We start from the raw sequence: 56797 nt of genomic DNA, 5'->3' as shown, positions 1-56797 counted from the left end.
CACTACGGCATCCCCGAGGCCAGCGTGCGCGTGGTCGCGCCGGATATCGGCGGCTCCTTCGGCATGAAGCTGCATGTCTATCCGGAGGACATGGCCGTGGTGGGCCTGAGCATGCTCTGTGGCCGGCCGGTGAAATATGTCGCCGACCGGATCGAGGCCTTCGTCTCCGACATCCATGCCCGCGACCACCGCGTCCGGGCCCGCATGGCGCTCGACGACGACGGCACCATCCTGGCGATGGATGTGGACGACGTCACCGCCATCGGCGCGTTCTCGACCTATCCGCGCACCAGCGCCGTCGAGGGCAATCAGGTCATCCGGCTGATGGGCGCGCCCTATCGCTTCCACAGCTACCGCGCCGAACTTTCCGTCGTCTTCCAGAACAAGGTGCAGACCAGCCAGTACCGCGCGGTGGGGCATCCCATCGCCTGCGCCGTCACCGAGCGGCTCGTCGACCTTGCGGCGGCCAAGGTCGGGCTCGACCCGGTGGCGATGCGCGAACGCAACCTCATCGCCGACGACGCCTACCCCTGCGCCTCGCCCACCGGCTACCAGTTCGAGGCCCTGTCGCATCAGGCGAGCCTCGCCAAGCTCAAGGCAATGATGGACTATGACGGCTTGCGCGCGGAGCAGGCGGCGCTGCGCCAGCGGGGCATCCATCGCGGCATCGGCATCGCCAGCTTCGTCGAAATCTCCAACCCGAGCCCGGCCTTCTACGGCATCGGCGGAGCGCGCATCTCGGCCCAGGACGGCGCGATCCTCACCGTGACGCCGTCGGGCGAGGTCCGCTGCCAGATCTCCGTGACCGAGCAGGGCCAGGGCACCGAGACCATCGTCGGCCAGGTCGTCGCCGACCAGCTCGGCGTTCCGCGCGAACGGGTCCGCGTCATCACCGGCGACACCGAGACCACCCCGCACGGCGGTGCGACCTGGGCCTGTCGCGGCGCCGGCATCGGCGGCGAGACGGCGCTCCAGGCGGCCCGCAAGCTCCGCGGCAACGTGCTCGCCATCGCCGCCTCGATCCTCCAGGCGCAGGCCGGCGAACTCGACATGCGCGACGGCGTCGTCGTCGATGCAGCCTCGGGCACCGAACGCGTCAGCCTCTCCGAGGTCGCGCGCATCGCCTATTTCCGCTCCGACACGCTGCCGCGCGACCTCAGCGCCCAGCTTTCCGTCGCTCATCACCATGCCCCGCAGGGCTATCCCTTCGCCTTCACCAACGGCGTTCAGGGCTGCCATGTGGAGCTCGACGTCGAGACCGGCTTCGTCAAGATCCTGAAGCACTGGGTGGTCGAGGATTGCGGCCGCATCATCAATCCGCTGCTGGTCGACGAGCAGGTGCGCGGCGGGGTGGTGCAGGGCCTCGGCGCGGCCTTCTTCGAGGAATGCCGGTACGACGAGAACGGCCAGCTGACCAACGGCTCGCTCGCCGATTATCTGGTGCCGATGGCATGCGAGATGCCCGACATCGTGGTCGGCCATATCGAGACGCCGACCGCCGATACCGAGCTCGGCGCCAAGGGCTGCGGCGAGGCCGGCACCGCTGCGGCTTCCGCCGCCGCGCTCAACGCCGTCAATGATGCGATGAGCCCGTTCGGCGCGCGCATCGCCCAGATCCCGATGACGCCCGCCCGCCTGCTGAAGGCGCTCGGCACGATCTGACCAAGAACGAACGACAACAACGTCGAAGAACAAACCACAAGAACAACGATATGCGGAGGACACCATGACCAGCCAGGGCACTTATTCCATTACCCGGCGCAGCGCGCTCGCCGGTCTTGCCGCCGGCTCCGCCGCGCTCGCGATGCCGGCCCTCGTCCGCGCGCAGGGCGAGAGCATCCGCATCGGCTTTCCCACCCCCCTCACCGGCCCCTTCGCCGCCGAGGCCAAGGACCAGGTCAAGAGCGCCGAGCTGGCGGTAAAGCTCGTCAACGACAAAGGCGGCATCGCCGGGCGCAAGGTCGAACTGCTGGTGCGCGACGACAAGCTGAACGCCGGCGAGGCCGCGACGCGCACGCTCGAACTGATCGAGAAGGACAAGGTGCACGCGGTCGTCGGCGCGCTGTCGAGCGCGGTGCAACTGGCGGTGAACGAGGTCACCCGCGCCCGCGGCGTGATCTATGTCTCGATCAGCCAGTCGGACACGATCAACGAGGTCAAGGATTTCAGCCGCTTCACCTTCCACGAGGCCCTGAACCCGCACATGACCACGGCCGCCGTGGCGAAGCATACCTTCAAGCCGGGCTCGAAAATCGCCTATCTCGTCGCCGACTATGCCTATGGCCATGAGATGCTGCGCGGCTTCAAGCGCGCGCAGGCCGCGATCGGCGCGACCAGCGTCGGCGAGATCCTGCACCCGTTCGGCGCGGCCGATTATTCGACCTTCATGCCGCAGCTGCGCGCCATGCGGCCCGACATCCTCTGCATCTGCAATTTCGGCCGCGACCAGGCCAACGCCATCAAGCAGGCGGTCGATTTCGGCATGAACCGCCAGTCGAAGATCGTCGTTCCGGTGCTGCTGCACAACCAGCGCCTTGCCGTCGGGCCGGAGGCCTTCGAGGGCGTGGTCGGCGGCGCCAACTATTATTGGGGGCTGGAGGACACCATCCCGTCGGCAAAGGCCTTCAACGACGCCTTCAAGGCCGCCAATGGCGGCGCCTATCCGACCGACTACGGCGCCTATGGCTTCACCGGCGTCTCCTCACTGCTGCTCGCCATGGCGGCGGCCGGCGGCCCCGACACCGACAAGGTGGTCGCGGCTCTGGAGAAGCTGCAATACGACGTGGCCAAGGGACCGCAGCACTACCGAGCATGCGACCACCAGTCGGTGCAATCGGTGCTGGTGCTGGAATCAAAGAAGAAGGCGGAGATGAAGAACGAGGCCGACCTCTTCAAGATCCTGGCGATCGAACCGGCCGCAGAGAGCATTCTGCGCACCTGCTCCGAGCTCGGCTTCCCCGCCTGATCCGTCGCAACCGCGTCATGGAGGCTCCGTGATGGATGCCGAACTCATCGCGATGCAGCTTTTCTCGGGCGTCGCGCTCGGCGCGATCATGATCATGGTCGCGCTGGGCCTGTCGATCATCTTCGGCATGCTGGGCGTGGTGAACTTCGCCCATGGCGCGCTGTTCATGGTCGGGGCCTATGCCGGCCTCTGGATCGCCTCGCTCACCGGCAGCTTCTGGTGGGGATTGCTCATCGCCCCCCTCGCCGTCGGCGCCCTGGGCATGCTCATCGAACGGGTGCTGATCCGGCCGCTCTACAAGCGCTCGGTCGACGACCCGCTGCTGCTCACCTTCGGGCTCGGCTATGTGCTGGTCGAGGCGGTCCGCATCCTCTTCGGCAGCGACGGCATCCCGTTTCCGACGCCGCCGCAGTTGGCGGGCGTCGCGGATCTCGGGATCGGCTTCTTCCCCATCTATCGGCTCTTTGTCGTGGGCGTTGTCGCCCTGACCCTGCTGCTGCTCTGGCTCGGGCTGGAGAAGACCAAGTTCGGGCTGATCGTCCGGGCCGGGGCCAAGGATCCCCAGATCATGCGCGTGCTCGGCGTCGACATCGCCACGGTCTGGCTGCTGGTGTTCGGCCTCGGCGTCGCCCTGACCGCGCTCGGCGGCGTGCTCGCCGCGCCGATGCGCAACGTCAATCCCGAGATGGGCTCGCTCGTGCTGGCCGAGGCCTTCGTCGTCACGGTGATCGGCGGCATGGGCTCGCTGGTCGGCGCCGTCGTGGCCGGACTGCTGGTCGGCGTGGCGATCAGCATGACCGCCCTCTTCGCCCCCGAGATGGCGACGATCGTGATGTTCGCGCTGATGGCGCTCGTTCTGCTGGTCCGGCCCCAGGGCCTGTTCGGCAAGCCGACACGGGCATGAGGAAAACCGGATGACCGCCTCCACCTCCTCCATCGCTTCCGTCATGGCCGGGCCCGCCGGCCACCGCGGCTGGCGGGCCCGGCTCGCGGCCTGGCGCGTGCCGCTGTCCATCCTGGCGCTCTGCCTGCTGCCCTGGCTGCTGCCGTCCAACGCGCTCGCCGTCAACGTGCTGGTCTACGGACTGCTTGCCGTCGGCTACAATTTGCTGTTCGGCTATACTGGGCTGCTCTCCTTCGGCCATGCCGCCTTCTTCGGGGCCGGCGCCTATGTCACCGGCATCGCCATCGGCAGGTTCGGCGTGCCGTGGTTCGCGGCGCTCCTGCTCGGCGTGGCCGCTGGCGCTGCGCTCGCCTTCGTCATCGGCCTTTTGTCGATCCGCACGCGCGGCATCTATTTCTCGATGGTGACGCTGGCGCTGTCGCAGCTCGTCTACTACACGGCACTCCAGGCCTCGTCCTGGACCGGGGGCGAGAACGGGCTGCGCGGCTTCACGGTGGCGAAGCTCGATATTCTGGGCTGGTCGATCGACTTCCTCGATCCGATCAAGAAATACTATGTGCTGATGGTCTTCGCGGCGGCCGCGCTCTGGCTGGTCTCGCGCATCCTGAACTCGCCCTTCGGGGCGGTGATCGAGGCGATCCGCGAGAACGAGACCCGGGCACGGGCCTGCGGCTACGATGTGGAGCGCACCAAGCTGATCGCCTTCACCCTGTCTGGACTGATCTGCGCCTTGGCGGGCACGCTGTTCGCGCTGCACCTCGCCATCGTCCCGCTCGACATCCTGCACTACCAGACCTCTGGCATGATCGTGATGATGACGCTCCTCGGCGGGGCCGGCAGCTTCTTCGGCCCCTTCGTCGGCGCGCTCGCCTTCCTCCTCATGGAGGATGTGGTCTCGCTCTGGACCTCGCACTGGCAGATCGTCGTCGGCACGGTCTTCATCCTGTTCGTGCTGTTCCTGCCCAAGGGCATCTGGGGAACGCTCATCGCCTGGAGGGCCGACCGATGAACGCGCCCCTGCTCTCGGTCGAGAGCATCAGCCGGCGCTTCGGCGGCTTCATCGCGCTCGAAGGCGTGACCGCGGCCTTCGAAGCGAACAAGGTGACCGCCATCATCGGGCCGAACGGCGCGGGCAAGAGCACCTTCTTCAACGTGCTCTCCGGCGTGCTGGCGCCGTCGGCCGGCTCCATCCGCTTCAAGGGGCGCGACATCACCGGCACGCCGCAGCACCGCTTCGCGCATCTCGGCATCGCGCGCTCCTACCAGATCACCAACATCTTCCCGGAGCTCTCGGTCCACGAGAACGTGCGGGTCGCGGCGCAGGCGTTCCGTGCGCGCTATGACATCTGGCGCAACCGCGCCGTGATGACCGAACTCGACGACAGAGCCGATGCCGCGCTGGCCGCCGTGGGCCTCGGCGGGCGCCGCGACGGCACGGCGAAATTCCTCGCCCATGGCCAGCAGCGCGCGCTGGAGATCGCCATCGCGCTGGTCGCGGATCCCGAGCTTCTGCTGCTCGACGAACCGACCGCCGGCATGGGACCGGAGGAGACCAAGGAGATGGTCGCCCTGCTCGAACGGCTCGCGGCCGAGCGCACCATCCTGCTGGTCGAGCACAAGATGAAGATGATCCTCGGCCTCAGCGACCGCATCCTCGTGCTGCATCACGGCCGGCTGATCGCCGATGGCAGCCCGCAGCACATCCAGACGGACCCCGAGGTCCGCCGCGTCTATCTGGGACAGAATGATGGCTATGCTTGAGATCGAGGGGCTGAACGCCTGGTATGGCGCGAGCCATGTCCTGCACGGCATCTCGCTTGAGGTGGAACCCGGCGAGATCGTCGCGCTGGTCGGCCGCAACGGGGCGGGAAAGACATCGACCATCCGCTCCGTCATGGGCTTGATGCCGAAGGCCACGGGCGCGGTGCGGCTCGCCGGTGTGGACCTCCTGCCGCTGCCGGCCCATGCCCGCTTCAAGCTCGGCCTCGCCTACGTGCCGGAGGAGCGGCGGATCGTGCCCGGGCTTTCCGTGCGCGAGAACCTCCAGCTCGGCCTCGTCGCCACCGACGGCACGATCGACGAGCGTCGGGCGATCGACGAGATCGCGGAGAGCTTTCCGCGGCTGAAGGAGCGGCTTGACCAGCAGGGCGTCACCATGTCCGGCGGCGAGCAGCAGATGCTCGCCATCGCCCGCGCCATGATCGCCAAGCCGAAGATGATCCTGCTCGACGAACCCTCGGAGGGCATCATGCCGGTCCTGGTCGAGGAGATGGGCGCGCTCTTCCGGCGCCTGCGCGACCAGGGGGTGACGCTGCTGCTGGTGGAACAGAACGTCGAATGGGCGCTGAGGCTCGCCGACCGCGCCGTGATCATCGACCAGGGCGAGGTCGTGCATCGCAGCACGGCCGCCGCGCTGCTCGCCGACAAGGCCATCCAGGAACGCTATTGCGCCGTCTGAACGGCGCCCGGAGACACGTATGGACATCACCGGCGAACACCGCATCGCGGCCCCGCGCGACATGGTCTGGCAGGCGCTCTTCGACCCGGAGACGCTGAAGGCCTGCATCCCCGGCTGCAAGGAGCTGGAGCAGACCTCGCCGACGAGCTTCGCCGCCAAGGTCCAGCTCAAGGTCGGCCCGGTCTCGGCGACCTTTGCCGGCACGGTGGAATTGCAGGATATCGACGCACCCAACGGCTGCCGCATCCTCGGCCAGGGCAATGGCGGCATCGCCGGCTTCGCCAAGGGCGGCTCCGACGTGCGGCTCGTCGCCGACGGGGACGAGACCGTGCTGAGCTACGACGCCAAGGCCGAGATCGGCGGCAAGCTTGCCGCGCTCGGCAGCCGCCTCGTCCAGGCGACCTCGCGCAAGCTCGCCGATCAGTTCTTCACCGCCTTCACCGAGCGGCTGAAGGGGTAGACCCACCGCCCCCGCGCGCGAGCCGGCAGCCCCGTGCCGAGCCGCGCGACGATGCCCCGCCAGGCAAGGAGCGACCAAGCTCCGGCCGGCGGTCCGGCGTCTGGCCCGCGCCGGCGGGACAAACTGTCCACCCGGACCGACTTCGCTTCCTCCGGACTGGACATTCTGTCCGGGCCAGAGGTTCCCGGACGCCTCTGCCGCCTTGCTCCTCAAGCGCTCTCCCTCATGGCCCCGTCCTTGCTTGGCCCATCGCGCCCGCGCCCAAAGGCCCGGAGCCAAACAAGAATTTTTGGTCAGGGAGACATCATGTCCGTTGCAACCTACCCGCGACCCTCCGCGCCATTCCTGAGCCGGGAACGCACGGTCGCCGAAGCCCACTTCAATCGCTGGCTCGTTCCCCCCGCGGCCCTCGCCATCCACCTGTGCATCGGGATGGCCTACGGCTTCAGCGTCTTCTGGCTGCCGCTGTCTCGCGCCGTCGGCGTCAGCCAGCCGATCGCCTGTCCTTCGGACATGACGTTCCTCGCCCGCATCGTGGCCACCACCTGCGACTGGCAGATCAGCATGCTGGGCTGGACCTACACGCTGTTCTTTGTCCTGCTGGGCTGTTCGGCCGCGCTGTTCGGCGGCTGGCTGGAACATGCCGGGCCGCGCAAGGCCGGACTGGTCTCGGCCGTGTGCTGGTGCGGTGGCCTCGTCATCTCGGCCGCCGGCATCTCCCTGCACCAGATCTGGATGCTGTGGCTCGGGTCCGGCGTGCTCGGCGGCATCGGCCTCGGGCTCGGATACATCTCACCGGTCTCGACGCTCATCAAATGGTTTCCGGATCGGCGCGGCATGGCCACCGGCATGGCCATCATGGGCTTCGGCGGAGGGGCGATGATCGGCGCGCCGCTGGCCGACCTCCTCATGCGCGCCTTCGCCACCCCGACCTCGGTGGGCGTGTGGCAGACCTTCCTGGTGCTGGCGGCCATCTATTTCGTCTTCATGGTGTGCGGCGCGCTCGGCTACCGGGTTCCCGCCGAAGGGTGGAAGCCGGCGGGCTGGAGCGGGATTTCCATCTCCACGCGCAAGCTCGTCACCAAGCATGACGTCAGCCTGGAAGCCGCATGGCGCACCCCTCAGTTCTGGCTGCTCTGGGCCGCCCTCTGCCTCAACGTCTCGGCGGGCATCGGCGTTATCGGCATGGCCTCGCCCATGCTCCAGGAGGTGTTCGGCGGGCGCCTCATCGGCCTTGATCTCCCCTTCAGCGCACTGAGCGTTCAGCAAAAGGGACAGATCGCGGCCATCGCGGCCGGCTTCACCGGGCTGCTCAGCCTGTGCAACATCGGCGGGCGGCTGGCCTGGGCCTCCTTCTCCGACCGCATCGGCCGCAAGGCGACGTTCTTCACGTTCTTCGCCGTGGGCTTCGCGCTCTATGCGCTGGTGCCCTGGGCGGCAAATCTGGGCGGCCCCCTGCTGTTCGTGCTGATCCTGTGCGTGGTGGTCTCTATGTATGGCGGCGGCTTTGCCACCATCCCCGCCTATCTCGCGGACCTGTTCGGCACCGGCATGGTGGGCGCCATCCATGGCCGCATCCTCACCGCATGGGCCGCCGCGGGCATTCTCGGGCCCGTGCTCATCAACTACCTGCGGGAATACCAGATCGCCTCCGGCATCCCGCAGTCGCAGGCCTACAATCAGACCATGTACATCCTGGCAGGCCTGCTGGTGCTCGGCTTCATCTGCAACCTGCTCGTGCGCCCGGTGGCCGAGCGCCACTACATGCCAGCCCGCAAACCCGCCGCCCCGGTCACTCCGCGTGCCGCCGTCATCGGCGAGACGCCGGTGTCCAGAACGCCCGCAGCATCCGAACGACTGAGCGTGCTGGCCATCCTGGCCTGGGCGGCCGTGGGCCTGCCGCTCGCCTGGGGTGTTTGGATCACCATTCAGAAAGCCCTGATCCTGCTGCATTGACGGCACCGGGGACGGGCATGAGGCCCGTCCCCGGTTTCCTGTCCATCCGGATTTGGCTTAACGTCCCGGACAAGACCAGGCTCGGGGAACGGGCCATGGAAACGCCGGATCGCAGAATGCACGGATCAGAAGGCGCGTCCCGGGCCAAGCCCGGCGACAGCAGCCATGACACTCAACTGCTCGCAAACGCCTCCATCCTGGTGGTGGACGACGAGGCGGGCATGCGCAACTTCATGTGCCGGCTCCTCGCCTCCCGCTGCAAGCACGTGGCCGAGGCGGAATCAGCCGACATGGCCGCGCGCCTGCTCGAAACCGAGCCCTTCGACCTGCTGCTGCTCGACAACATCATGGAAGGCAAGCACGGCCTCGACTGGCTCCAGGACCTGCGGGCCTCCGGCTATTTCGGCGAGGTCATCCTGATTTCCGCCTTCGCGGATCTCGACACCGTCATCCAGGCCATGCGCGAGGGCGCGGCGGACTTCATCCTAAAGCCCTTCCGGGCGAACCAGATGCTGAACGCCGTCACCCGCTGCCTCGACCGGGCGCGCTTGCGACGCGAGAATTTTCTGCTGAGGCGCCAGCTCCATATCCTGCCCGAGGCCGGCGCCTCGCAGATCGGCCAGCTGATCGGCCGCTCCCGCGCCCTGTCCCTGGTCCGCGACATGGTGGAGCGGCTGGCGCCCCTGCCGACCACCGTGCTCCTCACCGGCGAATCGGGTACCGGCAAGGAAGTCACCGCCCGGGCCCTGCACATGCGCTCGCCACGCGCCGACAAGCCCTTCGTTCCGGTGAACTGTGCCGCCATCCCGGCCGAGATGATCGAAAGCGAACTGTTCGGCCATCTGAAGGGCGCCTTCACCGGCGCGGCCACCTCGCGCGAGGGGCTGTTCTTCTACGCCCAGGGCGGAACCCTGTTTCTCGACGAGGTGGGAGAGCTGCCGCTCCCGCTTCAGGCCAAGCTGCTCCGTGTGCTGGAAGACAAGCGCGTCCGCCCCGTGGGCAGCGAGCGGGAGGTGCCGGTGGACGTGCGCATCATCGCCGCCACCAACAGCGACCTGGAACAGGCGGCGGCGAGCGGGCAGATGCGGCGCGACCTGCTCTACCGGCTGAACGTGGTGAACATCCACCTGCCGCCGCTGCGCGAGCGCACGGCGGACATCGCGCCGCTGGCCCGCCACTTCATCAGCGAGATTTCCCAGCAGCTCGGCGTCGCGCCAATGGCTCTGGAAGACGCGCGGATCGCCGAGCTGGAGCGCTACGAATGGCCCGGCAACATCCGCGAGCTGCGCAACCTGATCGAGCGCACTATCATCCTGGGAGATCGGCCGCACTCATCCACCCCTCCGGCATTCGCCGCCAGCACCGCCGTGGGCGAAACGCTTGAGGAGGTGGAGCGCGCCCACATGCTGCACATCCTGCACAGTGTCGGAGGAAACCGCGCGGAGGCCGCGCGACGACTGGGCGTGTCGCGCAAGACCCTCGACCGGAAATGCGCAGCCTGGAATGTCTGATCCCGTGACGCCCGCACCGGCGCCGCCCCGGCGCTGGCGTTATTCGGTGCGCTACCGTCTCCTCGCCATCGCCCTCCTCCCGACCGTGATCATCCTGCCTGCGCTGCTGATCCTGGCCGTGATGGGATGGAGCGTGATGTTCGACCGGCTGCTCACCGCCAAGGTCAGCGGCGACCTCACCATCGCCCGCCAGTATCTCAACCGCCTGATGGAGCACAGCGACGAGGCGCTGCACGCGGTGGGCGATTCCGCCGCCTTCGCCGATCTGCTGACATCCGCGGCGCCGCAGCCGATCGATGCCTTCCTAGCCCAGCGCCGCACGAGCCTGGCCCTGGATTATCTTTACGTGGTCGCCCCCGATGGCGCCGTCCTGGCGTCCACGCCGCCGCAGCACCGCGTCCTCGACTGGAAGAAATGGCCGGTGATCGCCCGGGCGATGGCCGGCATGTCGGAAACCGCGATCGACGTGCTGGATGCCGCCGACCTCCGACACCTGTCCGGCGACCTCGCCCTCCAGGCCGTCATACCCATCGTCGCGACGCCGGGCGCGATGCCCGCGGCGCGGCAGGAAGAGACCCGCGGCATGGTGATCCAGTCCGCGGTACCCGTGCGCCTGCCGGACGGCAGCCATGGCGCGCTCGTCGGCGGCATGCTGCTCAACAGGAACCTCGCCTTCATCGATACGATCAACGATCTGGTCTATCAGGCCTCCAGCCTGCCGGCGGGCAGCTCCGGCACGGCGACCCTGTTTCTCGACGATGTCCGCATCAGCACCAACGTGCGGCTGTTCGCGGGCGACCGGGCGCTCGGCACGCGCGTTTCCGAGGCGGTGCGCCATTCGGTGCTGGAGGAAGGCCGGGTGTGGCTCGACCGCGCCTTCGTGGTCGACGACTGGTACATCTCGGCCTACGAGCCGATCCTCGACAGCCATGGCCGCCGCATCGGCATGCTCTACGTCGGCTTTCTCGACCGGCCGTTCCAGACCGCCAAGCTCGGCATGCTGGCGGCCATCGCCGTCCCCTTCCTGCTGGTGCTGCTGGCCGCCCTGCCCTTCCTGCTGCGGTGGGCGCAGGGCATCTTCCGGCCGCTGGAGCAGATGGACAGCACGATCACGCGGGTGGAGGCCGGCGAGCTCGACGCCCGGACCGGCCCCGTCGGAACCACCGACGAGATCGGCCGCCTCGCGCACCATCTCGATGCCCTGCTCGACCGGATCGAGGTCCGCGACCGCGAGCTGCGCGCCTGGGCGAACGAACTCGATGCGCGGGTGGCGGGACGCACCAGCGAACTGGAGGCCGCCAACCGCCGGCTGGAGGCGGCACAGGCGCAACTCGTCATGTCCGAGAAGCTTGCCGCCATCGGCGAGATCACCGCCGGCGTTGCGCATGAGATCAACAACCCGATCGCCGTCATCCAGGGAAATCTCGATGTCGCCCGTGAGGTTCTCGGATCGCAGGCGGTTCCCGTCAGAACGGAGTTCCGGCTGATCGACGAGCAGGTCCAGCGCATTACCCTGCTGGTGGACAAGCTCCTGCAGTTCGCCCGCCCGGTCCAGCCGCTGGTGGACGAGGACTTCCTCGCGCCCGGCGACGTGGTTTCCGACTGCCTGCTCTTCGTCCGCCATCTGCTTGATCGCGCGGACATCACGGTCATTCGCCACGACACTGCGACGCGCGGCGTCCATATCAACAGGGCGGAGCTTCAGCAGGTGATCGTCAACCTGCTGATGAATGCCCTCCACGCCATGCCGGAGGGCGGCACGCTCACCATCGCGACGCGCGACGAGCCGCGGCGGGGCGAGGAAGGCGTCAACATCAGCGTGAGCGACACCGGCGTCGGCATCCCTGCCGGCCATCGCGAGCGGATCTTCGACGCCTTCTTCACCACGAAGGCCAGCAAGGGCACGGGGCTCGGCCTGTCCATCAGCTATGCGCTGGTGATGCGCTACGCGGGCCTGATGGATGTGGAGAGCGAGGAAGGCAAGGGCTCGACCTTCTCCGTATGGCTCCCTGCACGGCCCCTCGCCCCCGATGGACGATCCAGCCTGCGCGCCTGAAAATGCCAGAGCCTAGCCGGCATGGCGGAGCGAATACAGGAGCGCCGGGTAGCGCGCGAAGACCTGGGTGATGCGCGCCGCGGACATCTGCAATTCGGCCAGGCGTTCGGCGACGAGACGGTCGGCGCTGAGCTTTCCGGAATAGCCGGAACTGTTGACGGCAGCGACCACCCGCCCGGTGTGATCCTTTACGGGAACGGCGAGCGAGGTGACCCCATAGTCCAGTTGATCCACGACCACCGCATAGCCGAGCTGGCGGACTTCGGCGAGGATCTGGCGCAGCTTTCCGATATCGGTCTCGGTATGCTCGGTGAGCTTGGCGGGGCGGAGTTGGGCGAGATACATCTCGATGGCTTCCGGCGGCATCCGCGAGAGCATCACGCGCCCCATGGAGGTGGCATAGCCCGGATAGGTCGCGCCGATGGTCGCCGCCGGCCGGGACGCGCGCTGCTCCGAACAATGAGCCACGTAGAGGATGTTGGGCCCGTCGAGAATGCTGACGGAGGAGGCGTCGCCGAACTGGGCGACGAGCCGCCGCAACTCCGGCATCAGCGCCTCTTCCACATGGGCGGCGCGCAGATAGGACGCGCCGAGGGCGAGAACGCGTGCGGCCAGCACATAGCGCTTGTTGTGATGACGCACATAGCCCAGCGCGGCCAAGGTGTGGAGGCTGCGCCGGGCGGTCGCGGGGCTCATGCCCGTGCGCCGCGCGATCTCGGTCAGCGACATCTCCGAATGCCCCGCATCGAAGGTCTCCAGAACGGCGAGACCACGCGCAAGGGCCTCCACGAATTCCGTGCCGCCACGGTCGGGCACAGGCTCGTCCGCGGCCTTGGCGCTGGGGGCCGGCATCTCAGAAATGAGTGTCACTCCGCCGTTGCGGGATGCTAGGCATCCTTCCGGTTACCGAACACGTGGCGAATATTCGTCTAACGAAAATATATTCGATGTAGGGACAGAATTGCCGTCTCTGTCAAGCTGGCCGGCATGTTGCGGTGCGCCATGCCGCAGACTTTAAACTGCACTTCTTCTCTTGACATGCCCACCGCCTCACCGCACGCTTATGGCGAATAAAAATTCGCTCAGCGAAAATAATAAAGCCCGTACCGTTCAGGGCGGAGCTTGCCGGAGAAAACGCCATGCGCCCGAACACCGTCGTGGTGGAGATTGCGCCGCCGTGTGCCGCGCCCGCGGCCGCGCATTGTGCCGCCGCGCCGGGCTTCAGGCGCGCCGGATCCACCATGTCGGCGGACCCGGCCCACCTGGGAGAACAACCTTGAAGATCGGTGCTGAAACCTCGCCCACCACGGGCATCTCGGGATCCAATCCCGATACCATCCTCGTCCGCGGCCATGACCTGGTGAACGACCTGATCGGCCGCATCACCTTCACCGACCACACCTGGCTGCTCGTCGCCGGCACCCTGCCCACCGATGCGCAACGCGCCATGCTGGACGCGACCCTGGTCGCCATCGCCGAGCACGGCCTCGTGCCCAGCGTGCAGGCGGCGCGCATGACATTGGCCTCTGCGCCCGAAGCCTTGCAGGGGGCGGTGGCCGCCGGCCTTTTGGGATGCGGCTCCGTCATTCTCGGCGCCTCCGCCGATGCCGGCGCTTTGTTCGCGGAAATCCTCGCCGAGCAGGACGCCACCGGCGCTTCGCTGGACGCGGCCATCGCCAAGATCGTGCGCGGCTATCGCGCCGCCAAGCGCGCCATCCCCGGCTACGGCCACCCCCTGCACAAGGGGGCCGATCCCCGCGCCGCGCGCCTTTTGGCCATCGCCCGCGAGCTCGGCCTGCACGGGCGCCATTGCGAGGTGGCGCTGGCGGTGGAGCGGCTGCTGCCGGAGCTCATCAACCGGCCACTGGTGATGAACGTATCCAGCGCCATCCCCTGCGTGCTGCTGGATGCGGACTACCCGCTGCTCGCCCTGCGCGGGGTGCCGCTGCTGGCGCGCGCCGCCGGCCTGATCGGCCATCTGCTGGAGGAGCAGGTCCACCCCATCGGCTTCCTGATGTCCCATGCCGCCTCGTCGGCCATCACCTATGACGGTCCCGCCCCTGACGGTTTCGTCGCCAACGAGAATTGAGGAATTCGGGATGTTCGGCGTTCTCAACGACGTGCGCATCGTGGAACAGGGCACCTTCATCACCGGCCCCTGCGCCGGCATGATGCTGGCGGACCTCGGTGCCGATGTCATCAAGGTGGAAAGCGCCGGCAACGGCGATCCCTACCGCAGCTTCAAGACCGGCTTCTACAGCGCCCATTTCCAGGCCTACAACCGCAACAAGCGCAGCATCTGCCTGGACATGAAGGCCGAGGCCGACAAGGAGGTCTTCTACGACCTCATCCGCAATGCCGACGTCTACATCCAGAACTTCCGCCCCGGCGCAGCGGGACGCATCGGGGCGGACGCCGAGACGCTGCACGCCATCAATCCGCGTCTCGTCTATTGTTCCATCAGCGGGTTCGGCCAGGACGGGCCTTATGCCAAGCGGCCGGTCTACGATTCCGTCGCGCAGGCGGTGAGCGGCTTCCTGGGCGTCGCCATCGATCCCGAGCAGCCGCGCTTCATCGGGCCGGCGCTGGCGGATGCCATCACCGGCATCTATGCGGCGCTGGGCATTGCCGGGGCTCTGGTCGAACGAGGGCGCACCGGCAAGGGGCGGCTGGTGGAAATCTCCATGCTCGAAGCCATGATGCATTTCGCGGTGGAGCCCTTCATGGGCTATTTCGCGCTCGGCGAGCAGCCCACCGGCATCGACCGGCCGCGCCTCGCGCAGGCCTATATCGTGCGCTGCAAGGATGGGAAGCTGTTCGCCTTCCACCTCTCCTCCCTCGACAAGTTCTGGGACGCGCTGGTGGAGGCCACCGGCGCGACGCAGCTCGCCGCCGACCTGCGCTTCTCCGTCCGCCTGAAGCGCATCGACAATTATCTGGAACTGTCGGACGAACTGAACGCCATCTTCGCGCAGCGCGACCGCGCGGAGTGGGTGGAGCGCTTCGCGGCGTTCGATGTGCCCTATGCGCCCATCAATTCCATTCCGGACGTGGTCGAAGACCCGCAGGTGAACCATCTCGGCGTGATCGTCCCGGTGAACGAACGCACGGAAGGTGCCTCTTTCTCGGTGCGCCCCGCCTTCAGCTTCGACCATCAGCGCGCCCATGCGGTGAAGGCGGCGCCGACGGTGGACGAGGATGGCGCCCGGATCCGCCGCGCCTTGGGGGGCGACCGGCACAATTGGCCCGCGCGGGGCGTGGCCGCGATACTGGAACAGACGGCCTGACCACAAGAACAGCCAAGCAAGAACGCATCGGGGAGGAAATTATGGCGACTCTGGCGGCCGTACTGGCCACCACCCATCACCCCTTCTACCTGAAGGCGACCACCGCCCCCGTGGAGGAGCAGATCCCCCAGGCGGCGGAATGGAAGCGCAAGGTGGAAGCCTACCGCGAGACCCTCACGCGCGCCGCCCCCGACATCCTGGTAATGGTCGGCGCGGACCACTTTCATCAATTCTTCCTGGACAATTACCCCACCTTCCTCATTGGCAAGGCGCCCCGCTACGACGCCACCTTCTACAATGAGGAGCGCGAGTTCGGCCTGCCGAAATACGTGCTGGAAGGGCACGAGGATCTCTCGCGCTTCATGCACCAGGGGCTTCTGGATCGGGGCTTCGATTTCTCCTTCAGCCACGAGCTGAAGATCGACCATTCCATCATCTGCCCGATCATCACCACCCGCCCGCAGGCGGACTTGCCGGTGGTGCCCATCTACACCAACATCTTCGCGCCGCCGCTGCCATCGCCCCGGCGCTTCTGGGACCTCGGGCGGGCGATCCGCGAAGTCATCGACGCCTATCCCTCCGACCAGCGCATCGCCGCCGTGGGCTCGGGCCATCTGTCGCTGGAGCTTGGCGGGCCGCGCCAGTTCGGCGAGCACGGCCCGGACCCGGAGTTCGACCTCCAGGCCATCGAATGGCTCTCCACCGGCAACATCGAGGCGATCCTGGAGAACGTGACCCATGAGAGCATGACCAAGGCGGGCAACGCCACCCACGGCTTCATGGACCTCATCCTGATGATGGGCATCGCCGGGCCGCAGAAGGCCGCCTATGTGGACAGCCTCGACCTCTACCACACCCGTGAAGCCTATCTGACCTGGTATCCGGAGGAGGGACGCGCATGAGCAAGTATTATGTGAACAAGTTCCTCTACACCGTGGATGGAAATCCGAACTACCTCCAGCGCTACAAGGAGGACCCACGGTCCTTCGTGACCACCTGGGAACAGTCCATAGGCCCCCGCCTCAATGAGACCGAGCGGACCTCCGTCACCGGCTTCACCGAGGCTGAGCGCGAAGCGCTCATCGCGCACGACTATGTGGCGCTGTTCGAAATGGGCGCCCATTTCTTCCTGTCACTGACCATCTTCATCGCCTTGTACGACGAAGACTACATGCACCGGAGCGGTCCCCTCGCCTTCCAGCGGGAGTTCGCCGCCAGACTCCAGCATTGGAACGGCAAGGATTATCCCTCGGTCGCGCTCTGACCAGCGGCGCGACCGGCGGCAATGGCGCGGGAACAGCGCCTCGTTGACATGGATTGGGGAGGACATCATGACCATTTCCCGCAGGCGCCTCGGCAAACTCGCCGCCGCCACCGGCCTCGCCTTGGCCGCGCCCGCCGTGTGGACCACGGGACGCGCGCAGAACCGGCCGATCCGCATCGGCGCCAGCTTTTCCATGACCGGCCCCTTGTCCTCCACCAAGGCGGGGCTCGTCGGCCTCCAGCTCTGGCGCGATGACGTGAACGCCGCCGGTGGCCTGCTGGGCCGCCAGGTGGAGCTGGTCACCTATGACGACCAGAGCACTGTGGCGCAGATCCCCAGCATCTATTCGAAGCTGGTGGACATCGACAAGGTGGACATCCTCGTCTCGCCTTATGGCGCGGTGCTGTCTGCCCCGGTGATGCCCTTCATCAAGCAGCGCGGCCGCTTCATGGCCGGCATGTTCGCCCTCGCCGGCAATGACGGGGTGAAGAGCGACCGCTATTTCCACAGCGCCCCCTGGGGGCCGGACGCCAAGGTGAACTGGGCGCGCGGCTTCTTCGAGGTGGGCAAGGCGGCGGGGTGCAAGCGCATCGCGGTGCTGAACGCCGACGTGGAGTTCGCCAAGGTCTCTGCCGCCGGCGGCAAGACGGCGGCGAAGGAACTGGGGCAGGAGGTGGTGTTCGAGCAGAGCTATCCGCCCAACACCTCCGACTTTTCCGCCATCCTGCGGAACCTGCGCGGCGCCACGCCGGACGCGGTGTTCGTCTGCTCTTATCCGCCAGACAGCAGCGCGCTGATCCGCGGCCTGTCGGAAGTGGGCATCGGCGACAGTGTCAAGCTGTTCGGCGGCGCCATGGTGGGCCCGCAATATGCGGCGACCCTCCAGGCGCTGGGCTCTTCGCTCAACGGCATCGTCAACTTCAACCTGTTCGTGCCGGAGCCCACCATGGTCACCCCGGCGGTGACCAGCTTCCTCGACCGCTACACCGCCATCGCCGTGCCGGAGAAGCTCGACGCGCTCGGCTATTACATCCCGCCCTTCTATTATGTGGCGGGTCAGCTGATCGCCGCCGCGGTGACGGCCACCGGCTCCACCGAAAGCGCGGCCATGGCGACCTGGCTGCATGCCAATCCGGTCAAGACCCTGGTCGGAACCGCCACCTTCAACGAACTGGGGGACTGGACCGAGCGGCGGGTGCTGATGACGCAGTTCCAGGGCATCAAGGGCAATGACATCGAGCAGTTCCGACAGGCGGGACGGCAGGTGATCCTCGATCCGCCGGCGCTGAAGTCGGGCGAGCTGGCGCAGCCGTTCCTCAAAGCGCGCGGCGCGTGATCGCCCTCCGCGCGCCGGCGGCGGTCGCCGCCGGTACGCCTCCACCCCGCCGGAGCGCCGACCATGTTTCTTGACCAGTTCGTCAACGCCATCGGCACCGGCGTGATGCTCGGCAGCATCTATGCCGCGCTGGCGCTCGGCCTCGCCGTGACGTTCGGCCTGCTGCATATCCCGAACATCGCCCATCCCGCCTTCGTGGTGGCCGGCGCCTATGTGGTGGCCGTGGGCAATTCCTGTGGCTTCGATCCGCTGCTGGTGGCGCTGGTCGCCCTCGTGCCCTTCTATGTGGCCGGCCTTGGCTTCTACGAATTCTATGCTCGCCTGTTCGAGCGGCGCGGCGCCGCCGACACCATGAATGCCCTCACCTTGTTCTTCGGCGTCTCGCTCGTGGTGGAGACGGCGCTGCTCATCAAGTTCGGCACCAACCAGCAATCGGTCAGCGTCGCCTATGTGGGCCAGAGCCTGACCATCGGCCTCCTGTCCCTGCCCTACCGGCTGCTGGTGCCGGCGCTGCTGGCGCCGGTCATGATCCTCCTGCTCTGGCTCTACCTGCGCTTTACCCACGCGGGCATCGCCATCCGCGCGGTGGCCCATGACGAGCGCGCTCTGTCGGTGAGCGGCATCGACCCGCGCTGGATCAAGCGCCACGCCTTCGGCATCGCCGCGGCCACCGCCGTCGTCGCCGGCGCCGCGCTCATCATCATCGGCCCCGTGGACCCGTTCGGCGGGCGGCTGATGATCGGCCGCACATTTGCGGTGGTGGTGCTGGCGGGCATGGGCTCACTGCCCGGCACCATCGCCGCCGGCATCCTCATCGGCGTGTCGGAATCCATGGTCTCCGCTTTCGCTAGCCCGTCCTGGGCACCGGCGGTCGCCTTCTCCATCCTGCTCGCCACCCTGGCGCTGCGCCCCGAGGGCCTGTTCGGAGCGCACCGATGACCGCGAAGACCTCCCTGATGACCGCCGCTCCCCCGCCCGCCGCCGCGCGGGCACCGGAGGCCCGCACCCTGGTGTTCTGCGCCTGCGCTCTCGCAGTGCTCGCCCTGGGCGCCGTCCTGACGCAGACCATCGCCAACCCCTACGTGTTCTTCGCCGCCTTCATCATCGTGCAGCAGGTGGCCCTCGCCACGGGCTGGAACGTGCTGGGCGGCTATGCCGGCTACATCAATTTCGGCGCCACCGCCTTCTATGGCGCCGGCGCCTATACAGGGGCCTTCCTGCTGAAGGCATATGGCGCCTCCATCTTCCTCTGCCTGCCGGCGGCGGCGCTGGTGGGCGGCGGGCTCGGCCTGCTCATGGGTTACATGACGCTGCGCGTGCAGGGCGTCTATTTCGCCATCGCCACCATCGCGCTGGTGGTGATGATGCACACGCTGGTGCTGAACATCGATTATCTCGGCGGGGCCAGTGGCCTTGCCCTGATGCCGCCCGAGCCGCCCGCCTGGACCGGCGGGCAGGTGCAGTTCGTGTTCCTGGTAATGCTGGGCATCGCCGTGCTGGCGGTGGCCTGCGCCCGCTGGATCGAGATCTCCTGGGTGGGCCGGGGCTTCCGCGCGCTGCGGGCTTCCGAGGAGGCCGCCGAGTGCGCGGGCGTGCCCACGTTCAGGCTCAAGCTCTCCGCCTGCGCCATATCGGGCGCGATCCTGGCCATGACCGGCGCGCCGCTGGTCTTCTATGCCTCCTTCATCGAGCCGGAGACGGTGTTCGGCCTTGCCCTCGCCCTCAACGCCATCGCCATGCCGCTGATCGGGGGCAAAAAATCCTGGCCGGGGCCGATCATCGGGGCCGTGCTGCTGGGCTCGGTGCAGCAGGCCGCCACCATCACCATTTCCTCGGAACTCAACATTCTGCTGGTCGGCGTCGTCCTCATCGGCTTCGTCGCCGCCGCGCCGGACGGCATCCTCGGCCTCGTCGACACGCTGAGAAAGGGCCGGCAGTGAGCGATCCCATCCTCTTGGTCGAGAATGTTGAGAAGAGCTTCGGGGCGCTGAGGGCGCTCGGCCCCATCTCGGTTTCACTCAAAGCCGGCGAGCGGCTCGGAGTGATCGGGCCCAATGGGTCGGGCAAGACGACCCTCATCAACTGCCTCACCGGCACCCTCACGCCGAGCGCGGGCGAGGTCTGGTTCCTCGGCCGCAAGGTCACCGACCTTGCACCGCACCGGCGTGCCCGCATGGGGCTGGCGCGCAGCTTCCAGATCCCCAAGCCATTCACCGGCATGAGCGTGCTGGAGAACCTCCTGGTGCCCCTCGATCATCTCCATGATGTGGCCGATCCGCGCGCCCGCGCTATGGAGGTTCTGGCCTCCGTGGGCCTTGCCGGGCGCGCCGGCCATGAGGCCGGCGGCCTCACCCAACTCGAACTGCGCAAGCTGGAGCTGGCGCGGGCGCTGGCGGGGCGGCCCAAAGTGCTGATCGCGGACGAGGCCATGGCGGGCCTGTCGGACCGCGAGATCGACGACGTGCTCGCCATCCTCGAACGCCTCAACGAGAGCGGCGTCGCCGTCATCATGATCGAGCACATCATGCATGCGGTGATGCGCTTCTCCCACCGCATCATCTGCCTGGAGACCGGTCGGCTCATCGCCGACGGCCTGCCGGATGCCATCGCCAATGATCCGCTCGTTCAGAAGGTCTATTTCGGTGAACAGGCTCGTCATTGAAAACCTCAGCGCCGGCTATGGCGCGGTGGCCGTGCTGCACGACGTCTCGCTGGAGCTGAACGAAAGCGAGTTCGTGGCGCTGCTGGGCACCAACGGCAATGGCAAGAGCACTTTGCTCCACGCCATCCTCGGCTTCGTCAAACCCACGCGCGGGCGCATTCTGCTGGAGTGGGACGGCCGCACCGTCGATCTCACGAAGCTGCCGCCCCACCGCATCGTCAACGAGGGCATCGCCCTGGTGCCGGAGGGCCGCCGGCTGGTGCCCAACCTCACGGTGGAGGAGAACCTCGTGCTCGCGGGCAGTTGCCCGCGCGCCCGCAACGACCTCGCGCGCAATCTTGCATTCTGCTACGCGACCTTCCCCCTGCTGCGGGAGCGCAGGACCCAGCGGGCCTCCACCATGAGCGGAGGGCAGCAGCAGCTCCTCGCCATCGCCCGCGCGCTGATGACCTCGCCGCGCCTCGTCGTCATCGACGAGCCCTCGGTGGGCCTCGCGCCCATCGTCGTGGCCCAGGTGTTCGAGGCCGTGCGCGCGCTCCAGGCCGAGCAGAACCTCACCATCCTCATGGCGGAGCAGAGCTTCTTCCAGGCGGTGGACCTTGCCGCCCGCGCCTATGTGCTGTCCCATGGCCGCATCATCCGCACCATCGACCGCAGCGCCGGCAGCATCGACCCGGAGGACCTGCGCCGGGCGATGATGGGTCTGGAAGCGGCCTGACACCGGTGGACGGCGCGCTATCGTGATCGCATCGGCGCTGTACGGCGGCGCCCGGACATGCAGTCTTGGGCCTCCTTCCCCTTCAGAGACGAGATCACCCCCATGGCTGCACTGCGCATCGCCATCCTGGACGACTACCAGAACGTCGCCCTGAAGATGGCCGACTGGAAACGGCTCGGCCCCGATGCCCAAATCACCGTGTTCGACCAGCATCTGCCGACCCTGGACGCGCAGGCAGAGGCCTTGGCTCCGTTCGACGTCCTGTGCCTGATGCGCGAGCGCATGCCGGTTCGGGCGGAGTTGCTGGAGAGGCTGCCGAACCTGAAGCTGATGGTGGTGACGGGTGTGCGCACTCGCTCCATCGACTTCGCGGCTGCCGAGGCGCGCGGCGTCGTCATCTGCCACACGCGCGGCGGGGATTCCAGCTTTGCCACCCCGGAGCTGGCCTGGGGGCTCATCCTCGCCTGCGCCCGTCACATCCCGCAGGAACACCGCAACGTTCGAGACGGCGGATGGCAGCGCACGCTGGGAACGACGCTGGAAGGCCGCACGCTCGGCCTGGTGGGCTTGGGCAAGATGGGCGCGCGCATGGCTTCCATCGCCCGGGCCTTCGGCATGCCGGTGATCGCCTGGAGCCAGAACCTCACCGCCGACCGCGCCGCTGCCGCAGGCGCCGAACTGGTGGCGAAGGAGGAACTGTTCGATCGCGCCGACGTGGTGACCATCCACCTGGTACTGAGCGACCGGACACGAGGCGTGGTGAGCGCTCCCGAACTGGCGCGGCTGGAGCCCGGCTCGATCCTCGTGAACACGTCCCGTGGCCCGCTGGTGGACGAGGCGGCATTGATCGCCCGCCTGGATGCCGGCGGCCTGCGCGCGGGCCTCGATGTCTTCGATCAGGAGCCGCTTCCCGCCGGCCACCCCCTGCGGCAGCGCGACGACGTGGTGCTCACCCCCCACCTCGGCTACGTGACCGACACGACCTATGCCCAGTTCTTCGACGATTGCGTCGAAGACATCCTCGCCTGGCGTGCCGGTGCGCCCGTGCGCTTACTCGCCGGCTGAGTTGGCCGGCGCACCGGCGACGCGCGCTCCTCAGAAACCGATGGCAGTGCGCGCCGCCGGCGACATACAGCGTCGGCGCGCCGATGGCCTGGGGGCGCCCACCAGCCGGTTGCCCCGCACGGGCCGGGCAGCCCCGCCGATCGGCCGGGCCGCTCAGGTCGGCCGAAACTTGGTTTCGGGCTTCAGGCCGGGCTGCTGCGCGGCAAGGCTGTTGCGGCCGTTCACCAGATAGTCGCCGGCGACCGCGCGGGCGGCGGCCTCATCCCACTGCGGCATCCAATCGCCCAGCGAATAGCCGAACCAGGGCGCCTGCGGGCGCAAGGCGGGCAGGCCCAGTTCCTCCCAGATGGTCTTGGCCTTCTCCATGAACTCCCGCTTGGGCAGCGCGAGCGGCGGCATGGGAGACTTCATGGTGGCGTCGATCAGGAGTGTGGAATCCTCCTCCTGTGCGCTCTCGCGCTTGGGACCGTGGCCGGCGCCGCGGTGGGCCAGGGTCTGCACATCGTGAATGGGGTTTGACCTGTAGCCCATGGCCCACAGCAGCGCGTCGCCATTGTCCGGGTCGATATCGTCATTGATGGCGATGCAGATCTTCGAGCAGTCGCCCTTGAAATAGGCCGCGCCATAGAGCGCGCGCCACACCTCGGTGCGCGGCACGTCCCGCTCCAGGGTGATGATGGTGACGCGCAGCAGGCCGGTGAGCGGTTCGTGCAGCGACACTTTCTTCACCCCCTTGATGGAGAGCGTGTCGCGCAGATGGGCGAGGAACAAGGGCTCGTAGGCAACGCGCTTGATGACGCTGGATTCGCTCGGCGCCACCTGGCTGATATAGGAGGGGATCACCGCATCCCGGCGATGGGTGATGGCGGTGACGCGCATGGGCATGTTGAACTCCTCAAGCGCAATATGGCCATGGGATTCCCCGAACGGCGCCTCCGGCTCCACCCGCGTGGTGTCGATATAGCCCTCGATCACCACCTCGGCCTCGGCCGGCACCAGCAGGTCCACGGTGCGTGCCCGCACCACATTGATGGGCGCCCCCGCCAGCCCGCCAGCCACGGTGAATTCGTCCACGCCGATGGGCAGCTTCTGCGGACCCATGAAGGCCACATAGGGCGGGCAGCCGAGCACGATGGCTACCGGCATTTCGGTGTCGCCGCGCTTCTGGTGGGCGAGATAATGCTGGTACCCGCCCGCTCCGCCGACGCGGGTGGCCATGCGCACCACCAGGCGATCCGGGGCCTTCAGCGCGGCACGGTAGGTGCCCATGTTCTGGATGCCGGTGAGAGGATCCTTGGTGATGACGTTGGTGGCGCTCAGCGTCGGGGCGCTGTCGAAGCCGGGGGTGGAGACCGGAATGGGCAGACGGTCGAGGCCGTTGCCCTCGCCCTTCACCGCCTCGCCCTCGTGGACCACCTCATGGCAGGGTGCATCGTTCACCACCAGCGGATCGATGGGATGGGCGATCGCGTGGTCCCACTTGGCCTGGATCTTGTCGAGGTCGCAATCCATGCCGACGCTGTAGACGGCCCGGTTGGCCGCCATGGCGCCCACGACCACGGGGATGTCGTAAGGCCGGCCCTTGCCGTCCACGATGTTGGTGAACAGGAAGGCCTTGCGGTCCTTCTCGTCCATGCCGCCGACGAACTGCCAGCGCACCAAGGGGTGCATCTCGCTGTCCTTGTCGATCCGCCGGTCCACGGTGACCAGCAGCCCCTTCTCGCGCAGAGCGTCCAGATGATCGTGGAGGTCGTTATAGGGACGAGGAGCGGACATTGGGGGATCTCCTGGGAAGCAGGCAAGCGGCCTCGCACCCGGCGGCGCGCCGGGGGAGGCACGCAGGGTTCGGGGCTCAGGCGGACAGGCCGCCGAGTTCGGGGGCGAGCATGAATTTGGCCGGGGACGGCGCGGTCTTGAACACCGCGCCATCTTCCGCCATGTCGGTCAGCACGGCGGTGAAGCCGGCAAGGTCCACCTTGCCGTCCCGCGAATAGAGCTTGGCCTTGATGAAATAATCGTCATAGACGCTCTCCAGCAACGCCGGCTCGCGCTTTGTGTATTTGGCCAGGATCTGGATCGCTTCAGCGCGGTTGGCCGGGTCCCAGAGCCAGGCATAGGATTTCTGCAACGCGCGCGAGGCGCGCACGCCGGACTGGTCGGTGCCCGCCCAGCTCTTCTTCACGATATAGAAGATGGTGGGATAGGCGCGCATGGTGTCGAACCGCGCCAATACCGGCAGGCCCTGCTTGATGGCGAATTCCGCGCTCGGCTGAAACAGTACAGCAGCGCCGATGCCGCCCTTCTCCAGCGCCGCCACCTTGGCCGGCGAGGTACCGGCGATGGTGAGGCGATAGTCCCCCTTTTTCAGCCCCTGGCTGGCCAGCAGCCGATCCGTCAGCCAGCCCTCGCTGTTGCGAAGGCCGGACAGGCCGATGGCCATGCCCTTGAGCTGGGCGAGGCTGGTCACGTTGCGCGCGCCCACCAGCACCCAGTCGGAGCGGTTCATGGGCGCGGTCATGGCCGCGAGGTCGGCGGCCCCCTGCTCCACTGCGGCGACGAAGGTCTCAGGCTGGGAGGTGGCGAGCTGGAAATCGCCCGAGAGCGCCATCTGCACCGAATGGGCGGAGGATTGCAGGGGCTGGACGCTGGGCTCGAAGCCCTCGTCCTTGAACATCCCCTTCTCCACCGCGGCGAAGATCACCCAGTGGATGGAATTCCCGAACACCACGCTGATCGTCAGCGGCTGGGCCGCAGCCGCCAGCGCCGGGCGGGCGATGGTGGCGGCGGCCGTCATGGCGATGAAGCTGCGGCGAGAGAGGTGGCTGGCCCCGGCGCTCATAGAGAACCTCCTGGAGGGATGCGGCTTTCCGTCGTCTGTTTTATTCGGCAAGCACGGCCTGGATCCGCGCCCTGATGTCTTCCTTGGCGCCGTGGTCCGCATCCCGCCCCAGGCGCGTGTCGTAGGCGATCTTGGCGGGGCGGCGCAGCACCACGATGCGATCGCCGATCTGGAGCGCCTCATTGATGGAATGGGTGATGAAGACGGCTGTCTTGCCATTCTCGCGCACCAGCCGCGCGAACTCCTCGCGCAGCCGGTTTCCGGTCATCTCGTCCAGCGCCGAGAACGGCTCGTCGCAGAGCAGGATGTTGGCATTGGTGGCAAAGGCGCGGGCGATGGACACGCGCTGGCGCATTCCCCCCGAGAGCGCGTGGGGATAGTCGTTCTCATGCCCGCCCAGGCCGAGCTTGGTGAGCCACGCCTGGGCGGATGCCATGCGCTCCGCCTTCGGCACGTCCAGCATCTCCAGCCCGAACGCTACGTTCTCGATAGCGGTGCGCCAGGGCAGGAGGCGGTCGTTCTGGAACACGATGGCGATCTTGCCGCGAAACCAGTTGAACTGTGCGAAGGGATCGTGACCCGACACTTCCACCTTGCCGGCGCTCGGCTCCAGCAGGCCGGCGATCATGTTGAACATGGTGGACTTGCCGCAGCCGGTCTTGCCCAGGATGGCCACCAGCTCGCCGCTACCGATCTCCAGATTGAGGTCGTCCACGGCACGGAACAGATCGGTGGCGCCGACCCGGCCGAAGGTCTTCGAGACGTGCTCGAAGCGGATTTCCGGCCGGGCGGGAGGGGCGGTGTCCGTCATGGTCATAGGGAGCGCTCCGAGATGGCCCGGTACCGGAAGGCGAAGTTTTCGATGAGCGTCAGGATGTATTGAACGATGAGCACGAAGAACACGAGCTGGAGCGTCCAGGCCAGCGCGCCTGCCATATCGAAGATCTGCTGCTGCTGGAGCAGCTGATACCCGACACCGCCCGTCGCCCCCACCAGTTCGGCCACCACCACAACGCGCGAGGCGTTGCCGAGGTTGACTTTCCAGGCTGTGAGAATCTCCGGGAGGATGGAGGGCAGGATGAGCGTGCGAAACATCTGCACCCGCGAGGGACGAAAGCTCATCACCATCTCCACCAGGTCTTTCGACATGGCGCGCAAGGCGCTCACGATCTGGAAAGTGAAGGCCGGCAGGGTCGTCAACACCATGATGAAGAAGATGCGGAATTCGACGCCGTGGAACCAGATGATGGCAAACACCACCCAGGACAGCGCCGGAATGCCTTGGAAGAAGGTGAGGATGGGCGAAAGAAAACCGTCCACCAGCTTGGAGCGCGCCATCATCAGCGCCAGCACCGCGCCGATGATGAAGGCCCCGGCCAGCCCGGCCAGGATGCGCCCGACGGTGTAGAGCACATCCACGAACTGCGACCATTGCTCCAATATATCCAGGCAACGCCAGAACACGGCCACCAGCGAGGGAAACAGGAAGGCCGGGAAGAACAGCGAGGCGACCTGCCATGCTGCCCCCAGGAAGATGAACGGAGCGAGGGCGCGCACGACACGCCAGGCTCCGTCGATGATCGGCGTGGGCGGCGACGTGCCGTCAAGGGTGCGCTCGCTCACGGCTTTCCTCCGTCATAGATGGTGGCCGCGGCGGGCTCGCCGGGCAGGAAGTCGATGGTGCGCCCGGCCGCGTAGACGGCGCCGATTTCCTTGCGTACGTCGGCGGCCCAGCGGACATTGAGGCCCAGCCGGTCGTTTGACCGCACGATGTCGGCCACCGCCTTCTGGTCGTCCGCCGTGCCCTTGGGGGCGATCAGCTTGGCGGCCGCGTCCGGATTGGCCACCACCCATTCAGCGGCGGCCTTGTAGGCGGCATAGAGCTTGGGGATCAGCGGCTTGTTCTTGGCCACCCAGTCGGTGTGCGCCGCCACCCCGAGATAGGGAATATTTGTGGAGCCGGTGACCTTCTTCCAGCTCTCCGCGATCTTGAGGTCCAGGGTGCGGATGGTGGGCTTTTTCGCCAGCAGCGCGGTATAGGCCGGCTCCCACAACTGCACCGCCGAGGCACGATCCGCCAGCGCATAGCCAACGAGGCCCGGCGTCGCCGTGTTCACTACGGAAATCTTCGCCGTGTCCACGCCCTGCTGGCGGGCGAACCAGTCGAACATCACATAATTGGTGGTGCCCTTGGCAGCCGCGAGATCCTTGCCCTCCAGGTCCCTCAGGACCTTGATCTCGGGTCGCGACGTGATGACCGCGCCCCAATAATCGAACAGGTTAAATAGATAGGTGACCTTCACCCCGCGCAGGTCGGCGAGACCCACCGTGAGCAGGGCAGCGCTGCCGCCCAACTGGTATTCGCCGGAATTGAACTGTGCAGTGTAGGCGTCTGGCGTGCGCTCGTCGAAGGTGATTGCGAGGCCGTTCTTCTCATCCAGCTTCTGCGCCTTGATCACCGGCGGCAGGAACGCCCCGAGGGAGGGCGCCCCGAACACCACGATGGTCAGCTTATCGAGGGCCTGCGCCTTGGCGGGCACAACGGCCGAGAGGGCGGCGGCGACCGCCGCCGCAAAGCCCGAGATGCGAAGACCCTGTATGCGACGGTTGAGCATGGCGTCCTCCCTGGTTCTTTTTTGTTAGTCGGCCCGCGTTCGGAGGAGGAAATCTTGCACCGCCGCGGCAAACGCCTCTGGCGCCTCGACCGCCGAAAGGTGCGCGGCATCGAGGCAAACGAGCTCGGCGCCGGCAATGCCCGCGCAGATCTCCTCGGCGCGCGCCGGCGGCGTGGAGGGATCATGCGTGCCGGCGATCACCAGCGTCGGGCAGGCGATGGCGGCCAGGTCGGGCCCCACGTCGGCATGGGCCAGGATGCGGCAGCAGCCCGCATAGCCGGCCGGCGAGGTGGCACCGATCACCCGGGCGATCTGCGCCACCCGCTCGGGTGCCGCAGCCCGGAAGCCCGCCGTGAACCAGCGCTCGAGAGCCGGCGCCACGAATGGCGCCAGACCGCGTTCCAGAGCCGCCCTGGCGCGTTCCTCCCACATACCGGGCGGCGGGAAGTTGGCGGCCGTATTGGCCAGCACCAATCCTGCGACGCGATCCGGCACGTGGGCGCCGAGCCACATGGCGGTCAGCCCGCCGAGGGACAGGCCGCACACCACCGCCTTCGGGATGGAAAGTGCGTCCAGAATGGCAATCGCGTCGGCGCCGAGCCGGCCGAGCGTGTAGCCCTCGCCGGGGGCGTCGGAACGGCCGTGGCCGCGAGTATCATAGCCGATGATGAAGGCATGCGGCGCGAGACGCGTCTCCACCTCGTCCCAGGTGCTAAGGTCCGCGGTCAGCGAATTGCTGAGCAGCAACGCCGGCTTGCCCGGAGTGCCGGAGACCCGCACTTGCAGGCTGACGCCCGGCTCTACCGCGATGCGTTTGAGGGTGGTTGTCATGGTGCTCATTCCGCAGCCCCGGCGGCAAGCGCGCCGCCGTCCTCGAATTCCTTGCGCAGCGTGGTGAAGAAGCGCCCGATGAGGTGCTTGGACACGCTACCGAGGATGCGCTGGCCGACGCCGGCCACAAGGCCGCCCACTTCACCCACGCCCTGGTAGGAGAGCTGCGAAAAGCCCTCGCTCAGCGGCGTGATCGCGAACTTCGCCTCGCCGCTGCCGTGGCCCAGCGTGCCGGCACCGGACACCGTGATGCGGCAGGTATTGGGCGGCTGCTTGTCGGACAGGGCGATTTCGCCCTCGAACGAGCCGCCCACGGCGGCCACGCGCAATTGCATGTCGACCTTGTAGGCGTCAGGCGCCGTCTCGGTCATGGCTTTGCAGCCGGGAATGCAGCGGGTCAGGACCACGGGATCGTTGAGCGCGCGCCAGAGCGTCTCGACGTCCGTCTGGATGGTCTCGGTGCCGCCGATGTCGAGCTTCATGGCTGCGCCCTCCTCACAAGCCCAGGAGGCGCTGGGCGAGCCCGCCATTGATGGACGCCCGCTCCGCATCGGAAAAGCTGGTCTCTGACACGATGTTGAGCGGCGCCAGGTCGCCAATGGGAAACGGCATGTCCGACCCCATCATGATGCGCTCCGGGCCCACCACGTCCGCGAGGTAGCGCAGCGCGCGCGTGTCCTGGAGGATGGTGTCGTAATAGAACGTGGCCAGCGCGGCGTCGGGATCGCCCAGGGTCTTGTCGAGGCTGTAATTCCGGCGCAGGCGGCCGATGATATAGGGCAGCGCGGCGCCGCCGATGCCGGCGATGATCTTGGCCTTGTCATAGCGGGTGACGTGGCCCGCATAGATCAGCCGAGACAGCGCGATCAGCGTATCGGTGATGCGGCCAACCGCATTGGCCATGCCGTAGTCATGGACCCGATCGTCGCCGCTCTCGAACACCGGGTGGATGAAGATCATCGAGCCCAGTTCGTGCGCCGCTTCCCAGAACGGCACGAGGGTCGGATCATCCAGCACGCCGCCCTTGCCTTTGGGCTGGGTGCCGATCATGGCGCCCCGGAAGCCCTGGCCGTGGGCCTCGCGCAGCACCTCCGCGGCGAGCTTGCCGTCCTGCAACGGCACGCAGGCGAGCGGCACGAAGCGCGGCTCGTCCTTGCCGGCCTGCGCCAGATGGGCATTGATGAGACGCGACCATTCCACCCCCTCGGAGACAGGCAGGTCGTTGCCGAACATGTCGAGCCAGCCGCCCACCACCTGGCGGTCCACCTTCTGCTCGTCCATCCACTTCAGCCGGCCGGCGAGATCGCTGAGCGGCTTGGAGACGGGGCGCGTGGGCTTGCCGCCGGAGAAGGCGAAGCCGAGGCTGGCGCCCTCTTCGACCAGGCGCACGGAGGGGAATTTCGCGGCCTGCGAACGGATCGCCTCGATCAGGGTCGGCGGCACCAGATGGGCATGGCAGTCGATAATCATACGGCAGTCTTTCCCGTGGGATTGGCGCGCGCGGCGGCAACCGCGTCGCTGATCGCGAAGATGCGAATGGGCAGTTTGTCGAAGAAGATTCCTAGATCCGCGACAGCGTCGTTCAGGGCGCCGGAGATGGCGGCGGGGGCACCGAGATAGCCGCTCTCCCCCGACCCCTTCTGTCCGAACACTGTGAAGGGCGAGGGCGTGCAATGGTGGACGATCTCCACCTGCGGCACCTCGTGGGAGGACGGCAGCAGATAGTCCATGAAGCTCTGGGTCAGCATCTGGCCCTCGTCGTCATAGACGAACTCTTCCAGCAGCGCGGCACCAATGCCGTGCGCGATGCCGCCCAACGTCATGCCCTTCACGATGTGCGGGTTGATGACCGTGCCACAGTCATGGCCGATGACATAACGGCGGATCTCCGGCTTGCCGAGCACCGGGTCGAGCGCGATCAGCACCATATGGAATTCGAACGAATGGCAGGGGTACATCTGCACCCGGCCGCCCTCGGGCAGCTTGTCGCCCGTGGGCACCTGCATCACATGGGTGGCTTCAAGGCCCGGCTCGGTGTCCGGCGGCAAAAGGTGGAAGCCGCGATGGGCGATGTTCACCAGCTCCGCCCAGTCCAGCTTCCGGCCGCTCGCCGGGTCTGCCACCGCGCCGTTCTCGTAGGTGGCGACGTCCGCCGCCACGCCGAGGCGAAACGCGCCGATCCTCGTGAGCTTGGCCTTCAGCTTCTGCGCCGCGTGGAAGCAGGCACCGCCGAGCATGATCGCCATGCGGCTGCCCACCGGGGTATTGGACGGCAGGCAGGCGAGCGAATCCGGCCGCACGATGCGGATGAGGTCCGGATCGATCTGGAGCACCTCGGCCACCACCGTGGCGGCCAGGGTCTCATGCCCCTGTCCGGCCGAGGTGGTATGAATGGTGACGGTGACGAAGCCCAGTCCGTCCACGTTGATGCGCGCGGAATCCATCCAAGTGGTGGTCTGGTTTTTTTCGTTGAGCAACGGCTCGAAAGATGAGTTTCCGCCGGAGGGCTCCAGGCATGCGGCAATCCCGATGCCGGCCAGCAGGCCGGAGGCGCGCAACCGATCACGCTCCGCCTGAAGAGCGGGATAATCGATATGCGCCAGCACCTTGTCCACCACGGTGTGGTACTCGCCGCTGTCGTAGCGGGTGCCGCTGGGGATGAGGTAGGGAAATTCGTCGGCGCGGATGAAGTTGCGCCGGCGGATCTCCACCCGGTCCAGCCCGCAGGCCCGCGCCACCTTGTCGATGGCGGTCTCGATGGCATAATTGGTGGGCGACTGGCCGAAGCCGCGCACCGCTTCCTGCACCGCCTTGTTGGTGGTGACCGATTGCGCGCGATACTGCACGCTCTCGATCTTGTAGGGGCCGACGATGGCGCCGATGGGCTTGCCGAGCTGGAACGGCGCGCGGCCCGCATAGGCCCCCGCATTGTCCAGCGCCTTCATCTTCATGGACTTGACGATGCCCTCGTCATTGAAGGCCACGTCCACGTCGAAGATGCGTTCTGGACCGTGGGCGTCGCCGCCGCGCATGTTCTCCAGCCGATCCTCCAGCAGGCGCACCGGGCGGCCGAGGCGGCGGGCGAGGTGAGCAACCAACACCGTGTGCTTGATGCCGCGCTTCACCCCATAGCTGCCGCCCACATCCACGTCCTGGTGGACGCGCACGTTGTTGGCGGGAATGCGCAGGGCGCGGGCGATCTGGTCGGGATACTTTGGCATCTGGATAGACGCCCACACGTCCAGCATCTCGCGCCACGGGTCCCAGGAGGCGACCACGCCGAAAGTCTCGATGGGGACGGTGGAATTGCGCCCCCAGGTGACGCGGAACGACAGGTGGCGCGGGCTCTCAGTGAAGTGCTTCTCCACCTCGCCCCACACGAAGGTCTTGTCCAGCAGCACATTGGAGCCGTGCGGCGGATGCACCGGCGGGCTCGAAGGCTCCAGCGCCTCTCCCGCCTTGGTGAGATAGGGCAAGGGCTCGTAGGAGACGCGCACCTTTTCGCTGGCGTCTTCCGCCAGGGCGCGCGTGTCAGCCACCACGGCGGCGACCCATTCGCCAGCATAGCGCACCTGCCCCACGGCCAGCGGGAAGCGCCGCACATTGGGGGTATCGAGCCCGTTCATCAATTGATCGACGGCGCCGGCCAATTCCTCGCCGGTGAGCACATAGTGCACGCCCGGCATGGCCAGCGCCGCGGAGGCGTCGATGCCGAGGATCCTGGCGGCGGGATATTGCGAGCCGACGATGGCCACGTGCAACATGCCCTCCAGGGGCACGTCGGCGACATAATGGCCGTTACCGACCACGAAGCGGCGATCCTCACGCACCCGGCGGTTGCTGGAGACGAAGCGGAAAGTGGAGGGATCGGCTGTCACTTCGGGCCTCCGTCATGGGCGGTGGCGGCTTCCAGGATGCCGTGCTCGATGGCAGCGTCGTCCTGCGCGGACGGCTCGGTGCCGGGGGCGCCCACATGGGGCAGCGCGGAGCCTCGCGGCGCATTGGCCTTGCGCAGGCGCTCGGCGGCGAATTCCACCGCCTCGATGATCTGGCCGTAGCCGGTGCAGCGGCAGATGTTCCCCGAAATGGCCTCCACGATCTCCTGGCGGCTCGGGCTCCCCTCACGCTCCAGGAGCGCGTGGGAAGACAGGATCATGCCGGGAGTACAGAAGCCGCATTGCAGGCCGTGCGTCTCGCAGAAGGCATCCTGGAGCACGGAGAGCTCACCCGGCGCGGGCGCAAGGCCCTCTATGGTGGTGATCTCATAGCCATCCGCCTGCACGGCGAACATCAGGCAGGAGCGCATGGGCGCGCCGTCCACCAGCACGGTGCAGGCGCCGCACACGCCGTGCTCGCAGCCGGCATGGGCGCCGGTGAGGTGGAAATTCTCGCGCAGTGTGTCCAGCAGCGTCTTGCGCGGCTCCACCTCGGCCTCGCGCAAGGTTCCGTTGATGCGCAGTGCGACCTTCATCAGCCGTGTTCCTTTGCCAAAGCTTCGGCATATGCGTCGGCGAGCGCACGGGCACCCAGCAGACGCGCGACGCGCCGGCGATATTCGGCGCTCGCATGGAGATCGGAGGTGGCATCGAGACCTCCGGCGGCGGCCTCCACCGCCTCTTCCAGCACTGTCTCGTCGATGCGCATGCCTATCAGCGAGCCCACATCCAGCCTCACCGGCCGGTCGCCAACACCGCCGATGCCCAGCGCCACACGAGTGCAGGCACCGTCAGCACCAACCTCCACCTGGGCGGCGGCGGAGACGAAGGCGAAGTCGGAGCGGCGGGCGCTCACCTCATGAAAGCCGACACCGATCCGCCCGCCCTGCCAGATGGGAAAGCGCACCTGAGTGACGAGGCCACCCATGGGCACCGCCGTGAGCATGGGGCCGATGAAGAAATCGTCCGGCGACATGGCCAGCATGCCGCCCTCGTCCTCGGTGACGATCTCCGCATCCAGCGTGACCGCCACAAGAGGAATCTCGGCTGAAGGATCGGCATTGGCGAGCGAACCGCCGACCGTGCCGCGATTACGGGTCGGCGGATGGCCGACCCAGGGAAGCGCTGCCGCCAGCAATGGCAGGTGCCGCACCACGTCCGGCGAGCGCTCCGCCTCCACCTGGCGGGTGGTGGCGCCGATCACCAGCGCGCCCTCCTCCACGCGAATACCGGACAGACCAGGCAGCCGCAGCACGTCCACCAGCACGGCGGGGCGGGCGAGCCGCATCGCCAGCATGGGCACGAGCGTCTGCCCTCCGGCGATGACCCGCGCATCCTCGTTGGCGGAGAGGATGGCGCAAGCCTCCGCAAGGTTTTGCGGTCGCACATAGTCAAAAGGCGCCGGCTTCATTTAAGAAACGTCCTTGTTCGCAGACTTCGGGCGGCCTTCGCGCGCCGGCTATACCGGGCACGCTTTCCGACCACGCAGACATGAGGCGCCCTCGGGCGCCGCCGGTCAGCCCAGCAGCAAGCCGGCGGCCGCCGGGCTCAGCACATTGACGGTCTGGGCCTTGAGCAGCGGACCATTGACCTCGCTGGCAGCCTTGACGGCTTTCCAGTCGGGATCGGCGCCGAAAGAGGCCCAAGCCTGCTTGCGGGCGTCCTCGCTGGAGAAGCGGGTCAGATAGGTGAGCCGGCCATCTTCCTCGGGCGCGGTGAACACGCCGAGAAGCTCGATGCCGTGGCCCGGCAGGCGGGGCACCACCTCGGCGATGAACCGCTGACGCATCGCGTCGGCACGCCCCTCGGAGGCCTCGTAGATGCGGATCTCGTAGATCATGCGGCCATCATCCCCACACACATCAGAAGCAGCGTCGTGTCGCGCTGTTGAATAGGACGATAAAGGGTCAAAACGCAGATTGTCAATCATTGACATACTTCAATAGAGTATTTTCGGATGAATGAATTGATGCAATGCATATCATTCTAGATGCAATGCAACGCAATGCAGCCGGGAATGCACCGACCGGCGAGCGCCCGCACTCGTCTGCCGTGCAGGAGAGGCTTCCGGCCTGACTGAGATTGCATCAATCTCACGATTGTACTATTCGGGAATGGAACAGGGTGATTCATGACCGACTGGGTACCAGCGCTTTCGCACCACCGCGGCCCACGCTACATGGCGATCGTGGAGCAGTTGGAGAGCGACATCGCCTCCGGCGAGGTGAAGCCGGGCGCGCGCCTGCTGCCGCAGCGGGACATGGCCGAGCGGCTGGGGCTCAGCGTCGGCACCATCTCCAAGGCCTATGCGGAAGCAGAGCAGCGCGGGCTGATCTCCGGCGAGGTCGGTCGCGGCACCTTCGTGCTCCGCCGCCGCTTCAATGGCCATAAGACCGAGTCCACCGGCCGCGAGGGCATCAACCTCGCCCTCAACGTTCCCCCCGCCACAGGCGAGGATGCGCTGATTGCCGCCACGCTGGCAGAGGTGGTGGCGGACGGCGGCATTGACCGACTGCTGGGCTACCTGCCGCACCAGGGTCTGCCCGACCACCGCGCGGCGGTGGCATCCTGGCTCGCCGCCCACGGCATGGCCACCGATCCGGACCGGGTGTTCATCACCCACGGCGCCCAGCACGCTTTATCCATCGCCATCGGCATGGTCGCCGCCCGCGGCGACACGGTGCTGACCGAAAGCCTGACCTATTCCGGCATGCTCGCCCTGTCCGCGCAGTCCGGCTACCGGCTGCACGGCGTGGCGATGGACATTCACGGCCTGGTTCCGGAGGCGCTGGACGCCGCCTTCGCGGAGACCGGCGCGCGGGTGCTCTACACCATGCCCAGCCTGCAGACGCCCACCGGCACGGTGATGCCGGCGGAGAGGCGGCTGGCCATCGCCGAGATTATCCGCCGCCGCGACGCCTACGTGCTGGAGGACGACGCCTACGCCTTCCTGTTCCAGACCCCGCCGCGCCCCGTCTCGGCCCTGGCGCCCGAGCGAAGCTTCTATGCGATGAGCTTCGCAAAGTGCCTGGCTCCGGGTCTTCGCATCGGCGCCATGATCGTGCCTGACGCCTTCCGCGACCGCTGTATCAATGCGGTGCGCGCCACGGGCTGGATGGCTTCCCCGATTATGGCGGAAGTGGTGTCGCGGCTGGTCCAAAATGGCGGCCTTGCCCGCCAGGCCATGCTGAAGCGCGAGAAAGCGGTGCTGCGCGACCAGGTCGTGCGGCGGGTGCTGAGCGGCTGGCTTTCCCCCGTCTCCGCCCCACCCGGCTTTCATGTGTGGCTGCCGCTGCCCGCCGGGCGCACGCTCACATCCCTGATCACGCAATCTGCGCAGGCCGGCATCACGCTGGCGCCGCCTGGTGCGTTGCGCCCGCTCGACGCAGCAAGCCTCGGCGTGCGCATCTGCCTGGGCGCCCCAACTACCGAGGCGCAATTGGAAACGGCCCTCACCGAGGTGCGGCGCATTCTCGAACAAGCAGAAGCCATCTCTCTCGTTTAGATATTTGGGATCCGAAGCTTTCCGCAGTCCGCCCACGCAGATGTCTTCGTACGCGCCCGCACCCAGCGCCATGAATATTTCACGCGCGAGCGAAAGACAGGCGCTTACATAAAGACTGAGATCCTGCATCGGCGGGCAATTTACAATAATTAGGCAGCGCATCGCCCTCCCTCCCCTGATCTGGATTAATGACCATTGGGATGGAGGAACACCTTTGTCAGCCAGACAATTCCTCAAGGGAATGCAAATGTACTACTCGATAGAGTATTACAATCCCCTTCATTGCACAGCTTGACGCAAGCCTGGGCCCTAAATTTGCGGGGAACGTTCCAGCTTTGATTGGGGGATTTTTCATGCGTATTCGAGGGCTTTTCCTTCTCTGCATCTCTGCCATCGGATCGATTGCCGTCGCCGGAAGTGTGTTCTTCGCCGCCAGCGAATGGCAACGCTGGGACGATGCCAGTACTGCAAAGGCCCTGATGCAGGTATTCGCCAACCTCGCCTTCTTGAGCGAGCGCGCATCCATCGAGCGTGGCGATTTCAATCAGATCATGCTGGTGGACGAGGCCGCCGGCGCACCGCTCATCCAAAGTGCCGGCAAGGACATGGCCCTCGTGGACGAATCCCTCGCCGCTGTGCAGGCGAGCACGGCGGCGCTCACCACCAGCGATGCGGTCATGGTCGAAAAGGCCTTTGCCAAGATTCTCGCCGCCGCGCACGCCACCCGCGCCACCGCGCAGGAGCAGGTGGCCAAGCCCAAGAACCAGCGCGACCCGCAGGTCCACGCCCGCTACATCGCCGACTCCATTGCCATTCTCGCCGACATCAGCCGGCTGTCCGATGCTGTCGAATTGCGGGCGGCTGACGAATATCCCGCCGTCGGCCGCTTCGCCGCGCTGGCGCGCATGTCGCTGACGCTTCGGGATCTCGGCGGGCGTCGCTCCACCATGATCACCAACTTCGTGGGCAGCAAGAAAGCCTATGGCCCGGCCGAGACCGAGCAATTCCTGCTGTATGAGGGCCAGATCGCGGCCATCTGGACCATGCTGATGCACACCGCGCGCGAAGTGCAGGACGCTCCCGGCATCATGCCGGCGGTGGAACGGGCCAATGCGGAATTCATGGTTGGCCTCGGCCAATCGACCCGCGATGCCTTCAAGCACGCATTGGACGGCAGCGATCCCGGCATTACCATGGAAGCTTGGCGCGCCCGTATCCGGGCCACGCTCGCGCCGGCTCTGGCGCCCCGCGACGCGGCCTTCGCCGCGGCCAATGCGCTGTCCGACCAGGTGATCGCGACCGCGCGGCTGCGCTTCTTCATTGCCGGCGCTGCCGTGCTGGCGATCCTGGCCCTAGTGCTGGGCTTCGCCCTGTTCATCACCCGCCGCGTGGTACAGCCGATCCGTATGCTGGCCGATGGCATCGAACAGATCTCCAAGGGCGTGTTCGACGTGGAGATACCCGGTCTCGAACGCCACGACGAGATTGGCGAGATCGGCCGCGCGGTCGGCGTGCTCCGCGCCAACAGCCGCGAGATGGTGCGCCTCCAGAGCGAGCAGGTCACCATCCGCGAGCAGGCGGAGGAGGATCGCCGCGCGGCATTCCACACATTGGCCGACGAATTGGAGCGTGTGGTCGGAAAGATCGCCGGCTCGGTCTCCGCGACTTCCGAGGAGTTGCAGGCATCCGCGCGGGGCATGTCCGCCATGGCTGAGCAGACGTCCAGCCGCTCCGGCCAGGCCTCGCAGGCTTCCCAGGTCGCCAGCGACATGGTCGGCGCGGTCGCCGCGGCAGCGGAGGAATTGTCCGCCTCGGTCACCGAGATCGGCTCGCGCGTGACGGAATCCGCGCGCATCGCCGGCGTGGCGGTGACGGAGGCCAATGACGCGGCGTCCAAGGTCACGGTGATGTCGGAAGCCGCCCGCCGCATCGGCGACATCCTGCGGCTCATCTCGGACATCGCCGGACAGACCAACCTGTTGGCCCTCAACGCCACCATAGAAGCGGCGCGGGCCGGCGAAGCGGGACGCGGCTTTGCTGTCGTCGCCTCGGAAGTGAAGAACCTTGCCGAGCAGACCTCCAAGGCCACGGCCGAGATCGAGGCGCAAATCTCGACCGTTCAGCGCGCGACCGACGAGTCGGTTTCTGCCATCACCGGCATCGCCAGTACCATCAAGCAGATGAACGAGATCTCCACCACCATCGCCTCGGCGGTCACGCAGCAGTCGGCGGCCACGGACGAGATCGCCAACTCCATCGCCCGCGCCTCCGAGGGCACGCGGAACGCGTCCGAGAATATGACGCAGGTGAACATGACGGCTGCGGAGACCGGATCGGCAGCCACCCAGGTGCTGAGTGCCTCCACCGAGTTGTCCCGGACCTCCAGCGAGCTCCGGGTGGCGACCGATAACTTCCTCAACCGCATCCGCGCCGTATAGAGACATGCGTGGAGGCCGTCCCGCACGGCCACCGGCCTCCACGCAATCTTGGACGGGCGCCGGGTTCCGGCTTGTCGCGAGGGTCCACAAAGTCGGCATGCGGGCGCCACAGCCAGCCATGACAGGCCGGCTCGTGTCTCCGCGTAACGATCTCCGCCGCAGATTGCGGCAGGCGCTCGACGGCGCGACCGCACATATAGAACGTGGCGCGGCGCTCGTGCCGATCGAATGCCTCGAGAAACCGCCAGAGGCCGACGCGTACGGTAGGCGAACATCTCTTCCTGCCCGAGATCGCGGCGCCCGGACGGAACGACGCGCGACCTCGCCGATCCGGTGGCCATTTGGTAGGGCAGCGGCTGGAACAGATGGTGATTGCGCTGGTCAATCAGATGGAGCGATTCCTTGCCTCCACCCGCCGCAGCCGGCGACGGATGCACATGACAGGATCAATGCGACAGGATCTTGGAGAGGAAGCTCCGCGCGCGCTCGCTGCGCGGACGGGCGAAGAAGTCTTCCTTCGCCGCATCCTCCACGATCTCGCCCGCGTCCATGAACACCACGCGGTGCGCCACCTTGCGGGCAAAGCCCATCTCGTGGGTCACCACCATCATGGTCATGCCCTCCCTCGCCAGTTCCACCATCACGTCGAGCACTTCCGTGATCATTTCCGGGTCCAGCGCCGAGGTCGGCTCGTCGAACAGCATGCAGATGGGGTCCATCACCAGCGCGCGGGCGATGGCCACACGCTGCTGCTGGCCGCCGGAGAGCTGGCCGGGATATTTCTGCGCATGGGCCTTGAGCCCGACCCGGTCGAGCAGCGCCTCCGCCTTGACCATCGCCGCCTCGTGCGAGCGCCCCAGCACCTTCTCCTGGCCGAGGCACAGATTCTCCAGGATGCGCAGGTGCGGGAACAGCTCGAAATGCTGAAACACCATGCCCACCCGCGCCCTGAGCTTGGGCAAATTGGTTTTAGGCGCACTGACGGCGATGCCGTCCACCACGATCTCGCCGCCCTGGATCGTCTCCAGCGCATTGATGGTCTTGATGAGCGTGGACTTTCCCGAGCCGGACGGCCCGCAGACGACGACCACTTCGCCTTTCTTCACCTCGACGCTGCAATCCTTCAGCACCTGGAACGTCGGGCCGTACCATTTGCTCACGTTGCGCAGGGAGATCATGGCCATGGGTCGCGGTCCGGGCTGGTCACCGCACGATGCTGATGCGGGCCTGGAGCCGTTTCACCAGCATCGAGGCGGTAAAGGAGATGAGGAAATAGACGGCGGCGGCGAACAGGTACATCTCGGTCAGCCGGCCGTCGCGCTGGGCGACCTTGGAGGCGGCGCCGAGGAAATCGGTGATGGAGAGCACGTAGACCAGCGAGGTGTCCTGGAACAGCACGATGGTCTGGGTGAAGATCACCGGCAGCATGTTCCGGAAGGCCTGCGGCAGCACCACATAGCTCATCACCTGCCGATAGGTGAGGCCGATGGCGTAGCCCGCCGCCACCTGCCCGTGCGGGATGGACTGGATGCCCGCCCGCATGATCTCGGCGAAATAGGCCGCCTCGAACAAGGTGAAGGTGATGATGGTGGAGGACAGCGCCCCCACCTGGATTGGCTGGCTGGTGCGCAGCGCCCATTGGCCCACATAGGGCATGAGGAAGTAGAACAGGAAGATCACCAGCACCAGCGGCAGGGCACGCATCACATTCACATAGCCCGCCGCCAGCTTCGGCAGCACCGGCAGGGAGGAAAGCCGCAGCAGCGCGATGACCGTACCCAGCATCACCCCGCCGACGGTCGCCACGGCGGTGAGCGTGAGAGTGAAGGTCATGCCCTCCTTGAACAGGTAGGGCAGCGCGCGCCAGATCACCCCGAAGTCGAAATCGGAGAACATCGCCTCACCTCGCCGCGTTGAAGCCGGGCACCGCGAGGGCGCGCTCCAGCGCGCGCATCCCGATGGTCACCACGGCATTGAGGGCGAGATAGATGACGGTGGCCGCGGTGAAGGCCTCGAACACGTGGAAGGAGAATTCCTGCATGGAACGCGCCGCCCCGGTCAGTTCCATTAGCCCGATGGTCAACGCCACCGAGGTGTTCTTGATGGTGTTGAGGAATTCCGAGGTCAGCGGCGGCAGCACGATGCGGTAGGCCATAGGCAGCAGGATGTAGCGATAGGTCTGCGCCGGGGTGAGGCCGATGGCGGTTCCCGCCATGCTCTGGCCCTTGGGCAGGGCGTTGATGCCGGCGCTCACCTGCGTCGCCACGCGGGCGGACATGTAGAGCCCGATGGCCACCACCGCCGTATAGAAGGCGCCATAGCGCAGATGCTTCACCCACACGCCCCAGTCGTGAGGCAGCAGTTCGGGAATGACGAAGAACCAGAGGAAGAGCTGCACCAGCAGCGGAATGTTGCGGAACAGCTCGATGTAGGCGCCGCCCAGGTGCACCGCGATCCAGGAGGGCAACGTGCGCATCACCCCCACCAGCGAGCCGAACACCAGCGCCACCGCCCAGGCGGCGAGGGAGGTCAGGACGGTCCAGCGCAGGCCGCCCAGCAGCATGTTCAGGTAGGTGCCCTGCCCATCCGGCGACGGTTCGAGCAGGATGCCCCAGTTCCAATGATAGTTCACGCCCCGCCTCCCGCCGCGCGGCCCACCTCACAGGCCCAATGCCCACACCTGCCTTTGCGGGGCGGGCGGCCCATGCCGCCGGCCCCGGGCGCGGGTCAGTAGGCGGCCGGGTCGCCGCTGTCGGTGGGGTTGGCGAAGGCCTTCTTCAACGGCGCGCCGAGCGGCACGTCGAGATTGAGGTTCTTGGGCGGAATCGGGCTCTGGAACCACTTGGCGTAGAGCGTCACGATCTCCGGGCTCTTGTAGAGCGCGGCCGTGGCGCCGTCGGCAACCGCCTTGAACGGCGCGTCCTCGCGGCGCAGCATGATGCCGTAGGGCTCCGGCAGCGAGAAGGCGTCGTCCGAGATCACATAGGCCTTGGGGTCCTTGGAGCCGGCCACCAGGCTCGCCAGCAGGATGTCGTCCATGACGAAGGCCACCGCGCGGTCGGTCTCCACCATGAGGAAGGCCTCCGCATGGTCCTTGGCCGGCAGGATGTTGATGTTCAGCCCCTTGGCCGCGTTCACTTCAGTGACCTGTCTGATGTTGGTGGTACCCGAGGTGGACACCACCGTCTTTCCGGCGAGGTCGGCGATGGACTTGATGTTGCTCGCCTTCTTCGAGACGAAGCGGCTGGCGGTGAGGAAGTGGGTGTTGGTGAAGGACACCTGCTTCTGGCGCTCCACATTGTTGGTGGTGGAGCCGCACTCCAGGTCCACGGTGCCGTTGGCGATCAGCGGGATGCGGGTGGCGGAGGTGACGGGATTATACTTCACCTCCAGCTTGTCCAGCTTGAGGTTGCCCTTCACCGCCGCGACGATGGCGGCGCAGATGTCCATGGCAAAGCCCACCGGCTTCTGGTTGTCGTCGAGATAGGAGAAGGGCACCGAGGATTCCCGGTAGCCGATGGTGATCGTCCCGGTATCCTTGATCTTCTTCAGCGTGCCGGTGAGTTCCTGGGCCGCCGCCGGAACGGCGAAGGCTGCGGCGAGGCAGCCGGCCACGATGATCCTGGTCATGCGCATCTTGTGTTCTCCTCTGGTCCTGGATGGTCCGGTGGTTCTGGATGGCTTGAAAGATCAGCCCTGCCGCGCGATCTGGTGTCCGTCTGGCGCAGGGATGTCCGGTGTCGCGTCGTCGTCACTGCCAAGCCCTGCCCACGGGCGCTTCGGCGCGGACGAGGTGTAGGTGCGGTCCCGATCGGCGATCAGCGAAAGCGTCATGGTCCACACCTCGTCGTCCAGCGGGGCCAGCCGGGACCTATCGTAGCGGCAGCGCAGCCGGGAAGCCACGCCATGCCGCAGCCACCGCCCTCATGTTGCGCGGCCGGTGCCAGGTCGCGCTCGATCGGGCCGCGGCTTCCGGCCGTCCGTTGCGCAAACTGTTGCATGGCATGCATCGCGGCGCGAGGGGCATCGGGGCGGCCAATGCACGTTTTGCATCGCGCGGCCGGCAAGCCCTGCCAGCGGGGAGGATGCGGGCTTTTCCAACGCTCGCTATAAAGGGCGCCCAACGCCAAGAAAGGACAAACACGACAATGACGATCTCGGAGGAAAAGGTCGCCCTCGTCACGGGTGCGGCACGGGGCATCGGGCTGGCGGTCGCCAGGCGCTTTCTCGCCGAGGGCTGGCGCGTCGCCCTGCTCGACATCGAGGGCGACCTGCTGGCCGAGGCCGTGGCCGGCCTCGATGCAGGCGCGCGCGCGCTCGCCCTCACCTGCGACGTGGCCGAGCGTTCCGCCGTCAACGCCGCCATGGAAGCCCTGGTCGCCCGCTTTGGCCGGCTCGACGCGCTGGTGAACAATGCGGGTGTTGCCGTGTTCAAGCCGCTGCTCGACACCACTGAAGACGAATGGGCCCGCGTGCTCGCCGTCAACCTCACGGGGCCCTTCCTCTGCACCAAGGCCGCCGCGCCGGTGATGCGCGAGCACGGCGGCGGCGCCATCGTCAACATCACCTCCATCTCCGGGCTGCGCGCTTCGACGCTGCGCACCGCCTACGGCACCAGCAAGGCGGGCCTCGCCCACCTCACTAAGCAGCTTGCCGTGGAACTGGCCGGGCTCGGCATCCGCGTGAACGCGGTCGCTCCTGGCCCGGTGGAGACCGCCATGGCCAAGGCGGTGCACTCCCCCGCCATCCGCGCCGACTATCACGACGCCATCCCGCTGAACCGCTACGGCCTGGAAGAGGAACTGGCGGAGGCGATCTTCTTCCTGTGCAGCGACCGCTCCAGCTACATCACCGGCCAGGTGCTGGCGGTGGACGGCGGCTTCGACGCCGCCGGCATCGGCCTGCCCACCCTGCGCGCCAGCGGCCGCAACGGCTGATCCCGGCCTTGCCCCGGCGCGGCACACGCCTGCCGTGCCGGGGGACAGCGTGCGCCCCGGAGGGTGTCGCGACCCCAAATAAACAGACTTGACTGTTTGTAAGTTGAATGGCTTGCTGTGGACGCATAGCAGCCATTCGGGAGACACAGGTGGCGGAGCGTCGCAGACGATCCCAGCACGAGCGCACGGCGGAAACCTCCGCCCGCCTGCTGAACGCGACCATCGACCTGCTGCACGACCAGGGCTTCTCCCGCATCTCCACGCCGCAGATCGCCGCCCAGGCAGGTGTCTCGCGCGGGGCGCTGACGCACCATTTCGCCACCAAGGAAGAGCTGGTCACCGACGCCATCAACGCCATGCTGGAACGCGTGACGGCCGACCTGCACCGCTTCGCGGAAGACATCGCGGCTCGCGGCGGCTCCAGCGACGAGATCGTCGACTACATCTGGCGGATGATGTCCGACCGGCTGTTCTACGTGACCATGGAATACCTGCCGGAAGCCCGCCACAACGACGAGTTCAAGGATCGTCTCGTGCCGGTGGTGAAGAACTTTCACGCCGGGCTGGACGCCATCTGGATGGCGCTCGCCGCCAGCCGGGGCGCCGATCCCGGCCACACCCGCACGGTGATGAACGCCAGCATGTGCCTGGTGCGCGGCATGATCGCCCAGACCGTGCTACGCGAGGATCCGGACTATTATTCCGAGATGCTCGCCTTCTGGAAGGCGCAGGTGGCCCGGCATTTTCCGGAAAAGCCCGCCCGCGCCGCCAGGGTCGCGCCAAAGCCGGCCACCGCGCCCGCCGCCAAGCGCGCGGCCGAGCCGAATTCCAAGCCCGCCAAATCCCTCCCCGCCCGCACCGCGCCCAAGCGCGGTGCCCGCGCCTAGAGCCGTGCCCCGGAGTGTCGTGATGTCGTTTCTGTTCACCAATGCCCGCATCGTCGATGGGCGCGAGCCCGAGCGCGGAGCGCCGGTCGAGGTGCTCGTCGAGGGCGAGGTCATCCGCGAGGTGGCGCCCAAGATCAGCGCGCCCTCGGCCGAGGTGATCGACCTCAAGGGCCGCACGCTGATGCCGGGCCTGATCGACGCCCATGTGCACACCATCGCCTGCCTCGCCGACCTCGGCGCCAACGCCAAGCTGCCGGACAGCCTCGTCGCCGTGCGCGCCATGAAGCTGATGGGCGAGATGGTGATGCGCGGCTTCACCACCGTGCGCGACGTGGGCGGCGCCGACCACGGCCTGAAAGTGGCGGCGGCGGAAAGCGCCCTGCCCGCCCCGCGCCTCGTGATCTCCGGCAAGGCGCTCAGCCAGACCGGCGGCCATTGCGACTTCCGCGGCCCCTATGACGACCGCGAGACCATCCGCACCGGCTTCCGCCTCGGCGCGCTCGGCCGTGTGGCGGACGGCGTGCCGGAGATGCGCCGCGCCGCCCGCGAGGAGATCAAGGCCGGGGCTCAGTTCATCAAGATCATGGCCAATGGCGGCGTCGCCTCGCCCACCGACCCCATCCATTTCCTCGGCTTCTCCCGCGAGGAACTGCTCGCCGTGGTGGAGGAGGCGCGGAACGCCGGCACCTACGTCTCCGCCCATCTCTATACGGACGAGGGCATCCGCCGCGCGGTGGAATGCGGCGTGCACTCGCTGGAGCACTGCAACCTGATCCAGTCCGAGACGGCGAAGTTCGCCGCCACCCAGGGCGCCATCGCCGTGCCCACCCTCGTCACCTACGACAAGCTGTCCTCGGAAGGCGCCGCCATGGGCTTCCCGGCGGGCTCGGTGGCCAAGATCGACAGCGTGCGGCTCGCCGGCATGGAATCCATCTCCATCATGCGCGACGCCGGCCTGCCCATGGCCTACGGCTCCGATTTGCTGGGCGAGATGCACCGCCACCAGTCCGAGGAATTCGTCATCCGCGGCCGCGTGATGCCGGCGCACGAGGTGATCGCCTCGGCCACCGCCGTCGCCGCCCGCCTGCTGCGCATGGAAGGCAAGATCGGCACCGTGGCGGCGGGCGCCTTCGCCGACCTCATCGTGGTGGACGGCGATCCGCTCGCCGACCTCTCCCTGCTGACCCGCCAGGGCGCGCACATGCCGCTCATCATGCAGGGCGGCACGGTGCTGAAGCACACCTCGCTCAACTGAGTGCAAGCACAATAAACACACCATCTTCCAGACCTGAAGGGACCAGACCCGTGACCCTCTCCCGTCGCCAGACCCTCGCCGCCCTCGCCGGCTCCGTCCTCCTGCCGGCCCTGTCGCGCACCGCCGGCGCCCAGACCGCCGCCTTCCGCATCGGCGCGCTGAACCCGATCACCGGCGCCGGCGCCCCCTACGGCTCCGGCATGCAGAAGATGATCGTGGCCGCCGCCGCCATGGTGAACGATGCCGGCGGTGCCGGTGGCCGCACCCTTGAGGTGTCCTCCGAGGATACCCAGACCCAGCCGCAGGCGGCCGTGCTCGCCGCCAAGAAGCTGATCGAGGTGAACAAGGTCCAGGCCATCCTCGGCACCTGGGCCTCCGGCGTCTCGCTCGCCGTCGCGCCTTTGACCAATGACGCCGGCATCCTCCTGATGAACACCTCCGGCGCGCCTGCCCTCTCGGTGCCGCCGGCCAATGCCAAGGGCCTGCTCTACCGCTTCCAGGCCACCAACGACCGCTTCGGCCGCGCCTTCGCGGAAGTGGCCACCAAGCAGGGCTTCAAGCGCCCGGCCACCATGGCCTTCAACAACGCCTCGGGCATCGGCAACACCGAGGGCTTCCGCAAGGCGTGGGAAGCCAAGGGCGGCAAGGTGGTGGAGAACGTCGTCTACGAGCCCAACCAGCCGAGCTACCGCGCCGAGTTGCAGAAGGTGCTGGCCGCCAAGCCCGACGTGATCGTCATGGGCTCCTACCTCGCCGACACCACCATCATCCTGCGCGAATGGTTCCAGACCGGCGAGACCACCAAGTTCATTATCCCCGCCTGGGCGGCCAATCCGGACCTCGTCAAGGCGCTCGGCCCGGAAGTGACGGAGGGGCTGATCTCCGTCGACAGCATCTCCAACGAGGGTTCAGACGCCTTCAAGGCATTCGACGCCGCCTATCAGAAGGCCATGGGCCAGCCCGGCCTGTCGAACGTGTATGCGGCCATGACCTGGGATATGGTGGTGGTGCTGGCGCTGGCCATGGAGGCCGCCGGCCCCAATGCGGACGTGGCGGCCATCTCCGCCAAGCTGCGCGAGGTGGCCGGCCCCGGCGGTAAGGCGGTCTCCACCTTCGCCGAAGGCAAGGCGGCGCTGAAGACCGGCAAGATCGACTATCAGGGCGCCTCGTCCATCCTCGACTTCGACCAGTATGGCGACGTGACGCCGGACTTCTCGGTGTCGGTGGTGGAGAAGGGCAAGATCGAGCGCAAGTACATCGTCAAGCTCTGACCGGAGCGCGCTCGCGCAAGGTCTTTAGAGCCGGGCCGGCCCTCGCGGTACGGAACCGGCTCCCGCGTTCGCCGTCCGCCTTTGCATTCGCGCCCCGGGTCCCCCCAGCCGGGAGCGGATCGGCGGGCGGCCCCCTCTGCCCGGCACCCGGCCGCCCCCGGACGCCGTCATGCCACCCTCCCCGCCCGACGCCGGGCGGAGGTCGAGGACCAGACACCGTGACCGTCGAGCCCACCCCCGTTTCCCGCCGCGCGGCACTCACCGCCGTTTTGTCCGCGAGGCCCGCATGAGCGGGTTTCTCGAACTTGCCATCAGCGGGCTGATGTCCGGGCTTGTCATCGGCCTTGCCGCGCTGGCGCTGACGCTGGTGTTCGGCGTGGCGCGCTTCGCCAATGCCGCCACCGGCGACTTCATGACCTGCGGCGCCTATGCGGCGCTGCTCGGCTTCGGCGCCACCGGCTCAATGGTGGTGGGCGGCGCGGTGGGCCTTGCCGCCGGCGCTTTGGTCGGCATGGTGTCCTATCTGCTGGTGTTCCGCACGCTGGAAGGTCGGCCCTCGGTCTCGGCGCTGCTCGCCTCCATCGGCATCGGCTTCGTCATCCGCGCCGTGCTGGGCGTGGTCTATGGTCACGGCCAGCAGGTATTCCAGCTGCCGCTGGTGCGGCCCTGGCGGGTCTATGACCTGCGCATCCAGCCTAACGACCTGAAGATCGGCATCACCGCGCTCGTCGCCCTGCTGGTCGTCTTCCTCGTGCTGCACGCCACTCCCATCGGCCGTCGCATGCGGGCGGTGGCGGATGATCCCATGCTGGCGCGGGTCTCCGGCATCGCGCCGCGCCAGGTCATGCTGGCGCTGTGGGCGCTCAGCGGGGCGGTGGCCGCGCTCGCCGGCGTGCTGCTGGGCATCAAGACCGTGGTGTCGCCGGAAATGGGCTGGGAGATGCTCATCCCCGTCTTCGCCGCCGCCGTGCTCGGCGGCATCGGCCATCCGGTGGGCGCGATCCTGGCGGGCGTGCTGCTCGGCGTGCTGCAGGAGATCGCCACGCCCTATGTGGGCTTCACTTACAAGCTGGCGCTCGCCTTCGTCATCCTGCTGGCGGTGCTGCTGGTGCGGCCCAAGGGCCTGTTCGGCCGGGTCGAGGGGGTGCGCTGATGGACGCCTATCTCATTGCCATCGCCATCATCACGGCGATCTACGTGCTGCTGGCGCTGGGGCTGAACCTGCAATACGGCCTCACCGGCATCGTTAATTTCGGCCACGTGGGTTTCTTCTGCGTCGGTGCCTACACCACCGCCATCCTGTCCGAGCACGGCGTGCCGTTGGTGGTGTCCTTCCCGCTGGCCGCCGTGCTCGCCATGGCCTTCGCATGGCCGCTGGGGCTGGTGAGCATCCGCCTGCGGGAGGACTATTTCGCCATCGTCTCGCTGGGCTTCTCGGAAGTGGTGCGGCTGGTCGCCACCAGCGAGCGCTGGCTGACCAACGGCGTGCAGGGCATCGCCGGCATCCCCAAGCTGTTCGCGGGCTGGCTGACCGGTCCGGCCCAGTCCTATGCGGTGCTCGGCCTGCTGGTGGCGTTCAACGCCCTCGCCATCCTCGCCATGCTGCGCATCGTGCGCTCGCCCTTCGGCCGGATGATCGAGGCGATCCGCGACAATGAGGAGGCGGTAAAGGCGCTTGGCAAGGACCCTGCCGGCTTCAAGATCCAGGTGCTGGTGCTGGGCGCGGCGCTGGCCGGCCTCGCCGGCGCGGTCTATGCCCACTACATCGGCTACATCTCGCCCGAGCAGTTCCTGCCGCTCATCACCTTCCAGATCTGGATGGCGATCATCATGGGCGGCGTGGGCCGCATCTCCGGCGCGCTGGTGGGCGCGGGCATCCTGATGCTGTTCCTGGAAGGCTCGCGCTTCCTGCGCGACGTGATGCCCTTCATCTCGGAAGTGTCCATGGCCAGCGTCCGGCTCGGCGTGGTGGGCCTCGCGCTCATCCTGTTCACCATGTACCGCCCGCAGGGCCTGATGGGGGATTTCACCCGCAAATGACTCTCGCTATCCAAGGACTGACAAAGGCCTATGGCGGCCTGCACGTGGTGAACGACGTGCGCTTCGAGGTGCCCTCGGGCGCGCTGGTGGGCGTCATCGGGCCGAACGGCGCCGGCAAGTCCACCCTGTTCTCCCTGATCACCGGCTTTCTCGCGGCGGACGCAGGGGACGTGTCCTTCGAAGGCCGTTCGCTCGGCCGCGCCTCGCCCATGGAGCGGGCGCGGGCGGGCATGGTGCGCACCTTCCAGGTGCCGCGCGAATTCTCCCACCTCACCGTACGCGAGAACTTGCTGGCCGCAGCCCCTGGCCAGTCCGGCGAGCGGCTGATCGACACCTTCTTCCGGCCCGGCCGGGTGAAGGCGGAGGAGGCCGCCATTGCCCGCGAAGCGGCCGAGACCATCGATTTCCTGCGCCTCGCCAAGGTGGCGGACGTCCCCGCCGGACGGCTGTCGGGCGGGCAGAAGAAGCTGGTGGAGTTGGGCCGCGCGCTGATGACCGGCGCGCGCATGATCCTGCTCGACGAGCCGTTCGCCGGCGTCAATCCGGTGCTGATCGAGGAATTGTCGGTGCGCATCCGCGAACTCAACGGGCGCGGCATCGGCTTTCTCATCATCGAGCACGACCTTGCCGCCCTCAACAAGCTGGTCTCGACGCTGCATGTGATGGATCGAGGCGTGCTCATCGCCTCCGGCGCGCCGGCCGAAGTGCTCGGCAACCCGCGCGTGCGCGACGCCTATCTCGGCGGCGCGGCGGCCTGATGTCCGTCCGCGCGGGCGCGAACGGCAACTCAGGACGGGTCCTTCGGCATCTTGCGTTTTCCGAGCGCCCGCAAGGGCGCCGTGATGCGCCAGGATGGGCTCGCAGCGACGCGCTGGAGAATGGCTTCCAGATGGTCGCCCCGCTGCTGCATCTGACGGGTCGTCTCGGCCTGCGCGGCGAGGACGGCATGAAGGCGCGCGGTTTCCTGTTCCAGCTTGGCCCGGCGTGCCTCCGCCGCCTTCACATGGGCGCCGAGATCCGAGCGCAGAAGGACATTTTCGTGCCGCAGTCGCACCAGCCGCTCCTCGGCGGCCTGTGCCTCGGTCGCGCGGGTCACCAGCAAGTCGGCCTTCTCCCGCTCCCATTGCACCGACTGCGCTTCGGCCGCCTGCGCCTGGGCGGCGAGCGCCGCCTGCAATGCGGCCACCTCCCGTTCCAGTTGCGCCGTCCGGGCCTCTGCCGCGCCGGCAAAGGTCATCTGTTCCTCCAGCGCCGCGCTGAGACGCATGTTCGCTGCCTCCCGCTCGGCGGCGCGCGCTTCGCCGGCGCGGGTCAGTTCGACCAGGGCGAGGCGAAGTCCCTCCCTCTCGCCGGCCAGGGCGCTGGCCTGCGCTTCCAGCGCGGCGAGGCCCTGGGTCCGGTCCGCGAGCGTGGCCTCCAGGGCGGCCTTCTCCGTGCGCAGCCGTTCCGCCTCGTCCGCAACTTCAGCCACACACTGCACCTGTTCCGCAAGCTTTGCTTGCAGGCCCGCCCGCTCCGCCTCCCGCGCGGCCAGGACCGCGTCCCGGCCGTGGTGAAACGAAAACTCATCGAACACATTCGGCGGGTATTTGAAGCGGTCCCGCAGGCCGAGGTGCTCGTCCGCGAGATAGAACCGATTCAACCCGTCGGCATACACAAACGTGTATCCGCGGCTGACGAGCGCATCCTCCCAGTCGCCGAAATCCTCCTCCTGGGAAAAGGGCCGCACGGCTTCCGACAGGATGATCCACGGGCGAACGGCGGCCAGATCCATGCCTTCCAGCACGGCGCGGGTCCCGCCCTCCACGTCGATCTTCAGGAAATGCACCTCGCCTCGGACATGCCGCTCGCAGATCGTCGCGAGTGTGAGCGCCTCCGCCTTGACCTCTGAACTCTTGAAGCCGATCTCATCATGCGCTTTGGATATGCATTCGTCGGTCGTCGACAAACCGGTTCCGTCAATTTCGAAGAAATTGACGGAACCGGTGAAATTCGTCGCGACGGCGCAGATGTTTACATCGCCTGGACGCTCAGACTTGAGCCTTTCGAAATACTGCCTGTTGGCTTCAATGTTGATGCCGCGCCAGCCATGCTCGTAGAACAGATGAGTCACCGAATGAACGACGGGATCGTTGGCTCCGACATCGATGTAAAAGCCACGCTCAACGCCGCGCAATACCCGCCACAGCATGATGTCTTCGCAGTTTTGGGCATACGAAATCATCGTCATCGACATCTACTCCACCACAGGTCAACTGCTACTCGATACGCGCGCTCTGTGGACAGCATCCCGTCATCTGCACGCAAACACGACCCCAGACACCAGATCTACGAAGCTTAGATTTCCCCGACCCAGCGATGCCAAAAGATTAATGCCAGTTCATTCTGACGATCAGAATACCACCCCCACGGAATCTTGGAAGGGTCATCCGACCGATGCTGACCATCGAAACGCTCGCCGGCGGCTATGGCGAAGTGAACATCCTGAATGGGATCGACCTCACACTTGCAGCAGGTGAGATCCTCACCGTGGCGGGCACCAATGGCGCGGGCAAGTCGACACTCGCCAAGGCCGTGGTGGGCCTGCTGCCGCGCGTCACCGGGCGCGTGCTGCTGGAAGGCCGGGACATCACGCTGATGCCTGCCGAGCAGCGGGCCCGCGCCGGCATCGGCTATGTGCCGCAGGTGGCCAACGTCTTCCCCTCCCTCTCCATCCTGGACAACCTCACGGTGGTGGAAGGCGTGCGCGACAAGGCCACGCGCGTCGCCGACATGATGGAGATGTTCCCCGCGCTCGCCGAGCGCCGCCGGGCGCGGGCCGGCAGCCTGTCCGGCGGCGAACGCCAGCAGCTCGCCTTCGCCCGGGCGCTGATGACGCGGCCAGGCGTGATCGTGCTGGACGAGCCGACCGCTGCCCTGTCCCCCGCCAAGGTGGACGAGAGCTTCACCCGCATCGCCGCCCTGGCGCATACCGGCACCGCCGTGCTGCTGATCGAGCAGCGGGCGCGCCAGGCTCTGGCCATCTCACAGCGTGGGGCGGTGCTGGACGGCGGCAAGGTGGCGCTTGAGGGTGAGGCCGCCTCGCTGCTGGCCGACGAGCGCGCGGCCCGCCTCTATCTTGGCCACGCCTGACGATGTCGGCCGCGGGCGGTTCTCCTAGCGGGCGAGGTTGATGGCGTAACGGTTGAGCTGCCAGACCACCTGCTCGAATACGTCCGCCGTAGCCCACACCGCCTGCCGCTCGGCCGCGGTGAGGTCCGGCGCACGCTGCCAAAGTTCCTCGCGCAGCTTCTTCATCAGCGCCGAACGGTCGCCGGTGAGGGTTGCCAGCATCTCCGCCGAGTCCGCATCGAAATGCTCCGCCTCCTCCGCCACGGTGGCCGTCAGGGCGTGCGCCGCTTCGGCAAGCGTGGTGGCGAACCCGGTGACGGCCGGCGAGGTGTGCAGATCGCCGAGCCCCTTGGCGAAGCTGCCCAGCGTCTCATGCAGGATCTTGAGGAGCTGGTTGGCGCTCCACAGCCGCAACAGCCGGTCCAGTTCCTCCGGCTGGCCGGGCATGGCCAGTCGCTTCTTGAGGAAGCTGCTGATGGTGCTGGTGAGTTCCACGCCCGCCTGTTGCAGCACCTTGGGCGAGGCCTTGGCCACCAGCGGCTCCATCGCGTCGAAGTCCTCCGCCCCCTCGGTGCGCACCTTCGAGAGGAAGAACGGGAGGCGACGCAGCAGGCGCAACTGCTCCTGCTCCACCATGCCGATGGCGGCAAGCGGCTCCACCGCGTCGTTGAACTGGATGAAGCGGGGTTTGCTGAGTGATTCCTGCGGCGTCTCGGGGCTGAGGCGCTCCACCAAAGCGAACAGCGGCGCATTGAGCAGCGAGGCGACCACCGCCGAGACGATCTGGAACATCCAGTGCACCGCCGTCACCTGGAGCGCCGCGTCGCCGGTGATCGAGGTGACCAGGGCCTCGATGAGCGGCACGTGGGCGAAATGCTCCAGCATCAACAACGGCAGCATCACGCCGACGCCGATGAGCTTCAGGATGAGCTGGTAGAGGTTGAGCTGCCGCGCCGTGCCGCTGAGTCCGGCCCCCTGGACGATGGACATGATGCCGGCGCCAAGATTGGCGCCCACCACGATGAGGAAGGCCTGATCGAGCCCGAGCACGCCGCCGTCCACCAGCGCCAGGGCGATGATGGAGACCGTCTGCCCCTGGATCACCGCCGCCAGCGCGGTGCCGGCGATGAAGCCCCACAAATAGAAATTGTTGGCGAACGCCAGCACCGCCTGGACGGTTGCGGACTCACGCATGGGCACGGAGGCCTGCACCATCAGTTGCACGCCATAGAGCAGCAGCGCGAGGCCCAGCAGCGCCGCCACTAGGTTACGGTACTTGGCGTTGCGGTCGTAGCCGAACAGGAAGGCGAGGCCGATGAGGCCGATGGCGGCCATGATGACCGCGCCGATGTTCAGCGAGGCGAGCAGCAGGCGCAGCGTCGAGCCGGCATAGGACCAAGTGACGATGGGCATGGCGCTGCGCACGGTGGCCGCCCCGGCGCTCACTAGGCTGATGACGATGAACGTCACAGCATTGGTGCTCTGGATCACCGCCCCGGCGGCGATGCCGGTGATCATGGCCTTGAGCGGGTTGCCGGTGGCGCGCGCCACCAGCCGGTGGAAGCCGGGGCCGGCGACTTGCTTCATGTTCGCCGTCAGGAACTGGGTCCCGATGAAGATGAACCCGAGACCCGCAAACAAGCCGATGGCGATGTTCAAGACCTGCTCCCAGCCGCGCGAGGCGCTCACCCCAGATCATGGCTGTTTAGGCGATCGCGCCGCAAGTCGCCAGTTCTCCAATCGTCGGTTGCAGCCGCCTGCGACGCCGCGCCCCCGTCAGCGCGCCGCCGGCACCGCCTGCCCCATCGGATCACCGGCTTTCCCGGCCGCGCCCGCCGGCAGGCAGCCGATGCCGACGAGCGTATCGCGCACCGCCCGGTCCAGCGGCGTGTGCGGCTCCGTGCCGAGCGTGACGACGAGGCGCTGGTTGCGCATGTGGAGCGGCACCTGCCACAGGTAGCGCATCTCGCGCAGCTCGCGGAACAAAGACACCAGCGGCGAGGCCAGCGTCACCAGCCACCAGGGGAAGGCGCGCACTTGCACCGGAAGGCCGACCGCGGTGCGGATGGCCTTCACCATGGCGGTGCCGTCGGGGTCCCAGTGACCTTCCATATGAAACACGGCACGGGCGGGCAGGCCGTCCAGTTCGGCCAGGCGCGCGATGACTTCCGCCACGTCCGGCAGATAGGCCCATTGATGGCCGACGCCTCTGCGCCCCGGCGCGCTGATGGCGGTGACCGGGCGGCCGGGCTTCACCAGCCCCTGGGCGAACCAGGTGTTGCCCGCGCGTGGCCCGAAGAAGTCGCCGCACCGGACGATGAGGCACGGCACACCCGCTTCCGCCGCAACGCGCAGCCGTTCCTCCATGGCCACCCGCAGCGCGCCCTTGCGCGTGGCGGGATGCTGCGGGGCGTCCTCGTGCGGGTCGGCGAAGGCGTCGGGGCCGAAATTATAGACGGTGCCCGGCAGCACGATGCGCGCGCCGGCGGCACGGGCGGCGGCGATGGTGTTCTCCATCATCGGCACCACCAAGCGATCCCAGTCCCGGTAGCCGGGCGGGTTCACCCCGTGGACCACGAGCCCTGCCCCTGCGGCGGCGGCAACGACCTGTTCCCGGACCATGGCGTCGCCGGCGATCCAGGCCGGAGCCGGGCCCTCGAAAGCCCAGCGCCGCGCGGCGGCGGCCGGGTCCCGCACCAGCGCCTTCACCGTCCACCCCCGCCGCAGCAGCGCGGCGGCGGTCTCGCCGCCCACCCCGCCATTCGCCCCCAGCACCAGTGCCACGCGCCTCGGACCGTCCACCATCGCAACCTCCCGTCTTGGATCGGACGGGAGCATGCGCTCCGACGGGATCGAACATAATTGCCAAAGATGTTCATCCAGCTAGTATGTTTTGTATGATCCCCCTTCTCTCCGACTGGGAGAACCAGCGCGCCTTCCTCGCCGTCCTGCGCGGCGGCAGCCTATCGGCGGCGGCGCGGGAGCTTGGAGTCGCCCAGCCCACCGTGCGCCGGCGCATCGAGGCGCTGGAGCAGGCGCTGGGCGCGCCTCTGTTCACCCGCTCGCCCACGGGCCTGATGCCGACCGAGAGCGCCCGCGCGCTCGGGCCCCATGCGGAGGCCATGGCCGCGGCCGCAGCCGCCTTCGGGCGAACCGCCTCCGGCCCCGGAACGGAGCTGGCGGGCACGGTGCGCATCACCGCCAGCGACGTGGTGGGGGCCGAGGTGCTGCCGGCGATCCTGACCGACCTGCAGGCGCGCCACCCGAAGCTCCAGGTGGAAGTGCATCTGTCCAACCGCACGCAGGACCTGCTGCGCCAGGAGGCGGACATCGCGGTGCGCATGGTGCGGCCGGCGCAGGCGGCGCTGCGTATCAAGAAGGTCGGCACGGTGCGGCTCGGCCTGTTCGCCAGCGCGGATTTCGTCGCACGGCACGGCGTGCCCCGCACCTGGGAAGAGCTCACCGCCTTTCCACTCGTCGGCCCGGACCGCGAGACGAGCGATCTCAGAGCCTTCACCGCCGTCTTCGGCCCAGAGATTATTCCAGCGCTCAGCTACCGGACGGACAGCCATCTGGCGCAGATCGCCGCCATTCGCGCGGGCGCGGGCATCGGCATCTGCCAGGAGGGCCTCGCCGCCCGCGCGCCGCGCCTCGTCCATATCCTGCCGGATCGCTTCACGCATGGGCTGGAGACGTTCCTCGCCATGCATGAGGACCTCGGCCGCGTACGGCGCGTGCGGACGGTCTTCGACCATCTGGCCCAGGCCCTCGCCAGCTATTGCGCGGAACCATCGCACAGCGCGGACTGAGCGCGCCTGCTATACTTCATCCTCTCATTTCCGGACGGACGAACCGACGATGGCGCAGACGCCCACCCTCTATGGCATCAAGAATTGCGACACGATGAAGAAGGCCCGGGCCTGGCTCGACGGCCACGGCGTCGCCTACGCCTTCCACGACTACAAGGCCGCGGGCATTACCCCCGCGAAACTGGAAGGCTGGGTGAAGGCGGTGGGCTGGGAAACCCTGCTGAACCGGGCCGGCACCACCTTCCGCAAGCTGCCGGAGGCGGATCGCGCGGACCTCACCGAAGCGAAGGCCATCGCCTTGATGCTGGCGCAGCCCTCGATGATCAAGCGCCCGGTGCTGGAGCGCGGCAAGACCATCCTGGTCGGCTTCAAGCCAGCCGAATACGAGACCTTCGCGGGCTAGGTAGTGTGGACTCTTGGGGTTCCCGGGCTGAATGATCTGTGATTCAAAGCTGCCTTTGATGAGGCAGCGATGGGTGTTCTTGATCGACTGGTGCTTGGGGATGAGCAGTGGGCGCGGATAGCGCCGCACATCATCGGCGACGAGCGGACGCGCGGCTCTTCGGGCCGGGACAATCGTATGTTCATCGAGGCGGTGCTGTGGATCGTGCGCACCGGCTCGCCTTGGCGCGATCTGCCGGAGCTGTTTGGAGAATGGAACACCGTCTTCCGTCGCTTCAGC

The 56797-nt window shown here is 67.3% G+C and carries 54 protein-coding genes and 1 pseudogene (1 of these 55 cut by a window edge); 33 read left to right on the top strand and 22 right to left on the bottom strand.

Annotated features, from left to right (window positions below; translation table 11 throughout):
- The 10 genes from YU1_RS0109325 to YU1_RS0109280 all read left to right on the top strand — a co-directional run.
- Positions 1-1662 carry the 3' portion of a xanthine dehydrogenase family protein molybdopterin-binding subunit gene (locus YU1_RS0109325; protein WP_029003834.1) on the top strand. It extends 714 nt beyond the left edge of the window, so the window shows 1662 of its 2376 coding nt (coding positions 715-2376); its start codon lies off the left edge, out of view; its stop codon occupies positions 1660-1662.
- A gap of 64 nt (positions 1663-1726) precedes the next feature.
- A complete protein-coding gene (locus YU1_RS0109320) occupies positions 1727-2965 on the top strand; it encodes an ABC transporter substrate-binding protein (RefSeq protein ID WP_029003833.1) in 1239 nt (412 codons plus the stop codon).
- Positions 2966-2996: 31 nt separating this feature from the next.
- Positions 2997-3869: a branched-chain amino acid ABC transporter permease gene (locus tag YU1_RS0109315; RefSeq protein WP_029003832.1), complete on the top strand. Its 873-nt coding sequence runs from the start codon at positions 2997-2999 to the stop codon at positions 3867-3869.
- Between the two features lie 10 nt (positions 3870-3879).
- Complete coding sequence (locus tag YU1_RS0109310; protein WP_029003831.1) at positions 3880-4878, top strand: branched-chain amino acid ABC transporter permease; 999 nt, start codon at positions 3880-3882, stop codon at positions 4876-4878.
- Positions 4875-5630 (top strand): ABC transporter ATP-binding protein, encoded by a 756-nt coding sequence (locus tag YU1_RS0109305; RefSeq protein ID WP_029003830.1) that lies wholly within the window; start codon positions 4875-4877, stop codon positions 5628-5630. The genes YU1_RS0109310 and YU1_RS0109305 overlap by 4 nt, the downstream gene beginning before the upstream one ends.
- Positions 5623-6327 (top strand): ABC transporter ATP-binding protein, encoded by a 705-nt coding sequence (locus YU1_RS0109300; RefSeq protein ID WP_029003829.1) that lies wholly within the window; start codon positions 5623-5625, stop codon positions 6325-6327. Before YU1_RS0109305 ends, YU1_RS0109300 begins: the two co-directional genes overlap by 8 nt.
- Before the next feature lie 19 nt (positions 6328-6346).
- A complete protein-coding gene (locus YU1_RS0109295) occupies positions 6347-6787 on the top strand; it encodes an SRPBCC family protein (RefSeq protein WP_029003828.1) in 441 nt (146 codons plus the stop codon).
- A 306-nt stretch (positions 6788-7093) separates the two neighbouring features.
- Positions 7094-8743 carry an OFA family MFS transporter gene (locus YU1_RS0109290; RefSeq protein ID WP_029003827.1) on the top strand — a complete coding sequence of 550 codons (1650 nt, stop codon included), beginning with the start codon at positions 7094-7096 and terminating at the stop codon, positions 8741-8743.
- A gap of 116 nt (positions 8744-8859) precedes the next feature.
- Entirely contained in the window at positions 8860-10254 is a 1395-nt protein-coding gene (locus YU1_RS0109285) for a sigma-54-dependent transcriptional regulator (protein WP_029003826.1), read from the top strand.
- On the top strand, positions 10247-12310 hold the full coding sequence (locus YU1_RS0109280) for a sensor histidine kinase (RefSeq protein ID WP_029003825.1): 2064 nt from the start codon (positions 10247-10249) through the stop codon (positions 12308-12310). The genes YU1_RS0109285 and YU1_RS0109280 overlap by 8 nt, the downstream gene beginning before the upstream one ends.
- Before the next feature lie 12 nt (positions 12311-12322).
- Here the strand turns inward: YU1_RS0109280 and YU1_RS0109275 are convergent, their stop codons facing one another.
- Positions 12323-13180: an IclR family transcriptional regulator domain-containing protein gene (locus tag YU1_RS0109275; protein WP_245263276.1), complete on the bottom strand. Its 858-nt coding sequence runs from the start codon at positions 13178-13180 to the stop codon at positions 12323-12325.
- 406 nt (positions 13181-13586) lie between these two features.
- Between YU1_RS0109275 and YU1_RS0109270 the strand changes: the two genes are divergently transcribed.
- The 10 genes from YU1_RS0109270 (at position 13587) to YU1_RS0109225 (ending at position 22642) form a co-directional block, all read left to right on the top strand.
- Positions 13587-14399, top strand: coding sequence for a citryl-CoA lyase (locus tag YU1_RS0109270; protein ID WP_029003823.1), 813 nt, complete (start codon positions 13587-13589; stop codon positions 14397-14399).
- Positions 14400-14409: 10 nt separating this feature from the next.
- Complete coding sequence (locus YU1_RS28760; RefSeq protein WP_051356681.1) at positions 14410-15597, top strand: CaiB/BaiF CoA transferase family protein; 1188 nt, start codon at positions 14410-14412, stop codon at positions 15595-15597.
- A gap of 41 nt (positions 15598-15638) precedes the next feature.
- The gene (locus YU1_RS0109260) at positions 15639-16499 is read left to right on the top strand and encodes a DODA-type extradiol aromatic ring-opening family dioxygenase (protein WP_029003822.1); all 861 of its coding nucleotides are present in this window, start codon (positions 15639-15641) and stop codon (positions 16497-16499) included.
- A complete protein-coding gene (locus tag YU1_RS0109255; RefSeq protein WP_029003821.1) occupies positions 16496-16861 on the top strand; it encodes a hypothetical protein in 366 nt (121 codons plus the stop codon). The genes YU1_RS0109260 and YU1_RS0109255 overlap by 4 nt, the downstream gene beginning before the upstream one ends.
- Before the next feature lie 67 nt (positions 16862-16928).
- Positions 16929-18197: an amino acid ABC transporter substrate-binding protein gene (locus YU1_RS0109250; RefSeq protein WP_035714692.1), complete on the top strand. Its 1269-nt coding sequence runs from the start codon at positions 16929-16931 to the stop codon at positions 18195-18197.
- A 63-nt stretch (positions 18198-18260) separates the two neighbouring features.
- Complete coding sequence (locus YU1_RS0109245) at positions 18261-19136, top strand: branched-chain amino acid ABC transporter permease (protein ID WP_029003819.1); 876 nt, start codon at positions 18261-18263, stop codon at positions 19134-19136.
- The gene (locus tag YU1_RS0109240; RefSeq protein WP_084539771.1) at positions 19133-20137 is read left to right on the top strand and encodes a branched-chain amino acid ABC transporter permease; all 1005 of its coding nucleotides are present in this window, start codon (positions 19133-19135) and stop codon (positions 20135-20137) included. The genes YU1_RS0109245 and YU1_RS0109240 overlap by 4 nt, the downstream gene beginning before the upstream one ends.
- Positions 20134-20859 (top strand): ABC transporter ATP-binding protein, encoded by a 726-nt coding sequence (locus YU1_RS0109235; RefSeq protein ID WP_029003817.1) that lies wholly within the window; start codon positions 20134-20136, stop codon positions 20857-20859. The genes YU1_RS0109240 and YU1_RS0109235 overlap by 4 nt, the downstream gene beginning before the upstream one ends.
- Positions 20840-21577, top strand: coding sequence for an ABC transporter ATP-binding protein (locus tag YU1_RS0109230; protein ID WP_035714690.1), 738 nt, complete (start codon positions 20840-20842; stop codon positions 21575-21577). The genes YU1_RS0109235 and YU1_RS0109230 overlap by 20 nt, the downstream gene beginning before the upstream one ends.
- A 102-nt stretch (positions 21578-21679) precedes the next feature.
- Entirely contained in the window at positions 21680-22642 is a 963-nt protein-coding gene (locus YU1_RS0109225; RefSeq protein WP_035714689.1) for a D-2-hydroxyacid dehydrogenase family protein, read from the top strand.
- Positions 22643-22795: 153 nt separating this feature from the next.
- On the opposite strand, the gene YU1_RS0109220 is transcribed toward YU1_RS0109225, so the two are convergent.
- The 12 genes and pseudogenes from YU1_RS0109220 to YU1_RS0109165 all read right to left on the bottom strand — a co-directional run bounded on the left by YU1_RS0109220 (position 22796) and on the right by YU1_RS0109165 (position 34702).
- Complete coding sequence (locus tag YU1_RS0109220) at positions 22796-24418, bottom strand: UbiD family decarboxylase (RefSeq protein ID WP_029003814.1); 1623 nt, start codon at positions 24416-24418, stop codon at positions 22796-22798.
- A 76-nt stretch (positions 24419-24494) separates the two neighbouring features.
- Positions 24495-25481 (bottom strand): ABC transporter substrate-binding protein, encoded by a 987-nt coding sequence (locus tag YU1_RS0109215; RefSeq protein WP_029003813.1) that lies wholly within the window; start codon positions 25479-25481, stop codon positions 24495-24497.
- Between the two features lie 40 nt (positions 25482-25521).
- Positions 25522-26298 carry an ABC transporter ATP-binding protein gene (locus YU1_RS0109210; protein ID WP_156922018.1) on the bottom strand — a complete coding sequence of 259 codons (777 nt, stop codon included), beginning with the start codon at positions 26296-26298 and terminating at the stop codon, positions 25522-25524.
- On the bottom strand, positions 26295-27104 hold the full coding sequence (locus YU1_RS28755) for an ABC transporter permease (protein ID WP_051356679.1): 810 nt from the start codon (positions 27102-27104) through the stop codon (positions 26295-26297). Before YU1_RS28755 ends, YU1_RS0109210 begins: the two co-directional genes overlap by 4 nt.
- Positions 27101-28096, bottom strand: coding sequence for an ABC transporter substrate-binding protein (locus YU1_RS0109200; protein WP_051356678.1), 996 nt, complete (start codon positions 28094-28096; stop codon positions 27101-27103). Before YU1_RS0109200 ends, YU1_RS28755 begins: the two co-directional genes overlap by 4 nt.
- Before the next feature lie 24 nt (positions 28097-28120).
- The gene (gene pcaD, locus YU1_RS0109195) at positions 28121-28927 is read right to left on the bottom strand and encodes a 3-oxoadipate enol-lactonase (RefSeq protein ID WP_029003810.1); all 807 of its coding nucleotides are present in this window, start codon (positions 28925-28927) and stop codon (positions 28121-28123) included.
- A gap of 5 nt (positions 28928-28932) precedes the next feature.
- Complete coding sequence (locus tag YU1_RS28750; RefSeq protein WP_051356676.1) at positions 28933-29409, bottom strand: SRPBCC family protein; 477 nt, start codon at positions 29407-29409, stop codon at positions 28933-28935.
- Between the two features lie 13 nt (positions 29410-29422).
- Positions 29423-30397 carry an amidohydrolase family protein gene (locus tag YU1_RS0109185; RefSeq protein ID WP_029003809.1) on the bottom strand — a complete coding sequence of 325 codons (975 nt, stop codon included), beginning with the start codon at positions 30395-30397 and terminating at the stop codon, positions 29423-29425.
- Positions 30394-32805: a xanthine dehydrogenase family protein molybdopterin-binding subunit gene (locus YU1_RS28745; protein ID WP_084539769.1), complete on the bottom strand. Its 2412-nt coding sequence runs from the start codon at positions 32803-32805 to the stop codon at positions 30394-30396. Before YU1_RS28745 ends, YU1_RS0109185 begins: the two co-directional genes overlap by 4 nt.
- A gap of 134 nt (positions 32806-32939) precedes the next feature.
- Positions 32940-33398, bottom strand: a pseudogene (locus tag YU1_RS28740) ((2Fe-2S)-binding protein); the annotation flags it as partial.
- Positions 33398-34273 carry an FAD binding domain-containing protein gene (locus tag YU1_RS0109170; protein ID WP_029003808.1) on the bottom strand — a complete coding sequence of 292 codons (876 nt, stop codon included), beginning with the start codon at positions 34271-34273 and terminating at the stop codon, positions 33398-33400. The gene YU1_RS0109170 and the pseudogene YU1_RS28740, both read right to left, overlap by 1 nt.
- Positions 34274-34378: 105 nt before the next feature.
- Complete coding sequence (locus YU1_RS0109165; RefSeq protein WP_029003807.1) at positions 34379-34702, bottom strand: NIPSNAP family protein; 324 nt, start codon at positions 34700-34702, stop codon at positions 34379-34381.
- 291 nt (positions 34703-34993) lie between these two features.
- Here YU1_RS0109165 and YU1_RS0109160 point away from each other — a divergent pair, with 291 nt between their 5' ends.
- Positions 34994-36367, top strand: a complete 1374-nt coding sequence (locus YU1_RS0109160) for an aminotransferase-like domain-containing protein (RefSeq protein WP_029003806.1) — start codon at positions 34994-34996, stop codon at positions 36365-36367.
- A gap of 479 nt (positions 36368-36846) precedes the next feature.
- Entirely contained in the window at positions 36847-38805 is a 1959-nt protein-coding gene (locus YU1_RS28735; RefSeq protein WP_198018885.1) for a methyl-accepting chemotaxis protein, read from the top strand.
- Here the strand turns inward: YU1_RS28735 and YU1_RS34895 are convergent.
- From YU1_RS34895 to YU1_RS0109130, 6 genes are all read right to left on the bottom strand, one after another.
- On the bottom strand, positions 38783-39190 hold the full coding sequence (locus YU1_RS34895; RefSeq protein WP_198018884.1) for a polysaccharide deacetylase family protein: 408 nt from the start codon (positions 39188-39190) through the stop codon (positions 38783-38785). The two genes, YU1_RS28735 and YU1_RS34895, sit on opposite strands and share 23 nt — an antisense overlap.
- 61 nt (positions 39191-39251) lie before the next feature.
- Positions 39252-39983 (bottom strand): amino acid ABC transporter ATP-binding protein, encoded by a 732-nt coding sequence (locus YU1_RS0109150; protein ID WP_029003805.1) that lies wholly within the window; start codon positions 39981-39983, stop codon positions 39252-39254.
- A gap of 25 nt (positions 39984-40008) precedes the next feature.
- Positions 40009-40701 (bottom strand): amino acid ABC transporter permease, encoded by a 693-nt coding sequence (locus YU1_RS0109145; protein WP_029003804.1) that lies wholly within the window; start codon positions 40699-40701, stop codon positions 40009-40011.
- Positions 40702-40705: 4 nt separating this feature from the next.
- The gene (locus YU1_RS0109140; RefSeq protein WP_029003803.1) at positions 40706-41437 is read right to left on the bottom strand and encodes an amino acid ABC transporter permease; all 732 of its coding nucleotides are present in this window, start codon (positions 41435-41437) and stop codon (positions 40706-40708) included.
- A gap of 95 nt (positions 41438-41532) precedes the next feature.
- A complete protein-coding gene (locus tag YU1_RS0109135; protein WP_245263280.1) occupies positions 41533-42435 on the bottom strand; it encodes an amino acid ABC transporter substrate-binding protein in 903 nt (300 codons plus the stop codon).
- A gap of 60 nt (positions 42436-42495) precedes the next feature.
- On the bottom strand, positions 42496-42639 hold the full coding sequence (locus YU1_RS0109130; protein WP_156922017.1) for a hypothetical protein: 144 nt from the start codon (positions 42637-42639) through the stop codon (positions 42496-42498).
- A 314-nt stretch (positions 42640-42953) separates the two neighbouring features.
- Between YU1_RS0109130 and YU1_RS0109125 the strand changes: the two genes are divergently transcribed.
- The 7 genes from YU1_RS0109125 (at position 42954) to YU1_RS0109095 (ending at position 49953) form a co-directional block, all read left to right on the top strand.
- Positions 42954-43742, top strand: coding sequence for an SDR family NAD(P)-dependent oxidoreductase (locus YU1_RS0109125; RefSeq protein ID WP_029003800.1), 789 nt, complete (start codon positions 42954-42956; stop codon positions 43740-43742).
- A 149-nt stretch (positions 43743-43891) separates the two neighbouring features.
- The gene (locus YU1_RS28730) at positions 43892-44629 is read left to right on the top strand and encodes a TetR/AcrR family transcriptional regulator (RefSeq protein ID WP_245263275.1); all 738 of its coding nucleotides are present in this window, start codon (positions 43892-43894) and stop codon (positions 44627-44629) included.
- 22 nt (positions 44630-44651) lie between these two features.
- Positions 44652-45884 carry a metal-dependent hydrolase family protein gene (locus YU1_RS0109115; RefSeq protein ID WP_035714687.1) on the top strand — a complete coding sequence of 411 codons (1233 nt, stop codon included), beginning with the start codon at positions 44652-44654 and terminating at the stop codon, positions 45882-45884.
- 50 nt (positions 45885-45934) lie between these two features.
- Positions 45935-47155, top strand: a complete 1221-nt coding sequence (locus tag YU1_RS0109110; RefSeq protein ID WP_029003798.1) for an ABC transporter substrate-binding protein — start codon at positions 45935-45937, stop codon at positions 47153-47155.
- Positions 47156-47441: 286 nt separating this feature from the next.
- Positions 47442-48308 carry a branched-chain amino acid ABC transporter permease gene (locus YU1_RS0109105; protein WP_029003797.1) on the top strand — a complete coding sequence of 289 codons (867 nt, stop codon included), beginning with the start codon at positions 47442-47444 and terminating at the stop codon, positions 48306-48308.
- Positions 48308-49195 (top strand): branched-chain amino acid ABC transporter permease, encoded by an 888-nt coding sequence (locus YU1_RS0109100; RefSeq protein WP_029003796.1) that lies wholly within the window; start codon positions 48308-48310, stop codon positions 49193-49195. Before YU1_RS0109105 ends, YU1_RS0109100 begins: the two co-directional genes overlap by 1 nt.
- Positions 49192-49953 carry an ABC transporter ATP-binding protein gene (locus YU1_RS0109095; RefSeq protein ID WP_029003795.1) on the top strand — a complete coding sequence of 254 codons (762 nt, stop codon included), beginning with the start codon at positions 49192-49194 and terminating at the stop codon, positions 49951-49953. The genes YU1_RS0109100 and YU1_RS0109095 overlap by 4 nt, the downstream gene beginning before the upstream one ends.
- Positions 49954-49982: 29 nt before the next feature.
- Here YU1_RS0109095 and YU1_RS28725 read toward each other — a convergent pair whose 3' ends face one another.
- Positions 49983-51431 (bottom strand): FkbM family methyltransferase, encoded by a 1449-nt coding sequence (locus YU1_RS28725; RefSeq protein ID WP_084539764.1) that lies wholly within the window; start codon positions 51429-51431, stop codon positions 49983-49985.
- Between the two features lie 200 nt (positions 51432-51631).
- Here YU1_RS28725 and YU1_RS0109085 point away from each other — a divergent pair, with 200 nt between their 5' ends.
- The gene (locus tag YU1_RS0109085; RefSeq protein WP_035714684.1) at positions 51632-52327 is read left to right on the top strand and encodes an ABC transporter ATP-binding protein; all 696 of its coding nucleotides are present in this window, start codon (positions 51632-51634) and stop codon (positions 52325-52327) included.
- Between the two features lie 24 nt (positions 52328-52351).
- Here the strand turns inward: YU1_RS0109085 and YU1_RS0109080 are convergent, their stop codons facing one another.
- A complete protein-coding gene (locus YU1_RS0109080; RefSeq protein ID WP_029003793.1) occupies positions 52352-53995 on the bottom strand; it encodes a Na/Pi cotransporter family protein in 1644 nt (547 codons plus the stop codon).
- Positions 53996-54082: 87 nt separating this feature from the next.
- A complete protein-coding gene (locus tag YU1_RS28720; protein ID WP_035714682.1) occupies positions 54083-55111 on the bottom strand; it encodes an NAD(P)H-binding protein in 1029 nt (342 codons plus the stop codon).
- 92 nt (positions 55112-55203) lie between these two features.
- On the opposite strand from YU1_RS28720, the gene YU1_RS0109070 reads away from it, so the two are divergent.
- The 3 genes from YU1_RS0109070 to YU1_RS28715 form a co-directional block, all read left to right on the top strand.
- Positions 55204-56115 (top strand): LysR family transcriptional regulator, encoded by a 912-nt coding sequence (locus tag YU1_RS0109070; RefSeq protein ID WP_029003792.1) that lies wholly within the window; start codon positions 55204-55206, stop codon positions 56113-56115.
- Positions 56116-56164: 49 nt separating this feature from the next.
- Positions 56165-56518: an ArsC family reductase gene (locus YU1_RS0109065; RefSeq protein ID WP_029003791.1), complete on the top strand. Its 354-nt coding sequence runs from the start codon at positions 56165-56167 to the stop codon at positions 56516-56518.
- A gap of 69 nt (positions 56519-56587) precedes the next feature.
- On the top strand, positions 56588-56797 hold a 210-nt coding region (locus YU1_RS28715), incomplete at its 3' end, for a transposase (RefSeq protein WP_035714732.1).

The sequence above is a fragment of the Azorhizobium doebereinerae UFLA1-100 genome (assembly GCF_000473085.1).
In the GTDB taxonomy this organism is placed as follows: domain Bacteria; phylum Pseudomonadota; class Alphaproteobacteria; order Rhizobiales; family Xanthobacteraceae; genus Azorhizobium; species Azorhizobium doebereinerae.
The sequence above is the reverse complement of the archived record's forward strand: the minus strand, read 5'-3'. Positions and strand labels throughout refer to the sequence as shown.

Bases quoted from the DNA above. Each gene is read 5' to 3' on its own strand.
- YU1_RS0109130 (WP_156922017.1), bottom strand. From the start codon at position 42,639: ATGACGCTTTCGCTGATCGCCGATCGGGACCGCACCTACACCTCGTCC.
- YU1_RS0109100 (WP_029003796.1), top strand. From the start codon at position 48,308: ATGGACGCCTATCTCATTGCCATCGCCATCATCACGGCGATCTACGTG.
- YU1_RS28725 (WP_084539764.1), bottom strand. From the start codon at position 51,431: ATGTCGATGACGATGATTTCGTATGCCCAAAACTGCGAAGACATCATG.
- YU1_RS0109245 (WP_029003819.1), top strand. From the start codon at position 18,261: ATGTTTCTTGACCAGTTCGTCAACGCCATCGGCACCGGCGTGATGCTC.
- YU1_RS0109170 (WP_029003808.1), bottom strand. From the start codon at position 34,273: ATGAAGCCGGCGCCTTTTGACTATGTGCGACCGCAAAACCTTGCGGAG.
- YU1_RS0109250 (WP_035714692.1), top strand. From the start codon at position 16,929: ATGACCATTTCCCGCAGGCGCCTCGGCAAACTCGCCGCCGCCACCGGC.
- YU1_RS0109085 (WP_035714684.1), top strand. From the start codon at position 51,632: ATGCTGACCATCGAAACGCTCGCCGGCGGCTATGGCGAAGTGAACATC.
- YU1_RS0109260 (WP_029003822.1), top strand. From the start codon at position 15,639: ATGGCGACTCTGGCGGCCGTACTGGCCACCACCCATCACCCCTTCTAC.
- YU1_RS0109150 (WP_029003805.1), bottom strand. From the start codon at position 39,983: ATGATCTCCCTGCGCAACGTGAGCAAATGGTACGGCCCGACGTTCCAG.
- YU1_RS0109255 (WP_029003821.1), top strand. From the start codon at position 16,496: ATGAGCAAGTATTATGTGAACAAGTTCCTCTACACCGTGGATGGAAAT.
- YU1_RS0109145 (WP_029003804.1), bottom strand. From the start codon at position 40,701: ATGTTCTCCGATTTCGACTTCGGGGTGATCTGGCGCGCGCTGCCCTAC.
- YU1_RS0109295 (WP_029003828.1), top strand. From the start codon at position 6,347: ATGGACATCACCGGCGAACACCGCATCGCGGCCCCGCGCGACATGGTC.
- YU1_RS0109310 (WP_029003831.1), top strand. From the start codon at position 3,880: ATGACCGCCTCCACCTCCTCCATCGCTTCCGTCATGGCCGGGCCCGCC.
- YU1_RS0109095 (WP_029003795.1), top strand. From the start codon at position 49,192: ATGACTCTCGCTATCCAAGGACTGACAAAGGCCTATGGCGGCCTGCAC.
- YU1_RS0109185 (WP_029003809.1), bottom strand. From the start codon at position 30,397: ATGATTATCGACTGCCATGCCCATCTGGTGCCGCCGACCCTGATCGAG.
- YU1_RS0109135 (WP_245263280.1), bottom strand. From the start codon at position 42,435: ATGACCAGGATCATCGTGGCCGGCTGCCTCGCCGCAGCCTTCGCCGTT.
- YU1_RS0109125 (WP_029003800.1), top strand. From the start codon at position 42,954: ATGACGATCTCGGAGGAAAAGGTCGCCCTCGTCACGGGTGCGGCACGG.
- YU1_RS0109105 (WP_029003797.1), top strand. From the start codon at position 47,442: ATGAGCGGGTTTCTCGAACTTGCCATCAGCGGGCTGATGTCCGGGCTT.
- YU1_RS0109300 (WP_029003829.1), top strand. From the start codon at position 5,623: ATGCTTGAGATCGAGGGGCTGAACGCCTGGTATGGCGCGAGCCATGTC.
- YU1_RS0109220 (WP_029003814.1), bottom strand. From the start codon at position 24,418: ATGTCCGCTCCTCGTCCCTATAACGACCTCCACGATCATCTGGACGCT.
- YU1_RS28720 (WP_035714682.1), bottom strand. From the start codon at position 55,111: ATGGTGGACGGTCCGAGGCGCGTGGCACTGGTGCTGGGGGCGAATGGC.
- YU1_RS0109065 (WP_029003791.1), top strand. From the start codon at position 56,165: ATGGCGCAGACGCCCACCCTCTATGGCATCAAGAATTGCGACACGATG.
- YU1_RS0109240 (WP_084539771.1), top strand. From the start codon at position 19,133: ATGACCGCGAAGACCTCCCTGATGACCGCCGCTCCCCCGCCCGCCGCC.
- pcaD (WP_029003810.1), bottom strand. From the start codon at position 28,927: ATGACAACCACCCTCAAACGCATCGCGGTAGAGCCGGGCGTCAGCCTG.
- YU1_RS0109280 (WP_029003825.1), top strand. From the start codon at position 10,247: ATGTCTGATCCCGTGACGCCCGCACCGGCGCCGCCCCGGCGCTGGCGT.
- YU1_RS28760 (WP_051356681.1), top strand. From the start codon at position 14,410: ATGTTCGGCGTTCTCAACGACGTGCGCATCGTGGAACAGGGCACCTTC.
- YU1_RS0109285 (WP_029003826.1), top strand. From the start codon at position 8,860: ATGCACGGATCAGAAGGCGCGTCCCGGGCCAAGCCCGGCGACAGCAGC.
- YU1_RS0109290 (WP_029003827.1), top strand. From the start codon at position 7,094: ATGTCCGTTGCAACCTACCCGCGACCCTCCGCGCCATTCCTGAGCCGG.
- YU1_RS0109200 (WP_051356678.1), bottom strand. From the start codon at position 28,096: ATGCTCAACCGTCGCATACAGGGTCTTCGCATCTCGGGCTTTGCGGCG.
- YU1_RS0109070 (WP_029003792.1), top strand. From the start codon at position 55,204: ATGATCCCCCTTCTCTCCGACTGGGAGAACCAGCGCGCCTTCCTCGCC.
- YU1_RS28735 (WP_198018885.1), top strand. From the start codon at position 36,847: ATGCAGGTATTCGCCAACCTCGCCTTCTTGAGCGAGCGCGCATCCATC.
- YU1_RS0109305 (WP_029003830.1), top strand. From the start codon at position 4,875: ATGAACGCGCCCCTGCTCTCGGTCGAGAGCATCAGCCGGCGCTTCGGC.
- YU1_RS0109160 (WP_029003806.1), top strand. From the start codon at position 34,994: ATGACCGACTGGGTACCAGCGCTTTCGCACCACCGCGGCCCACGCTAC.
- YU1_RS0109315 (WP_029003832.1), top strand. From the start codon at position 2,997: ATGGATGCCGAACTCATCGCGATGCAGCTTTTCTCGGGCGTCGCGCTC.
- YU1_RS0109320 (WP_029003833.1), top strand. From the start codon at position 1,727: ATGACCAGCCAGGGCACTTATTCCATTACCCGGCGCAGCGCGCTCGCC.
- YU1_RS0109210 (WP_156922018.1), bottom strand. From the start codon at position 26,298: ATGACCATGACGGACACCGCCCCTCCCGCCCGGCCGGAAATCCGCTTC.
- YU1_RS28750 (WP_051356676.1), bottom strand. From the start codon at position 29,409: ATGAAGCTCGACATCGGCGGCACCGAGACCATCCAGACGGACGTCGAG.
- YU1_RS0109215 (WP_029003813.1), bottom strand. From the start codon at position 25,481: ATGAGCGCCGGGGCCAGCCACCTCTCTCGCCGCAGCTTCATCGCCATG.
- YU1_RS0109115 (WP_035714687.1), top strand. From the start codon at position 44,652: ATGTCGTTTCTGTTCACCAATGCCCGCATCGTCGATGGGCGCGAGCCC.
- YU1_RS0109225 (WP_035714689.1), top strand. From the start codon at position 21,680: ATGGCTGCACTGCGCATCGCCATCCTGGACGACTACCAGAACGTCGCC.
- YU1_RS0109165 (WP_029003807.1), bottom strand. From the start codon at position 34,702: ATGATCTACGAGATCCGCATCTACGAGGCCTCCGAGGGGCGTGCCGAC.